This window comes from Nocardia fusca NBRC 14340 (assembly GCF_001618425.1).
GTDB classification, from domain to species: Bacteria; Actinomycetota; Actinomycetes; order Mycobacteriales; family Mycobacteriaceae; genus Nocardia; species Nocardia fusca.
This window is the reverse complement of sequence record NZ_BDCU01000004.1, coordinates 1-55,433: the sequence shown is the minus strand read 5'-3', so window position 1 is coordinate 55,433 and position 55,433 is coordinate 1. Positions and strand designations below refer to the sequence as shown.

56 protein-coding genes, 1 tRNA gene and 1 pseudogene (1 of these 58 running past the window's edge) are annotated in these 55,433 nt (G+C 67.3%); 32 read left to right on the top strand and 26 right to left on the bottom strand.

The genetic code is table 11. The annotated features are described in order from the left end of the window. The 4 genes in view from NF4_RS00775 to NF4_RS00760 are tightly spaced (at most 16 nt apart) and all read right to left on the bottom strand, a layout consistent with a single transcriptional unit that may run on beyond the window. Positions 1-159, bottom strand: partial view of an NAD(P)H-dependent flavin oxidoreductase gene (locus NF4_RS00775; RefSeq protein ID WP_063125365.1) — the 5' end (the start) only. Its footprint begins 924 nt before the window's first position; only the first 159 of its 1,083 coding nucleotides appear in the window; its start codon is at positions 157-159; the stop codon falls past the left edge of the window. Continuing rightward, on the bottom strand, positions 156-914 hold the full coding sequence (locus NF4_RS00770; RefSeq protein WP_063125364.1) for a CoA-transferase subunit beta: 759 nt from the start codon (positions 912-914) through the stop codon (positions 156-158). The genes NF4_RS00775 and NF4_RS00770 overlap by 4 nt, the downstream gene beginning before the upstream one ends. Then, positions 911-1,789 carry a CoA transferase subunit A gene (locus tag NF4_RS00765; RefSeq protein ID WP_063125380.1) on the bottom strand — a complete coding sequence of 293 codons (879 nt, stop codon included), beginning with the start codon at positions 1,787-1,789 and terminating at the stop codon, positions 911-913. Before NF4_RS00765 ends, NF4_RS00770 begins: the two co-directional genes overlap by 4 nt. A 16-nt stretch (positions 1,790-1,805) precedes the next feature. After that, complete coding sequence (locus NF4_RS00760) at positions 1,806-2,570, bottom strand: enoyl-CoA hydratase family protein (protein WP_063125379.1); 765 nt, start codon at positions 2,568-2,570, stop codon at positions 1,806-1,808. Between the two features lie 65 nt (positions 2,571-2,635). On the opposite strand from NF4_RS00760, the gene NF4_RS00755 reads away from it, so the two are divergent. The 5 genes from NF4_RS00755 (at position 2,636) to NF4_RS00735 (ending at position 7,555) form a co-directional block, all read left to right on the top strand. Then, on the top strand, positions 2,636-3,433 hold the full coding sequence (locus NF4_RS00755) for an SDR family oxidoreductase (RefSeq protein WP_063125363.1): 798 nt from the start codon (positions 2,636-2,638) through the stop codon (positions 3,431-3,433). A 43-nt stretch (positions 3,434-3,476) separates the two neighbouring features. Further along, positions 3,477-4,388 (top strand): SDR family oxidoreductase, encoded by a 912-nt coding sequence (locus NF4_RS00750; protein WP_063125362.1) that lies wholly within the window; start codon positions 3,477-3,479, stop codon positions 4,386-4,388. Positions 4,389-4,695: 307 nt separating this feature from the next. Continuing rightward, a complete protein-coding gene (locus tag NF4_RS39730) occupies positions 4,696-6,018 on the top strand; it encodes a TrbL/VirB6 family protein (protein WP_063125361.1) in 1,323 nt (440 codons plus the stop codon). 5 nt (positions 6,019-6,023) lie between these two features. Then, complete coding sequence (locus tag NF4_RS00740) at positions 6,024-6,536, top strand: ImmA/IrrE family metallo-endopeptidase (protein ID WP_063125378.1); 513 nt, start codon at positions 6,024-6,026, stop codon at positions 6,534-6,536. Further along, positions 6,533-7,555: a hypothetical protein gene (locus tag NF4_RS00735; RefSeq protein ID WP_063125360.1), complete on the top strand. Its 1,023-nt coding sequence runs from the start codon at positions 6,533-6,535 to the stop codon at positions 7,553-7,555. The genes NF4_RS00740 and NF4_RS00735 overlap by 4 nt, the downstream gene beginning before the upstream one ends. Positions 7,556-7,789: 234 nt before the next feature. Here NF4_RS00735 and NF4_RS00730 read toward each other — a convergent pair whose 3' ends face one another. Together NF4_RS00730 and NF4_RS00725 are read right to left on the bottom strand one after the other, a co-directional pair. Further along, positions 7,790-8,206 (bottom strand): helix-turn-helix domain-containing protein, encoded by a 417-nt coding sequence (locus NF4_RS00730; RefSeq protein ID WP_011207048.1) that lies wholly within the window; start codon positions 8,204-8,206, stop codon positions 7,790-7,792. Between the two features lie 434 nt (positions 8,207-8,640). Beyond that, the gene (locus NF4_RS00725) at positions 8,641-9,804 is read right to left on the bottom strand and encodes a steroid 3-ketoacyl-CoA thiolase (protein ID WP_063125359.1); all 1,164 of its coding nucleotides are present in this window, start codon (positions 9,802-9,804) and stop codon (positions 8,641-8,643) included. A gap of 158 nt (positions 9,805-9,962) precedes the next feature. Between NF4_RS00725 and NF4_RS00720 the strand changes: the two genes are divergently transcribed. Continuing rightward, positions 9,963-11,219 carry a cytochrome P450 gene (locus NF4_RS00720; RefSeq protein WP_063125358.1) on the top strand — a complete coding sequence of 419 codons (1,257 nt, stop codon included), beginning with the start codon at positions 9,963-9,965 and terminating at the stop codon, positions 11,217-11,219. Positions 11,220-11,617: 398 nt separating this feature from the next. Here NF4_RS00720 and NF4_RS00710 read toward each other — a convergent pair whose 3' ends face one another. The 5 genes from NF4_RS00710 to NF4_RS00690 are packed head-to-tail and all read right to left on the bottom strand — an operon-like array spanning position 11,618 to position 16,225. Beyond that, entirely contained in the window at positions 11,618-12,034 is a 417-nt protein-coding gene (locus NF4_RS00710; RefSeq protein WP_063125356.1) for a nuclear transport factor 2 family protein, read from the bottom strand. A 55-nt stretch (positions 12,035-12,089) separates the two neighbouring features. Next, positions 12,090-12,965: a TIGR03619 family F420-dependent LLM class oxidoreductase gene (locus NF4_RS00705; RefSeq protein ID WP_063125377.1), complete on the bottom strand. Its 876-nt coding sequence runs from the start codon at positions 12,963-12,965 to the stop codon at positions 12,090-12,092. A gap of 2 nt (positions 12,966-12,967) precedes the next feature. Next, the gene (locus tag NF4_RS00700) at positions 12,968-14,134 is read right to left on the bottom strand and encodes a thiolase family protein (protein ID WP_030522914.1); all 1,167 of its coding nucleotides are present in this window, start codon (positions 14,132-14,134) and stop codon (positions 12,968-12,970) included. Next, positions 14,131-15,198, bottom strand: coding sequence for a thiolase family protein (locus tag NF4_RS00695; protein ID WP_232330251.1), 1,068 nt, complete (start codon positions 15,196-15,198; stop codon positions 14,131-14,133). Before NF4_RS00695 ends, NF4_RS00700 begins: the two co-directional genes overlap by 4 nt. A gap of 13 nt (positions 15,199-15,211) precedes the next feature. Beyond that, positions 15,212-16,225, bottom strand: a complete 1,014-nt coding sequence (locus NF4_RS00690; protein WP_439956712.1) for a Zn-ribbon domain-containing OB-fold protein — start codon at positions 16,223-16,225, stop codon at positions 15,212-15,214. A 60-nt stretch (positions 16,226-16,285) separates the two neighbouring features. Here NF4_RS00690 and NF4_RS00685 point away from each other — a divergent pair, with 60 nt between their 5' ends. Continuing rightward, positions 16,286-17,326 (top strand): LLM class F420-dependent oxidoreductase, encoded by a 1,041-nt coding sequence (locus tag NF4_RS00685; protein WP_063125354.1) that lies wholly within the window; start codon positions 16,286-16,288, stop codon positions 17,324-17,326. 64 nt (positions 17,327-17,390) lie between these two features. Here NF4_RS00685 and NF4_RS36180 read toward each other — a convergent pair. Further along, positions 17,391-17,702, bottom strand: a pseudogene (locus NF4_RS36180) (transposase); the annotation flags it as partial. Between the two features lie 206 nt (positions 17,703-17,908). Further along, on the bottom strand, positions 17,909-18,739 hold the full coding sequence (locus NF4_RS00680; RefSeq protein WP_232330250.1) for an RNA ligase family protein: 831 nt from the start codon (positions 18,737-18,739) through the stop codon (positions 17,909-17,911). A 234-nt stretch (positions 18,740-18,973) separates the two neighbouring features. Between NF4_RS00680 and NF4_RS00675 the strand changes: the two genes are divergently transcribed. Then, positions 18,974-19,195, top strand: a complete 222-nt coding sequence (locus NF4_RS00675) for a DUF397 domain-containing protein (protein WP_063125353.1) — start codon at positions 18,974-18,976, stop codon at positions 19,193-19,195. 60 nt (positions 19,196-19,255) lie between these two features. Here the strand turns inward: NF4_RS00675 and NF4_RS00670 are convergent, their stop codons facing one another. Together NF4_RS00670 and NF4_RS00665 are read right to left on the bottom strand one after the other, a co-directional pair. Beyond that, on the bottom strand, positions 19,256-20,509 hold the full coding sequence (locus NF4_RS00670; protein ID WP_063125352.1) for an ATP-binding protein: 1,254 nt from the start codon (positions 20,507-20,509) through the stop codon (positions 19,256-19,258). 139 nt (positions 20,510-20,648) lie between these two features. Beyond that, a complete protein-coding gene (locus NF4_RS00665) occupies positions 20,649-21,653 on the bottom strand; it encodes a sigma-70 family RNA polymerase sigma factor (protein WP_063125351.1) in 1,005 nt (334 codons plus the stop codon). A 191-nt stretch (positions 21,654-21,844) separates the two neighbouring features. Here NF4_RS00665 and NF4_RS00660 point away from each other — a divergent pair, with 191 nt between their 5' ends. Beyond that, the gene (locus NF4_RS00660) at positions 21,845-22,261 is read left to right on the top strand and encodes a VOC family protein (RefSeq protein ID WP_063125350.1); all 417 of its coding nucleotides are present in this window, start codon (positions 21,845-21,847) and stop codon (positions 22,259-22,261) included. A gap of 141 nt (positions 22,262-22,402) precedes the next feature. On the opposite strand, the gene NF4_RS00655 is transcribed toward NF4_RS00660, so the two are convergent. Beyond that, positions 22,403-23,185: a crotonase/enoyl-CoA hydratase family protein gene (locus NF4_RS00655; protein ID WP_051164274.1), complete on the bottom strand. Its 783-nt coding sequence runs from the start codon at positions 23,183-23,185 to the stop codon at positions 22,403-22,405. 62 nt (positions 23,186-23,247) lie between these two features. On the opposite strand from NF4_RS00655, the gene NF4_RS00650 reads away from it, so the two are divergent. From NF4_RS00650 to NF4_RS00640, 3 genes are all read left to right on the top strand, one after another. Continuing rightward, a complete protein-coding gene (locus NF4_RS00650) occupies positions 23,248-24,894 on the top strand; it encodes an acyl-CoA synthetase (protein WP_063125349.1) in 1,647 nt (548 codons plus the stop codon). 199 nt (positions 24,895-25,093) lie between these two features. Continuing rightward, positions 25,094-25,291: a hypothetical protein gene (locus tag NF4_RS00645; protein WP_063125348.1), complete on the top strand. Its 198-nt coding sequence runs from the start codon at positions 25,094-25,096 to the stop codon at positions 25,289-25,291. After that, entirely contained in the window at positions 25,291-25,659 is a 369-nt protein-coding gene (locus tag NF4_RS00640; protein ID WP_063125347.1) for a type II toxin-antitoxin system death-on-curing family toxin, read from the top strand. Before NF4_RS00645 ends, NF4_RS00640 begins: the two co-directional genes overlap by 1 nt. Before the next feature lie 63 nt (positions 25,660-25,722). Here NF4_RS00640 and NF4_RS00635 read toward each other — a convergent pair whose 3' ends face one another. The 3 genes from NF4_RS00635 to NF4_RS00625 all read right to left on the bottom strand — a co-directional run bounded on the left by NF4_RS00635 (position 25,723) and on the right by NF4_RS00625 (position 28,377). Then, on the bottom strand, positions 25,723-25,980 hold the full coding sequence (locus NF4_RS00635; protein WP_063125346.1) for an AbrB/MazE/SpoVT family DNA-binding domain-containing protein: 258 nt from the start codon (positions 25,978-25,980) through the stop codon (positions 25,723-25,725). Between the two features lie 75 nt (positions 25,981-26,055). After that, a complete protein-coding gene (locus NF4_RS00630; RefSeq protein WP_063125345.1) occupies positions 26,056-27,162 on the bottom strand; it encodes an acyl-CoA dehydrogenase family protein in 1,107 nt (368 codons plus the stop codon). 21 nt (positions 27,163-27,183) lie between these two features. Then, entirely contained in the window at positions 27,184-28,377 is a 1,194-nt protein-coding gene (locus tag NF4_RS00625) for an acyl-CoA dehydrogenase family protein (RefSeq protein WP_063125344.1), read from the bottom strand. Between the two features lie 225 nt (positions 28,378-28,602). On the opposite strand from NF4_RS00625, the gene NF4_RS00620 reads away from it, so the two are divergent. The 12 genes from NF4_RS00620 to NF4_RS00565 all read left to right on the top strand — a co-directional run bounded on the left by NF4_RS00620 (position 28,603) and on the right by NF4_RS00565 (position 40,916). Next, positions 28,603-28,791, top strand: coding sequence for a ferredoxin (locus NF4_RS00620; protein ID WP_030522901.1), 189 nt, complete (start codon positions 28,603-28,605; stop codon positions 28,789-28,791). 44 nt (positions 28,792-28,835) lie between these two features. Then, positions 28,836-29,741 (top strand): 3-oxoacyl-ACP reductase, encoded by a 906-nt coding sequence (locus NF4_RS00615; RefSeq protein WP_063125343.1) that lies wholly within the window; start codon positions 28,836-28,838, stop codon positions 29,739-29,741. Between the two features lie 299 nt (positions 29,742-30,040). Beyond that, positions 30,041-30,805, top strand: coding sequence for an MlaE family ABC transporter permease (locus NF4_RS00610; protein WP_030522899.1), 765 nt, complete (start codon positions 30,041-30,043; stop codon positions 30,803-30,805). A 1-nt stretch (position 30,806) separates the two neighbouring features. Further along, positions 30,807-31,664: an MlaE family ABC transporter permease gene (locus NF4_RS00605; protein ID WP_063125342.1), complete on the top strand. Its 858-nt coding sequence runs from the start codon at positions 30,807-30,809 to the stop codon at positions 31,662-31,664. A 164-nt stretch (positions 31,665-31,828) separates the two neighbouring features. Then, positions 31,829-32,962, top strand: a complete 1,134-nt coding sequence (locus tag NF4_RS00600) for an MCE family protein (protein ID WP_063125341.1) — start codon at positions 31,829-31,831, stop codon at positions 32,960-32,962. After that, positions 32,959-33,984, top strand: coding sequence for an MCE family protein (locus NF4_RS00595; protein WP_063125340.1), 1,026 nt, complete (start codon positions 32,959-32,961; stop codon positions 33,982-33,984). Before NF4_RS00600 ends, NF4_RS00595 begins: the two co-directional genes overlap by 4 nt. After that, positions 33,981-35,042 (top strand): MCE family protein, encoded by a 1,062-nt coding sequence (locus NF4_RS00590; protein WP_063125339.1) that lies wholly within the window; start codon positions 33,981-33,983, stop codon positions 35,040-35,042. Before NF4_RS00595 ends, NF4_RS00590 begins: the two co-directional genes overlap by 4 nt. 323 nt (positions 35,043-35,365) lie before the next feature. Further along, a complete protein-coding gene (locus tag NF4_RS00585) occupies positions 35,366-36,685 on the top strand; it encodes an MCE family protein (RefSeq protein ID WP_063125338.1) in 1,320 nt (439 codons plus the stop codon). Further along, positions 36,682-37,956, top strand: coding sequence for an MCE family protein (locus NF4_RS00580; protein WP_063125337.1), 1,275 nt, complete (start codon positions 36,682-36,684; stop codon positions 37,954-37,956). The genes NF4_RS00585 and NF4_RS00580 overlap by 4 nt, the downstream gene beginning before the upstream one ends. Beyond that, on the top strand, positions 37,953-39,419 hold the full coding sequence (locus tag NF4_RS00575; protein WP_063125336.1) for an MCE family protein: 1,467 nt from the start codon (positions 37,953-37,955) through the stop codon (positions 39,417-39,419). Before NF4_RS00580 ends, NF4_RS00575 begins: the two co-directional genes overlap by 4 nt. Then, positions 39,416-40,381 carry an Rv1363c family protein gene (locus NF4_RS36175; RefSeq protein ID WP_063125335.1) on the top strand — a complete coding sequence of 322 codons (966 nt, stop codon included), beginning with the start codon at positions 39,416-39,418 and terminating at the stop codon, positions 40,379-40,381. Before NF4_RS00575 ends, NF4_RS36175 begins: the two co-directional genes overlap by 4 nt. Before the next feature lie 49 nt (positions 40,382-40,430). Then, complete coding sequence (locus NF4_RS00565) at positions 40,431-40,916, top strand: hypothetical protein (RefSeq protein WP_063125334.1); 486 nt, start codon at positions 40,431-40,433, stop codon at positions 40,914-40,916. A 153-nt stretch (positions 40,917-41,069) separates the two neighbouring features. Here NF4_RS00565 and NF4_RS00560 read toward each other — a convergent pair. From NF4_RS00560 to NF4_RS00550, 3 genes are all read right to left on the bottom strand, one after another. Further along, positions 41,070-41,141 (bottom strand) — tRNA-Thr (locus NF4_RS00560). A gap of 97 nt (positions 41,142-41,238) precedes the next feature. Beyond that, positions 41,239-41,469, bottom strand: coding sequence for an MbtH family protein (locus NF4_RS00555; RefSeq protein WP_030522889.1), 231 nt, complete (start codon positions 41,467-41,469; stop codon positions 41,239-41,241). Positions 41,470-41,616: 147 nt separating this feature from the next. After that, positions 41,617-42,450, bottom strand: a complete 834-nt coding sequence (locus NF4_RS00550; RefSeq protein WP_063125333.1) for an alpha/beta fold hydrolase — start codon at positions 42,448-42,450, stop codon at positions 41,617-41,619. A 144-nt stretch (positions 42,451-42,594) separates the two neighbouring features. Between NF4_RS00550 and NF4_RS38405 the strand changes: the two genes are divergently transcribed. From NF4_RS38405 to NF4_RS00535, 4 genes are all read left to right on the top strand, one after another. Next, entirely contained in the window at positions 42,595-42,765 is a 171-nt protein-coding gene (locus tag NF4_RS38405) for a hypothetical protein (protein ID WP_195055567.1), read from the top strand. Between the two features lie 91 nt (positions 42,766-42,856). Beyond that, positions 42,857-44,488: an alpha,alpha-trehalose-phosphate synthase (UDP-forming) gene (locus NF4_RS00545; protein ID WP_232330255.1), complete on the top strand. Its 1,632-nt coding sequence runs from the start codon at positions 42,857-42,859 to the stop codon at positions 44,486-44,488. A 282-nt stretch (positions 44,489-44,770) separates the two neighbouring features. Continuing rightward, entirely contained in the window at positions 44,771-45,493 is a 723-nt protein-coding gene (locus NF4_RS00540) for a response regulator transcription factor (RefSeq protein ID WP_063125332.1), read from the top strand. 50 nt (positions 45,494-45,543) lie between these two features. Continuing rightward, positions 45,544-47,004: a sensor histidine kinase gene (locus NF4_RS00535; RefSeq protein WP_063125331.1), complete on the top strand. Its 1,461-nt coding sequence runs from the start codon at positions 45,544-45,546 to the stop codon at positions 47,002-47,004. A 1-nt stretch (position 47,005) separates the two neighbouring features. Here NF4_RS00535 and NF4_RS00530 read toward each other — a convergent pair whose 3' ends face one another. Together NF4_RS00530 and NF4_RS00525 are read right to left on the bottom strand one after the other, a co-directional pair. Next, entirely contained in the window at positions 47,006-47,431 is a 426-nt protein-coding gene (locus NF4_RS00530) for an HIT family protein (RefSeq protein ID WP_039821919.1), read from the bottom strand. 71 nt (positions 47,432-47,502) lie between these two features. Beyond that, positions 47,503-47,880 carry a PH domain-containing protein gene (locus NF4_RS00525; RefSeq protein WP_051164278.1) on the bottom strand — a complete coding sequence of 126 codons (378 nt, stop codon included), beginning with the start codon at positions 47,878-47,880 and terminating at the stop codon, positions 47,503-47,505. Positions 47,881-48,068: 188 nt separating this feature from the next. Here NF4_RS00525 and purD point away from each other — a divergent pair, with 188 nt between their 5' ends. Further along, the gene (purD, locus tag NF4_RS00520) at positions 48,069-49,340 is read left to right on the top strand and encodes a phosphoribosylamine--glycine ligase (RefSeq protein WP_063125330.1); all 1,272 of its coding nucleotides are present in this window, start codon (positions 48,069-48,071) and stop codon (positions 49,338-49,340) included. Positions 49,341-49,409: 69 nt separating this feature from the next. Here purD and NF4_RS00515 read toward each other — a convergent pair whose 3' ends face one another. Then, a complete protein-coding gene (locus tag NF4_RS00515; RefSeq protein WP_198165181.1) occupies positions 49,410-49,928 on the bottom strand; it encodes a transglycosylase SLT domain-containing protein in 519 nt (172 codons plus the stop codon). 389 nt (positions 49,929-50,317) lie between these two features. Next, positions 50,318-51,628, bottom strand: coding sequence for a M23 family metallopeptidase (locus tag NF4_RS00510; protein ID WP_084532751.1), 1,311 nt, complete (start codon positions 51,626-51,628; stop codon positions 50,318-50,320). A 54-nt stretch (positions 51,629-51,682) separates the two neighbouring features. On the opposite strand from NF4_RS00510, the gene NF4_RS00505 reads away from it, so the two are divergent. The 3 genes from NF4_RS00505 to purB all read left to right on the top strand — a co-directional run bounded on the left by NF4_RS00505 (position 51,683) and on the right by purB (position 55,255). Beyond that, positions 51,683-52,867, top strand: a complete 1,185-nt coding sequence (locus NF4_RS00505) for a pyridoxal phosphate-dependent aminotransferase (RefSeq protein WP_157119852.1) — start codon at positions 51,683-51,685, stop codon at positions 52,865-52,867. Between the two features lie 315 nt (positions 52,868-53,182). Further along, positions 53,183-53,821, top strand: a complete 639-nt coding sequence (locus NF4_RS00500) for a TetR/AcrR family transcriptional regulator (RefSeq protein ID WP_063125328.1) — start codon at positions 53,183-53,185, stop codon at positions 53,819-53,821. 6 nt (positions 53,822-53,827) lie between these two features. Then, positions 53,828-55,255: an adenylosuccinate lyase gene (gene purB / locus NF4_RS00495; RefSeq protein ID WP_198165180.1), complete on the top strand. Its 1,428-nt coding sequence runs from the start codon at positions 53,828-53,830 to the stop codon at positions 55,253-55,255. The last annotated feature ends 178 nt before the right edge of the window (positions 55,256-55,433 follow it).

The window sequence follows — 55,433 nt, the reverse complement described above, 5'->3', positions numbered from 1 at the left end:
GTCGTAGGTCATGGTGGCCGAGGCCAGAATGCCCAGCCCGCCGGCATTGGAGGTGGCCGAGACCAGGCTCGGGCCCGCCACCCAGCCCATACCGGTCTGCACGACGGGATGTTCGATCCCGACCAGTTCGGTCAGCGGTGTCCGCAGCCGGGGGGTCACTGCGGGACCTCCCGGTCGCGGATCTTCTTCGGATCCAGGACCTCGCGGATGATCCGCAGTTCCTCGGTGGTGGGCAGCCGGGACTCGTCGGCCGTGCCCAGGTCGGCGATCTCGAACGAGGTGTTCTCCGCGACCTCACCGGCGGTGACCCCGGGGTGCAGGCTCAGCGCGCGCATCGTGTGGTCCGGGCCGTTGAAATCGAAAACGCCCAGATTGGTGACCACCCGGTGGATGTGATGGAAGCGGAACGCGGGATTGTCCGGGTCGACCTTGTCGTAGCCGACACCGGCGACGATATCGACCTTCTCGCCGAACACCCGCTTGGTGTGCCGTCCGACCCAGTAGCTGGTGGGGTGGTTGATGGTGTTGCCGGGTGCGCCGCGGACGCCGAACATCTGCCGGGTCGGCTGCTGTAGCGGGCCGAAGGCCGAAAGGTTCTGGTTGCCGTAGCGGTCGATCTGGTTGGCGCCCATGACCACATGGCGGCGGCCCGAGGCCAGCACATCGAACACCTTGCGGAACGGGATCCAACCCTCCACCGGCGCCTTACCGCCGATCGGCGGGGTCTCGGCGAGGAAGAACGCTTCGCCGTCGGAGATCAGCAGATCGGGTTCGAAGGTGAGTTTCGCCAGCCGCGCGCCCAGCTGCGCCATCGGCGACATGGGACTGGCGAAGATCTCCCCGGCGTCGCGGAAGATCTCGGCGCAGGCGACCGCGCACACCTCGGCGCGGGTGATGGTTTCGGTGCTGGTCACCGCTCCTCCTTGAATCGCGCGACGGCGGCCTGGTAGTCGGCTTCGGAACCGCTGAGGTAGGTGTCGACGAAGGTCTGCCAGGTCTCCGGCGACCCAGCGGCTTCGACATAGTGCCGCTGGAATTTCTCGTCCCGGCCGTAGCTCTCACCACCCAGGGTGAAATGCGCGCCGTTCGGTGCCTCGGCCACCGCGTCGACCATCATGCGGTTGAGCAGCAGCGCCTGCTGGGGAACGGTTTTCACCAGTTCCTCGGTCTCCACGAGGCGTTCCACCGAGAGGTAGCGCTTCTCGGCGGCCAGGCAGAACAGGTCGTCCATATAGGGGTCCACGCCCTGGTAGGCGGCGTTACCGTGCGCGTCACCGATGTTCAGGTGCACCAGCGCGGCGTCGAGGTTCAGGGCCGGCATGGCGATCAGGGTTTCCGGACGGCCGTCCGGGCCCGGATACGGCGAGGTCACGGTCTGCAGTTCGCCGTCCCAGAAGTTCGGCACATCCGACCCCAGGCCGGCCCGGATCGGCAGGAACGGCAGTCGCGCCGCGGCCGCCTCGAGCCCGCATTTGAGCATGCCCTCGTCCATCTCGCGGGCGACGATCTGCCCGGAGGTGCGGGCCTTTGCGAACCAGGGGTCGTAGAACGGCGCCGAGTCCAGGGAGACGAATCCGTAGTAGGCCTTCCGGACCTTCCCGGCCGAGAGCAGCAACCCCAGATCCGGGCCGCCGTAGGTGACCACCGTCAGGTCGGTGACATCGGACCGCAGCAGGGCACGCACCAGGGCCATCGGCTTACGCCGGGAACCCCAGCCGCCGATGCCGATGGTCATCCCGCTGCGCAGTTCGCCGACGATCTCGTCCAGCGTTTTCCGCTTGTCTCGCATGGTCTTTCGTTCCATATCAGTTCTTGTCCTTCTGCGCCGCCAGGTCTTCGTCGAAGCGTTCGCGGATCTCGTCGGAGGCTCCGGAAAGGTTCAGTTCGAAGGTGAACCCCTGCTCGAAGCGGTAGCTGCGGTGCACGTCCTGCAGGTCGATGCCGTTGAGGGCGCGTTTGGCGGCCCGGATGACCCGGCCGTCCTTGGCCGCGATGTCCTTGGCGACCTCGAGCGCGGCGGCGTCGAGTTCCTCCCGGGGGACGACCTTCAGTACGGAGCCGTAATGGCGCAGCTGCTGGGCGGTGGCGGTGCTCGCGGTGAAGAAGAGCGCGCGCATGAGGTGCTGGGGGACCAGCCGGGCGAGGTGGGTCGCGGCGCCGAGCGCACCGCGATCGACCTCGGGCAGGCCGAAGGTCGCGTCCTCGGAGGCGATGATGATGTCGGAGTTGCCGACCAGGCCGATACCGCCGCCCAGGCAGAAGCCCTGGACCGCGGTGACCACCGGGACCGGGCAGTCGTAGACCGCGCCGAATGCCTCGAAGCATCCGTGGTTGGCGTCGATGAGCGCTTGATGCCCGGGTTTGCGCTGGATCTCCTTGATATCGACGCCCGCGTTGAAGCCGCGGTTCTCGGCGCGCAGCACCACCACGCGGGTCTGCGGGTCGCGCCCGGCGGCGCGGATCTCGTCGGCGAGGGCGAACCAGCCGTCCGAGGGTATGGCGTTGACCGGCGGATAGTCGACCGTGACCACGGCGATACCGGCGGATTCCGAATGGCGCTTGATCCCCATCGCGTATCCCATCTCGCATCTCGAGCATCTTGGCTAAGCAAGCAATTGCTTGGTAGGTTAACACGGTGGCACTCGAAATCGACCTGTCCGATCGCGTCGTTCTGGTAACCGGCGGCGTCCGCGGCGTCGGCGCCGGGATCAGCCGCGTCCTGCTCTCCGCCGGGGCGACCGTGGTGGCGTGTGCCCGCCGGCCCGGCGATACTCCGGTCGAGGTGGACGGGCGGGAACTCGACTTCCTGCCGTGCGATGTCCGCGACCCGGCAGCCGTGGCGGAGATGATCGCCGAGATCGTCCGGCGGCACGGGCGGCTGGATCACGCGGTGAACAATGCCGGTGGCGCCCCCTATGCCCTGGCGCAGGACGCCAGCCCCAAATTCCACACCAAGATCATCGAGCTGAACCTGCTCTCCGCCCTGCACGTCGCCCAGGCGGCACACGCGGTGATCAGCAGGCAGGAAGACGGCGGCTCGATCGTCAATATCTCCAGCCTCAGCGGTCACCGGCCGTCCCCGGGCACGGCCGCCTACGGGGCGGCCAAGGCGGGAGTCGACGCCCTCACTGTCTCCCTCGCCGTGGAATGGGCCCCGAAGGTCCGGATCAACTCACTGGTGGTCGGCGCGGTGGAAACCGAATTGAGCGCTCTGCACTACGGTGACGCCGACGGAGTGGCCGCCGTCGGGCAGACCATCCCGATGGGGCGGCTGGCCCGGCCCGAGGATGTCGGCAACGGCGTGGCCTTCCTGCTCTCCCCGCTGGCCGGATACATCTCCGGGGCGACCCTGCAGATCCACGGCGGCGGCGAGCCCCCGGCCTTCCTGTCGGTGGCGACCGCCACCCACTCCGCTGCCGCGGCGAAGGCCTGACCTCAGCTCGAACAGATATCGACCATCGACGATAGGAACGGACATGGCAACCGAGGGCATCTGCGCCGGACGGATCGTGATCATCACCGGCGCCGGCCGGGGTATCGGCCGGGCACACGCCCTGGCCTTCGCCGCCGAGGGAGCGAAGGTCGTGGTGAACGACCTCGGCTCGACACTCAGCGGTGAGTCGACCGCGGAAACCCCTGCCGAGCAGGTTGTCTCGGAGATCCGCGCGGCCGGGGGTGAAGCCGTGGCCAACGGCGACGACGTGGCGAGCTGGGAGGGCGCGCAGCGGCTGGTCCAACAGGCCGTGGACACCTTCGGCGGCTTGGACGTCCTGGTCAACAATGCCGGTTTCGTTCGCGACCGGATGCTGGTCAATCTCGCCGAGGACGAATGGGATTCGGTGGTCCGCGTACACCTCAAGGGTCATTTCGCCACCATGCGGCACGCGGCCGCGTACTGGCGCGCGGAATCCAAGGCGGGTCGTACCGTGGACGCCCGGATCATCAACACCAGTTCCGGCGCCGGCCTGCAGGGCAGTGTCGGCCAGGGCAACTACGGCGCCGCCAAGGCGGGTATCGCCGGCCTCACCCTGACCGCCGCGGCCGAATTCGCGCGGTACGGCGTCACAGTGAACGCGATCGCCCCCTCGGCACGCACCCGGATGACCGAAACCGTCTTCGCCGACATGATGGCCGCACCCGAGGACGGGTTCGACGCCATGGCGCCGGAGAACATCTCACCGATCGTGGTGTGGCTGGGCAGCACGGAATCGGCCGGTGTCACCGGCCGGATGTTCGAGGTCGAGGGCGGTCGCCTCGCCTTGGCCGAGGGCTGGCGCCACGGGGTGCCGGTCGACCGCGGCGCGCGGTGGAATCCGGCCGAACTCGGCACCGTGGTCACGGAGCTGATCGCGAAGGGTGCGACCCCGGAACCCGTGTACGGAGCATAAGGATTCGCCACTGTTCGAACGGGTCCGTCCCGCCGTCGGCCGACGGCGGGACGGACCCGTCTCCGTAGGAACTCCAGCTACTGGACCCGGCCCCGCCTGGTTGTGATCTATTCCATGCTCTCCGGGGCACTGTCCGCTGTGTACCGGCGGCCGAGCAGCGGATAGCCGGGACCGGGCGCTCGGTGTCGCCACTTCGTCATGCACCGGTCAGGGCGCTGGTTTACCATGGGCAACCATCTGTTCGTTCTACCCGGAAGGCGTCATCGCCGGGCGAATCCGCAATATCGATCGAGGGGTTGACTGGCGCATGGCCGTGGGTCGCATCAAGCGATTGCTTGCAGTAGCCGGAGCGGCCGGATGCCTGGGACTGGTCGGGGGGCCGGCGCTCGCTCAAGCGAATCCGGGCCGCGGGCCGGTGACCGAACAGGGCCCCTCCGGCAGTGGAGGTGACGGCCTCGTCCCGCCTCTCCCGGGCGCGCAACCTCCCGAGGGCGGTCCGCTCGCCATACCGGGCGGCGAACCGGAGTCGGGTGAGGCGACCGGAGAGCGAGTTCCGGCCGAATCGGGCGCACCCACCGGTCTCGAAACGGGTAGTAGTGCGCCGGATTCCGATACCGGTGGTAGCGGGGTGGATTACGGCGATATCGCGCAGTGGCAGCCGCTGGGCATCCCCGGTCGGGTCCAGGAGGCGGAACCGATCGACACCTCCGAGCCCGCGCCGGTCGCTGCCCCGCGACCGGATCCGGCGCCGGTCGCCGAACCTCTCGGCCCGGTGGGGTTGGGCACCGCTCTCGGTACCATCCTGGCCACCGGCTCGGCCGCCGTCGGCTCGGCCGCCGCGGCGCCGCTGGGTGTCACCGGCTCCGCCGCGCTCGGTGCCGGATCGGCAGTCCTCGGAACAGGTTCCGCCGCAGTGGGTTCGGCCGGTCTCGGGGTGGGTGTGACCGGTTCTGCCGCACTGGGTACCGGTTCGGCAGCTCTCGGTACCGGTTCCGCCGCAGTGGGTTCGGCCGGAGTCGGGGTACTGGGTACCGGATCCGCCGCGCTGGGTTCGGCGGGAGTCGGAGTGCTGGGCAGCGGTTCGGCCGCCACGGGTTCGGCCGGGGCCGGGATACTCGGCACCGGTTCGGCCGGTGTGGGTTCGGCCGCCGTGGGTTCCGCGGCCACCGGGTCCGCTGCCGCCGGTTCGGCGGCGACCGGTTCCGCCGCGCTGGGTTCGGCCGGTGTGGGTTCCGCGGCCCCGCTGCTGCTCCTGCTGCTGCCGGTGCCACCCCCGGCACCTCCGGTCGGGCCGCCATTGGCATTACCGGCGCCGGGCGGCGGTGCGGGTGCCGGTGCCCCGGCGATCGGTGTGGCCGTTGCGCTGCCCACGGTCGCGCCCCCCGCCGTCGCCGCGGCGCCCGCTCCCGGTGGGTCCGCGCCGTCCGTCGCCGCGCCACCGAATCACGCGGTGCGCCCGACGAACGCCGAGAGCCTGCTGCCCGAACCCAAGGTCCTGTCGGTGATCGGCGGGCTGATCGCCTTGGCCATCGCCGGCGGCGGTTCGGCCGTGATGAGTTATCACAGCGCCGCCCAGGCACAGGCGCGGGTCGACGCCGCACGCGCCGAATTCTTCGGAACCGGTGCGTGATCGCGATGACACAGAGCCGGACACAGAGCGCCCGGGCATATCGGCGGGTCGCCGCCGCGGTCGACGCGGTGTGCGCGGTCGCCGCCGATGCCGACGCCACCACTCTCGAGGAAGTGGTGGACGCGGTGGCCGCCGAGCGGGGCCGCCCGATCGAAATCGCCGACGCCGACCTCGGTCCCGGCGTATGCGGCCAGCGTCGCTACTACCCGTCCAAGGACATCATCGTGCTCGCCAGTGCGCTGCCGAGCCGGGACCATACGCTGGCCCACGAGCTGGGCCATATCGTCTTCGATCACGAGGGTGCCCCGGCCCCCGAGGTGACACTGGAGGTGAGCGACGAGCTCATCGCCTACATGCTGAGTCAGCGCGCCCATCAGACCGCACTCGAGGACGGCGAGGACGATCAGGCCGAATGGGAGGCCGAAACTTTCGCCGCCATGCTGATGACGCGGCTGCGCGTGTTCAACAGCCGGGGCGCGGGCGTCTCGGTCCTTCGATTCGATGAGGCTCTGGGATGACGTTCTGGTTGACCGCCCTGATCGTCTGGGTCGCCGCGGGCGCGCGGGTGGGACGGGTACTCGTCAAACCCGCCACCACCGCGCGGGTAGCGATAGTGGTGGCCGTTTCAGCGGTCGCGCTGGCCTGTACCGCCGCGGTGCCCGATGTGGCACTGGCCGTCGACAATCTACTGCCCCGCGGATTGCCGCCGGGTCGGCTGTCGGAGGGGCTGGTGGTCTCCGCGTGGCTGCTCTTCGCCGCCGCGACCTCGGTGGTTGCCTCGGCGGCCTGGCCTGTGGTCTCGCGCCGTAATCTGCGCCAGATCGCCGCAGGCATATACGGAACCGGGCTCTTCGCCGTGGCCGGCACCCTCAGTGCATCGTTCACCGCGGGTTGGGTGGTCACCGCGGCGGCCGGTGTCTTCGTCGTGGTGACCGGTCTGCGCAACCTGAGCTGGACCGCGCTCGGCCGGGGTATAGCCGTCTACGTGACGGGGACCGCACTGGTGGTCGCGCTGGCCGTCGGGCAGGTGCAGCGGGGAATCACCGGAGCTGCCCGTTCCGGGCCGGGCGAGCCGGCCTGGGCCTGGCCGTTCTGGCAGCTGGCCGCATTGCTCATCGCCTGCGGCGCGGTGTGGATTGTGGCGGAGATGTGGGTGCGGGCACGGTTGCTGTTGCGCCGGGTGCAGACGTTGCACAAAGTCCTGGTCGAACGCTTCCCGGAGGTCGTCCAAGAGGAGACCGGGACATCGACCCAGCTCAAGGCATCGGATCGGGTCGCGCAGATCATGGATGCGCTGTATCTGCAGTCGGGCGGCGGTGTCGAGATCGCCGCTGCCGGAGAACCTCCCGCCGCGGTGTCCGCCCGCGCGGAACGGGTGGCGCAGTGGGCCCGGAATCCCCTGGGCCGGGCCGTGGTGGACTCCCGCTGGATCGCACCGCCGGAGGGGATCAGCCCGCGCGGATGGGTGCAGGCGATCGCCGCGGCCTTCGAAGCGCAGCCGGAACCGACCGAGCGCCCAGCGGTCACGGTTACGTAGTTGCCCGAGGTATGCGGTATGCCCGTTACGTCACTGTGATTATCCCCGGGTGGGGCTCAGTAATCGTGCCGAGCGGTCGGTCTGCATTCTTGCGTGCCGCAGAACTTCGGGCGCACCGAGAGCTTCGCCGAAGGAATTTTTCCCGGCCATGGGAACATCGCGCGGCGATTTCCACGGCACAGGCGTCGGCGCGGTGCGACCCCGATGGGGATCACACCGCGCCGACGGGGTCTGCTATTCGGTGCCGTCCGGCGGAATTTCGGGCAAGCCTTCGCTAGCGCGCAGTTTTTCCGCCATGGAGGTGAGCAGGTTCTGCGACTCCTCCGACAGGTCGAAGGCCCGGCTGGACAGCCGTCGCAGACCGTAACCCTGTAGCTGCGATAGGAGTTCCAGATCGTGGTCGATCTTCGCGGCGTAGATGTCGTTGAAGAAGTAGTCGGGCTTCACCTTGAAGAACTTCGCCAGCGCCGCAACCGTCTCATCGGAAGGATTCGTACGCTGGCCCGACCGTAACTGCGACAGATACGGTTTGGAGATCGGATGACCGGATGCCGTCAGAGCGGCCGCTACCTCTGCATTGGTATGCGGCTTGCGCCCCGGGGGATGCACGGTTTCGAACAGCTTGTTCAGCCGCGCCGCGAAATCAGCCATTGTGAGCCGCCCAATTCCCTTCACTGTACTAACAGTCGTTATCTCGGATACCTATCATTGATATTAGCGGCTCAGTAACTGAAAACCTACGCCTGAATCAGGATTTCCTTGAAGCTTCCAGGCGCATATCAGGGGAAGTGGACCGGGGTACCGCGTTTGCGGGTTGCCCGCACCGGACTTGTGGACCTCTGATACGGCCAGGTCGCCGCCCGTCGCGGGGGTCTTCCCGGGCGGGCAGCCAGTAGCCTCTGGATAGCTGGTATCCCTTCCGGAACCGTGCCGAAGCCATTGTGTGGCGTACGACACGTCTGCCGAAAGCTGAGATGAACGTTCAACCTACCGGGTCGAATTTGTGAAGGATACTGGGCCCGTGCGGGTGTGACTGTGGTCCGTACGGGCCGATGTCCTGTCGCAATAGGGAATTGGCGGACGAGCTACAGGCGTTCGATGATCGTTCCTGTCGCGAGTGCGCCACCGGCGCACATGAGAACCATTGCGACGTTCCGGTCGGAACGTTCGAGTTCGTGCAGGGCTGTGGTGATCAAACGGGACCCGGTGGAGCCGACGGGATGGCCGAGAGCGATCGCGCCACCGTTCACATTCACCCGGTCGAAATCGGGCTTGTGCACCTGAGCCCAGGACAATGCTACGGAAGCGAACGCCTCGTTGATCTCGAACAGGTCGATATCGCCGATGCTCATACCCGATCGCTCGAGCAGCCGTTCACACGCCTGAACCGGGCCGTCGAGGTGGAACTCGGGTTCGGAACCGACCAGGCACTGGGTCACCACCCGGGCCCGGGGCCGCAGACCTTCGCGCTCCGCGGCCTTCTCGTCCATCAGCAGCACCGCCGCCGCACCGTCGGAAATCTGCGAAGACGTTCCGGCGGTGTGGATTCCGCCCTCCAGTACCGGCTTCAGCTTGGCGAGGCTCTCCGCCGAGGTCTCCCGTAGGCCCTGGTCCCGGTTCACCTCCTGCTTCTCCCCGGTCGGGTTGCCCTCCTTGTCGACTACCGGCGCGGTGACGGTGAGTACCTCGCGGTCGAACCGGCCCTCCGCCCAGGCCTGTGCGGCCAGGCGCTGGGACCGCGCACCGAGCGCGTCCACGTCCTCGCGAGTGATCCCGCGCCGCTTGGCGATTCGTTCGGCGGCTTCGAACTGGTTGGGCATATCGATATCCCAGGAAGCCGGCCGGCGCGGGCCCGCCTGGTCTCCGACATTGGCGCCCAGCGGAACCTGGCTCATCGCCTCCACGCCGCAGGCCACGCCGATATCGATGGCACCGGCGGCGATCAGGCCGGCGACGAGATGGTTGGCCTGCTGGGCCGAACCGCACTGCGCGTCGATGGTCGTGGCGCCCACCTGCCAGGGGAGGCCGGCAGCGAGCCAGGCCGTGCGGGTGATGTTGTTGGACTGTGCGCCGGCCTGGGTGACGCAGCCGCCGATGATCTGTTCGACCTTGGCGGGGTCGAGGTGGGCGCGATCGAGCAGCCCGCGCTGGGCGAGGCCGAGGATCTCGGCGGCGTGCAGCCCGGACAGCCAGCCGTTGCGTTTGCCGATGGGGGTGCGAGCTGCCTCGACGATAACGGGTGTGCCCATTATGAACCTTTCGTTTCGGACATAAAACTGTAACGTGTTCCGCGCACGGCACGAGGCGTGATCAGTCCACTTTCTTTCCTCGTTCTCCCGCCTGTGCTTCAATGATTGTAGAACGTGTTTCAGTTTGTCGAAGGAGACATCTGGTGGTGGATACGCGCATGGCCCGGCCGAACCTGCCGGACGGGTTCGACGTCACGGACCCCGACATGTACGTCCAGCGGATTCCGGTCGAGGAGTTCGCCGAACTCCGGCGTACCGCACCGATCTGGTGGCAGGAGAAGTCGCCGGAAGTGGGCGGATTCCACGACGACGGCTTCTGGGTCGTCACCAAGCACGCCGATATCAAGGAGGTGTCGCGGCGCAGCGATGTGTTCTCGACCTTCGAGAACACGGCGCTGCCGCGCTTCAACGACGATATCGAGCGTGAGCAGATCGAACTGCAGCGTTTCATCCTGCTGAACATGGACCCGCCCGAGCACACCCGGATGCGCAAGATCATCTCGCGCGGCTTCACCCCGCGCGCGATCAACTCGCTACGCGAAGAGCTGTCCAAGCGCACCGAGGCCATCGTCAAGGCCGCTGCCGAGGCCGGGTCCGGTGATTTCGTCACCCAGATCGCCTGCGAACTGCCCCTGCAGGCGATCGCCGAACTGATCGGTGTCCCGCAGGAAGACCGGATGAAGGTGTTCACCTGGTCCAACGAGATGACCGGCTACGACGATCCGGAAATCGATGTGGATCCGGTGCAGGCCTCCACCGAACTGCTCGGATACGCCTACGCGATGGCCGAGGCCCGTAAGGCCTGTCCGGCCGACGATATCGTCACCACCCTGGTCGAGGCCGATATCGACGGTGAATCGCTCAAGTCCGAGGAATTCGGCTTCTTCGTGATGCTGCTGGCCGTCGCGGGTAACGAGACCACCCGCAACGCCATCACCCACGGCATGATCGCCTTCCTGGAGAACCCGGATCAGTGGGAGCTCTACAAGAAGGAGCGCCCGAAGACCGCGGCCGACGAGATCATCCGCTGGGCCAGCCCCATCACCACCTTCCAGCGCACCGCGCTCGAGGACACCGAACTGAGCGGCGTCCAGATCAAGAAGGGCCAGCGGATCCTGATGGTCTACCGGTCGGCGAACTTCGACGAAGATGTCTTCGAGAACCCGATGAAGTTCGACATCATGCGCGAGGACAACCAGCATGTGGCCTTCGGCGGTACCGGCGCGCACTACTGCATCGGCGCCAACCTGGCCAAACTGGAGATCGACCTGATCTTCAACGCGATCGCCGACCATATGCCCGACATCACCAAGCTGGGCGACCCGAAGCGGCTGCGGTCGGGGTGGCTGAACGGCATCAAGGAGTTCCAGGTCGACTACAAGACCTGCCCGGTCACCGGTAAGACCGGAAGCTGACGCTCGCGACCGATCGCTGTTCCGGCCCCGCGTGACGACGCGGGGCCGGACTCTTTCCGAGGGCTCGGTGCCACGACTACCGGATGGGATCCCGTCGGATCGCGGATTGCCCCGGTCGAGCATCCTCGAATTCGAAGGCCGCGCCGCCCAGTACGATCGGCTCGGTATTGCCGCCGGTGCGGGCGTCCTCGGCGAATTCTTGCCAGGTCGTCGGCCGGTCATCGGCGATGACGGGTTCCTCCGGGCCGCCGTCGCAGTCATCGTCGTCCCGCTGCTCGGGCGGGTAAAACCACTGCCGCCGGGCAGTGAAAGATTCTGCCCCGCACACCTGGTGGTGTGCGGGGCAGGACCGTACTGCGGAAGCGGCCGCGCCGGGAGGGAAACCGGCCGGCCGCCGCTCAGGTGGCCGGTGCGGCCGTCGCCATTGCCCGGTCGACCTCCCAGAACGCGCGCAGAGCGAGGATCTTGCCCGCTTCGTCGACCTTGTAGGTGAACACGCCCTCCGCATCGATGCGGTGACCTCCGACAACGCTGCGGATCGTGCCGGTGAACGCGACCTCGGCACCGCAGGCGAACGAATCACCGAAGAGGAAATCGATGGAATCGGTCGCCGCGATCGCCTTGTCCCAGAACGCGCCGATGGCCTCGGGCCCACGGTGTCCCTTGCCTTCGGGATCGAAACCGGACGGGCCGATGGGATCCTCCACGATGCCGTCCGCGGCGAACAGTGCGAGCCAGGCGGCCTTGTCCCGGGCACGGACTGCGGCTTGGGAGGCGAGCCCGGCCGCGCGGGCGGGATGTTCCTCGCTGCTCATTTGTTCCTCTCGACAAGCCGGTGTGCCACCACTTCCGCAGCGGCACAGGCGGAAATCAGTTGATCGGGTTCTGGATGTAGTCTTCGGCGAACTTGCGCAGCGCGTCCTTCTTCGCCTCGAGTTCACCGTCGAAGCCGATACCCGCGGCCAGCCAGGGGATCACGATCGCATCGGTGACACCGGCGTCGTATTGCTCCTGGTAACCGTCGCGGCCGAACTTATCGATGCAGACGGCCTGGATCTCGAACGGCACCTCAGCACGACCGTATTCGGCCCGCAACTCACCCAGGCGGGCGATGGTGGTCTGCAGATCGTCGAACTTCATCATGGCCGAGGTCCAGCCGTCCCCGACCCTCGCGGCGCGGCGCAGGGCCACCTCGGTGTGGCCACCGATGTAGAACGGGACCGGTTCGCTCGGCGCCGGGCTCATCTGCAGTTCGTCGAAATCGAAGAACTCGCCGTGGAATTCGACCATGCCGCCGGCGAGAACCTTTTTGATGACCTCGATCATCTCGTCGACCCGGGCGCCGCGGCGCGCGTAGGGCACACCGCACCACTCGAATTCCTCGGGCGCCCAGCCGATGCCCACGCCGAACCCGAACCGGTTACCGGACAGATTCGCCACCGACCCGACCTGGCGGGCGAGCAGCAGCGGATTGCGGGATCCGAGTTTGAGCACATTGGTGTAGAAGCGCAACCGGCTGGTCACCGCGGCCATGGCGGTCGCGGCGATCAGCGGATCCACCCACGGTGTGTCCGGGCCCCAGAAGCGGCTGCCGTCCGGAGTGTAGGGGTACTTCGCCGCCTGCGATTTCATGTAGAACAGCGAATCCGGCAGGGCGATCGAGGTGAACCCGACCTCTTCCGCGGTGCGGGCGAGTTCAGGCAGCTGCTCGAGCGGGCTCAGCGCGATACCGAGACTGAACTGCAGTGTCATCGGCGTTCCGATCCGACGACCCACATGGAGAAGTACTGAGAGCCGCCACCGTAGGCGTGGCCGAGCGCCTTGCGGGCATTGTCGACCTGGTAGTCACCGGCCCGGCCCATGACCTGTTTGGCGGCCTCGGCGAACCGGATCATGCCGGAAGCGCCGATCGGGTTCGAGGAGAGCACGCCGCCGGACGGGTTCACCGGCAGCGCGCCACCGATCTCGGTTTCGCCTTTGTCGGTGAGCTTCCAGCCGTCGCCGGGGGCGGCGAAACCGAGGTTCTCCAGCCACATCGGTTCGAACCAGGAGAACGGGACGTAGATCTCGGCGGCGTCGATCTCGGCCAGCGGGTCGGTGATCCCGGCCTGCGCCCACAGGGCCTTCGCGGCTTCCTGGCCGGCCTGCGGGTTCACCTGGTCACGGCCGGCGTAGGCCAGCGGTTCGGTCCGCATTGCGGTGGCGTGGATCCAGCCGACCTTCTTCCCGGACGCCTCCACCGCGGCCGCCGATTTCTCGCCGCCGATGACCACGGCACAGGCGCCGTCGGAGGAGGGGCAGGTCTCGTCGAACCGGATGGGGTCCCACAGCATCTGGGAGGCGAGTACCTCTTCGGCGGTCTTGTCGCCCTGCTTGAGATGGGCGTGCGGGTTCTTGGCCCCGTTGCGCCGGTCCTTGGCCGCCACCGTCGCGCCGATGTGCAGGGGCGCGTTCGAGCGGCGGATATAGGACCGCACATGGGGGGCGAAGTAACCGCCGGCGCCCGCGCCGACCGGCATGGTGAAGGGCACCGGAATCGACAACGCCCACATGGCATTCGATTCCGACTGCTTCTCCCAGGCGATGGCGAGCACCTTCTCGTGCACACCGCCCTGCACCATGCTGGCGGCCACACAGGCGGTGGAACCGCCGACCGAGCCCGCCGTGTGCACGCGCAACAGCGGTTTGCCAGGGGCGCCCAGCGCGTCGGCCAGGTACAGCTCGGGCATCATCATGCCTTCGAACATGTCCGGCGCCTTGCCGATGACGATGGCGTCGATATCGGCCATGGTCAGGTCGGCGTCGGCCAGTGCCCGGTCGATCGCCTCGCGGCACATCCCGGCCATCGAGACATCGCTGCGCTTGGCAACGTGATGGGTCTGTCCGGTGCCCAGCACCGCGGCGGGGAAACTCATCGGCCGGCCTCCGAATTCAAAACGGTCACAAGGTTCTGCTGCAGGGCCGGGCCGCTGGTGGCATGTGCCAGGGTGCGGCCCGCGGTGCCCGCCATGATGGGCAGCGCGGCGTAGCCGATGCGCTCCAGCCCGGTGGCGAACATGGGATTGCCGGCCAGCGCGCCGCCGGACGGGTTGACCTTCGTCTCCGGTTTCAGACCGAGCGCCTCGGTCAGGATGAGCTGCTGGTGGCTGAACGGTGCGTGTAGTTCGGCGACGTCGATACCGCTGGTGTCGCCGGTGGTCACCGCCTGTCCCGCGGCGGCGGCCGACGGCGAGGTGGTCAGGTCACGAGCGCCCAGCACACTGGAATCGATCCGGTGCGCCATCCCGGTGATCCACGCGGGACGCTCGGTCAGTTCGCGGGCGCGGTCGCCGACCGCCAGCACGATGGCCGCGGCACCGTCGGTGACGGGCGCGCAGTCGTGTTCGCGCAGCGGGTCGGCGACATAGGGGTTGGTGAGCAGCTCGTCGACCGATTTCCCGTCGATGGTGTGCGCGGCCGAGACCGCGGCCATATCGCGCTCGGTCCAGCGGCCGGCGTCCAGACCCGCCCGGGCCTGCAGCCCGGCGATGGCCAGCGCATCCGGCCACAGGGGCGTGACCAGGTAGGGGTCGAGCTGGGTGGACAGCACCTGGCGCAGCGTGCTCGCCGAAGACTTTCCGAAGCCGTAGACCAGGGCGGTCTGCGCCTGGCCGGTGCGCAGTTTCACCCACGCCTCGTACAGAGCCCAGGCGGCGTCCATCTCCACATGGGATTCGTTGATCGGCGGTACGGCGCCGATCGAATCGATGGCGGAGATGAACGAGAAGGACCGCCCGGCCAGGTAGTCCGACGATCCGGAGCACCAGAAGTCGATATCGGACTTGGTGATGCCGAGCTGGTCGTAGAGCTGCTGGAAGCAGGGCACCAGCATCTCCACCCCGTTGGTGGTGCCGTAGGTCTCCGACACATGCGGTGCGTGCGCGAAGCCGACGACGGCGATCTCGGTGGCGTTGTCGATGGAACGCTCGGTGATGGTCACGCGGGGAGCCCTCTCACAGGTGATGCTTGTAGGTGTCGTAGTCGGCATCCGGCTCGCCGGTCGGCTCGAAGTGGCTGATATTGGCCATGGTGTAGTCCCACTCCTCGCGCGGTTTCCAGACCGCCTTGACCCGCATACCCATCCGCACCTCACTGGCCTCGCAACCGAGTACGAGATGCAGGAAGGGGATATCCGCGCCGTCGATCAGCACATACGCCGCCACATAGGGCGGTTTGATCCGCTGGCCGAGAAACGGCACGTTCACGATGCAGAAGGTGGTGACGGTGGCGGTGTCGGCGAGCTCGACGGTATCGGAGGTGGACCGGCCGTCCACCGGATCGACACCGCGCGGCGGGAAGTACACCTTGCTGTTCGCATCGGCCCGCGCGCCGATGAGTTTGCCTTCTTTCAGACCGCGCAGGAAGGTGCTCTCCTCGGGGGAGGCGGTGTGCTTGTAGTCCATCCCGATCGGTGTGGTGATGATGGTGACCGGGTCGGCATCCGAGGCCGGGGCCGGCTCCGCCGTCGGGGTCTCACCGGGCTCGAAGCAGACGATGTCGTGGATGGTGCCGGTGAGTTCGGCGGCCCAGCGGGCGGTCACCCGCAGGCCGGTGCCGATTTGTTCCGGGCTCTCCACATCGACCGCGTGCAGCAGTGCGGTGTCGGCGCCGTCGAGCTGGATCAGCGCGTAGGCGAACGGCCGGTCGAAAGGCTGGCCGGGCAGCGGATCGCGGACCCAGGTCCAGGACTTCACCGTGCCGGTGGCGGCGACCTCGACGAACTCCGACAGCGGTTCGGCGGTCACCGGGTCGAATTCGGCCGGTGGTACGAGCACCCGGCCGTCCGAACCCCGGATACCGAAGACGCGTCGCTCGCGCAGGCCGGTAAGGAACTTGCCGATGATGGGTCCCACGGAGCGCGTGTAGTCGAACTCCATCCGCAGGGGCGCACTGAGCACATCGCTCGGTTTCAGTCCCGGCGGGCGTTCCTGCGTAACTACCGTGGGTGCAGTATTCCCCTGATTCACGATATCGAGTAGAACAGGTTCTTATTCTGCTGGCAAGCAGTAGGCCGGAAGGGGTCGGATATGAAGTTCGGATTGCAACTCGGGTACTGGAGCGCGGGCCCGCCGGAACATGCCGCCGAGGTCGTCGTGGCGGCCGAGGAAGCCGGCTTCGACGCCGTGTTCGCCGCCGAGTCCTGGGGGTCGGACGCCTTCACGCCGCTGGCCTGGTGGGGTTCGGCGACCGAGCGGGTACGACTGGGGACCTCGGTGGTGCAGCTGTCGGCCCGGACCCCTACCGCCACCGCCATGCACGCGCTGACCCTCGACCATCTCAGCGGCGGGCGGGCGATACTCGGCCTCGGCGTCTCCGGCCCGCAGGTGGTGGAGGGCTGGTACGGGCAGCCGTTCGCCAAACCGTTGCAGCGGACCCGCGAGTACGTCGATATCGTGCGCAAGGTGCTGGCCCGCCAGGGGCCGGTGACCAACGACGGGCCGAACTATCCGCTGCCCTACAACGGCGCGGGCGCGACCGGTCTGGGGAAACCGCTCAAGCCGATAACCCATCCGCTACGTGCGGATCTGCCGATCTGGCTGGGCGCGGAAGGGCCGAAGAATGTGGCGCTGACCGCGGAGATCGCCGACGGCTGGCTGGCCATCTACTACACCCCCCGTATGGCGGATGTGTACAACGAATGGCTGGACGAGGGCTTCGCCCGCCCGGGTGCCCGGCGTTCGCGGGCGGACTTCGAGATCGCCGCGACCGCGCAGGTGATCATCACCGACGACCCCGCGGCCGAGATCGAACGGATGCGCTGGATCACTTCGCTCTACATCGGCGGGATGGGCGCGCCGGAACTGAATTTCCATGCCCAGGTGTATCGCCGGATGGGCTACGAGAAGGAAGTCGACGAGATCGGCACGCTGTTCCAGGCCGGCCGCAAAGCCGAGGCCGCGGCCGCCGTACCGGACGAGCTGGTACTGGAGACCGCGATCATCGGCAACGAGACCCAGGTGCGTGAGCAGATCGCGGTATGGGAGGCCGCAGGCGTCACCATGCTGTTGGTCTCGGTGCCGGATGTGGAACAACTGAAGCGGTTGGCGCCACTGATTTCCGCTGGGTGAACTTGTTGCAGAAATCGGTCGGTCGGCGGGCAATGCAGTTAGGCGGTGTCTCGAAGTCGTTACTGAGCCATAGATTGATGGCGGCGATGTGGAGCGTGGCGAGGTAGCGGACGGCGAGTTTGTCGAATCGCGTCGCCACGGCCCGATGTTGTTTGAGCTGGTTGATACCGCGCTCGACGGTGTTGCGATCCCGGTAGATCACTGTGTCGAACGCCGGAGGCCGGCCACCGGCGGAACCGCGTCGGCGGCGGTGCCCGGCTTGATCGGCCGGGACCGCGATCGTCGCCCGGATGCGACGCCGGCGCAGATATTCACGATTCGCCCGGGAGGAATATGCCTTGTCGGCCAGGACCCGGTCAGGGCGAGTACGCGCCCGCCTGTTCCCGAGTTGCTGCTACCGAGCACTATTCGTTTCCGTCGAATGCCTATGGGACGCGGTCCGGGTCGGCCACGGCCTCGATCCGGCGACCGGTCACCGACAGATCGCGGGAGTGGTCGGGGTCGTCGGGTTCTGTCGTCGCCGAATGAGGCATCGAGGTGGCGGGGACCGGCGGGTCATCGCGGTCGCTGGTGCCCGCTGCGTCAGTTGTTGCGGGCTGCGGGCGCGGTTTGGCCCCGTCGGCGGAGGGTTCGGTCGTAGTCCTCGACGCGTGCTTTCGCGATGACCGAGCGGTTCGGGGTTCGCAGCACGATGCCCTCGGGATTCCCGGTCCCGCCCTGGTCGAGGCGGCAGCGGGTCAACGGCAGCTGTTCGGCGAGAAACTTGTGCGTGGACTCGACGTCGCGTGGCAGCTCCGTCGCGTCGAATTCGAACAGCCGGGGCGTGAGTTCGACTCCGTCGCGTGCGGCGGCCGTGGTGAGATCGGTTTCGGTCAGGAACGGCTGCCCGCCCGACTCGCGCCAGGACGATATCTCCGAGAGCGAGCGGGTCAGGATCGCGTCGTAGTCGCGCAGCTCGACCATGTCGAACAGCCGGTAGCCGACGGCACGTTCGCTCGTGTACTGCTTGCTCGCCGCGGTGATCTTGCCGCCGTACAGCTCCAGATAGTGCACGCGCACAACGTCGTTCACCGGCTCCAGCGATTCGGCGAACTCGCGCAGGCCGGCCACGATGCCTTGAGCCGGGTTGCCGATGAGATCACCTTTGGCGTACAGCAGTTCCTCGCGGCTGCCGAGCAGCCAATTGCCGTCGGGCAGGGAGATGATCCGCGCGTTCGAGCCGTCGACCTTCTCGGTTCCGATGACCGGGCCGGTGAACTGTGTGACGACTTCGGTGAGTGCGCCGCGTTCCCCGAGTTGGTGGTAGGTCGGTATCGATGGGTATTTGGTTGCGGAGTTGATCGCATCCAGGTCGGTGCTGCGCATATCGAAACTCATGCGGGAATCGTGTTCGTCGCGCTCGGCGGTGTCCATTGGTTTTCTGGTGTTGAATGTGTTGCTCGTGGTTGGCTCCTAGCCCATATCGATCTCTCCGTAGCGTGAACAATGTTCGCGAATAAAATTGACATCAGCGTTGCTCGATTGGAACGGATATCACCCGTATGGCCTGGACCTGGGAACCGGATACCTTTGCCGCGCACTGGTTCGACGAGGGCAACGACCGTATGCCCACACTCCTGCGCTACCGGAGCCGTTTCGCCACGATCGATGAGTTCGAGGCGCACCGCGCAGCCGGCGATATCGACCGGTTGGCTCAAGAGCTACAGCGGCGGCAGCCAGGACTGTGTCGAGGTGGCGTTCTTCGAGGGAGGTGTGGTGGGTGTGCCCGGTTCCAAGGATCGCGGCGGCGGCCCGGCCTTGTCTTTCACCTCTGGGGCCTGGGATACCTTCACCTCGAACATCCGCACCGGTCGGCTCGACCGGCCGTAGCTCACAACTCGGAGATTCGCCCCTGCGGCCCCGGCTGTACCGGGGGCCGGAGACACGCAGCTATGGAGCGAGACGCCAGAGGGCGTCCATCGGGACCGCCCGTAGCTTGGGCCCGAAGGGCAAGGTCTGTTTGCCGGTGTAGAGGACGTAGCCCGCGACGAACTTGTCATCAAGCTTCTGCGCGAGGTTGCGCAGACCGGTGAGATCTGCGGTCCGTACTGTTGCCCCCGCCTTGACCTCAACTCCCACGACACGGCCGTCGGGGGTCTCCAGCACCACGTCGACTTCGACCTTGTCCTTGGTGCGATAGTGATACATGCGTGCTCGCTGCTGTGCCCAGGTCAGTTGTCGCGCGAGCTCCATTGCCACGAAGTTCTCCAGCATCGGACCGGCGGCACCGCCGGGATCATCCAGATGCGCGGCGTCCTGTCCGAGGAGGTGGCCGGCGATTCCGGAATCGACGAACGCCAGCTTGGGGGTTCCGATCGCCCGGAAGGTCGGCCCGGGAGACCATGCGGGAATACTCTTGATCAGGAAAACCGATTGCAGCAACTCGATATAGCGCACCACCGTGGTCCGGGAAAGACCTGACTGGCCGGCCAAGGTTGCCGGTACGAGCAGATTGCCCACCCGCCCCGCGAGCAGTGCCAGCAGCTTCAACATTTCGCCGTGCCGCTCGATGGCGGCGAGTTGGAGCACGTCACGCTCGACAAGGGTCTGTAGATACGAATCGAAGAATGCGGACCGGCGGCGGGGGCCGCGCCGGACCGCTTCCGGGAATCCACCCACTACCGCGCGTTCGAGATAGTCCCGGCGTCTGAGCGTGGACGAGTGGTCTATATCGGGGCCGTGGCGGAACGCCGCATCGACGAATCCGTCCGGCTGCCCATCGATCTCGCCCTGCGCGAAGGGCCACAGTTCGATGATCTCCATCCGTCCGGGCAACGCGTCCGGGAGTGTGCGCAGGGCGAGAACACGCGATGATCCGGTCAGCAGGAATCGCCCCGGCATGGGGTCGAGATCGACAGTCATCTTGATCGGGCGAAGCAATTCGGGCGCGAGCTGGATCTCGTCGATGATGGTCAACCCGCTGTCGCGATCGACGAATCCGGCCGGATCCTCCTGGGCGGCCCGTAGGGTAGCCGGATCGTCCAACAGCCGGACGATGGTGTCCGGCTGTTTTTTGCCCGTCAGGCGAGTGAGTGTGCTCTTGCCGGCTTGGCGGGCCCCATTGACCAGCACTACTCGGGTATCCGCGAGTGATTCGGCGACCAGCCCCTCGGCATGCCTGGGAAGGAGTCGAAACTCGTTCATCCTGTCATTATGGCATTGAGATGGTCATCTGGCCGCAGGACTGCTGGTCACTTGAACGGTAGGTCGGTGGTCATATGGACGGCAGGTTGGTGGTCACTTGGACGGTATCGAGGCAGTCGGGTGACTGGGTGGGCGGTCGTCAGGCCGATTCGCCCACCGGTTCCTCTGTCCATTCCGGTGGCAGGTCGAACAGCGGGAACAAGCGCTCGGTATCGAGGAAGAAATTGAGCCCGGTGATCACGCCCTCTCGCACCTCCAGCACGGTGATCGACCACGGTGTCCACCGGCCCGGCTCGCCGCTCGGCTTGTAGTGGCCGAATGCCGGATGGCCGTTGGCTCCGGCCAGCGGAACCAAGCGCGAGCCCCGGCAGGCAGCACCGGTACCGAGCATGAAGGCGGCCACGTTCTCCGGGCCGGAAACCCAGAGATCGAACGGCGGCATGGACAGCGCCACATCGCTTTTCAGCAGGTTGGTGAGCGCGTCCATATCGTAGGACTCGAACGCCGTCACGAAGTTCTCGACGAGTTTTCGCTGATCATCGTCGGTGTCGTCGTAGGTGTCGGTATCGGCCGGCTTGACCTTGCTCATGGTGGCGCGTGCCCGCTGCAGGGCACTGTTCACCGAGGCGGTACTCATGGTGAGCGCCTCGGCGGTCTCGTTGGCGGAGAAGCGCAGGACCTCGCGCATGATCAGGATGGCGCGCTGTGTGGCGGGCAGATGCTGGCAGGCGGCGACGAAAGCAAGGCGCAGGCTGTCCTTGGCAGTGGCGTGCTCGGCGGGGTCGGCACCGAAGGCGAGTGAGTTGGGGATGGGCTCGACCCAGACGTAGTCCGGCTGCGGGGGCGGCAGGGGCCGGTCCGGTGTCGACGGGCTCGACAGATCCATCGGCCGCGCGCGGCGCTGCGGGCCGTCGAGCATATCGAGGCAGATATTGGTGGTGATCTTGTAGAGCCAGGAACGCAGACTGGCCCGGCCCTCGAAGGAATCGTAGGACTTCCAGGCCCGGGTGAATGCGTCCTGGACGGCGTCCTCGGCTTCGAAGGACGACCCCAGCATGCGGTAGGCATAGGCACACAGTTCCCGTCTGTGCACCTCGAAGGATCTCATGACATCGGCGTCGACAGTGCCGGTCTGCTCGCTCATGCGTGCCACTGTGGCACAGGGCACCGACATGTGAACAGAGGATGAAACGCGCCTTTTTCGGTCGATTCCCCAGGGGTATCACCCGGCCCCAGCGGCCACATTGTCCGGCACCGATTACTTTCCGGGGCGGCCCGCGTCTGAACCTTTGCAGCCGGCGAAACGCAGACCACCCTCCCGAAAGGACCGAAACCATGAGCAGCAAGATGATTTTCGTGAACCTACCCGTCACCGACCTGGGGCGGTCCAAGAACTTCTACGAGGCGCTCGGGTGGAAGGTCAACGACGATTTCACCGACGACAATGCCGCCTGCATCGTGGTCGACGACAATATCTGCCTGATGCTGCTGACCCATGGGCATTTCGCCACCTTCAGCCGGCGGCCGATCGCCGATACCCGGGCCGCCACCGGCGCCGCCTACGCGCTGTCGCTGAGCAGCGCCGAGGAGGTCGACCGGCTGACCGCGGCCGCGGTGGCCGCGGGCGGTACCGAGGAGATCAATACGGACAAGCAGGCCCAGGAGGCGCAGGTCGGGATGCACGGCCGGACCTTCCTGGACCCCGATGGTCACCAGTGGGAGCCGTTCTACATGGATTACCCCGGCGCGTAGGCGTAGTGCGCTCACGCGAATGCCCCGCCGACAACCGTCGAACGGGGCGTTCGGTGTTTCGGTGGCGCGACGCCGGCCGCTGAACCGACCGGGCCGGGCGTCGACCGGACGCACCGAGGTGCGCTCGGTCCGCACCGGCTTCTACTTGCCGCTGAAGTTCGGCTTGCGCTTCTCCTTGAACGCCTTGGGGCCCTCTTTGGCGTCGGCGGACTGGAAGACCGCCATACCGAGTTTGGCGTCGATCTGGAAGGCCTCTTCCTCGGGGATGCATTCGCTGTCGCGGATGGTCTGCAGGATCGCCTGCACCGCGAGCGGGCCGTTGGCCGCGATGAGGTCCGCCAGTTCCAGGGCCTTGTCCAGCGCTTGGCCGTCCGGCACCACATGGCCGATGAGGCCGATGTCCTTGGCCTCGGCGGCGCTCAGATGCCGGCCGGTGAGCAGAATATCCGCGGCAACCGTGTAGGGGACCTGACGAACCAACCGGACGGCGGAGCCGCCCAGCGGGAACAGACCCCAGCGGGCTTCGGACACCCCGAACTTCGCGCTTTCGCCCGCGACCCGGATATCAGTGCCCTGCAGGATCTCGGTGCCGCCGGCGATAGCCGCGCCCTCGACCGCCGCGATCAGCGGTTTGGTGAGCCGGCGGCCCTTCAGCAGGGCCTCGATCTTCGACAGGTCCCAGCCCCCGCCCGCGAACGAATCACCAGGATGCTGCTGGGTCATGCCCTTGAGGTCGGCACCCGCGCAGAAGGCCCCGCCCGCGCCGGTCAGGATCGCGACGCGGATGTCCGGATCGCTGTCGACCTGGTCCCAGGCGTCCCGCATGATCGCCATCATCTCGGTCGAGAGCGCGTTGCGCGCCTCGGGGCGATTCATGGTGACGATGAGGACATGGCCGCGCTTCTCGACGAGGCATTGAGGCATCGTTGTTTCTCCTGTTACTCGGACCCTTGCCAGAAACAGTAACACGTTCTATTTTTGACGTTGTGACGTACAACATAGCCGACCTCGTCGAACACACCATCGACCTTGTGCCGGACCGGGTTGCGCTGGCTGACGACCACCGCTCGGTGACCTTCGCCCAATTGGAGGACCGTGCGAACCGGCTGGCGCACTACCTGCTGGAACACGGTGTCCGGCCGGGCGACAAGGTCGGTATCTACTCACGCAACACCATCGAGGCCGTGGAGTCGATGCTGGCGGTGTTCAAGGCGCGGGCGGTGATGGTCAACGTCAACTTCCGCTACGTCGAGAACGAGTTGCAGTACATCTTCGAGAATTCGGACATGGTGGCGCTCATCCACGAGCGGCGCTACACCGACAAGGTGGTGAACGTCCGGTCGAAGGTCCCGCATCTGAAAACGGTGCTGATCGTCGACGACGGCACCGAAACCGCTACGCCCGCGGACGCGGTGGACTACGAAGCGGCACTGGCGGAATCGTCGGGCGAACGCGATTTCGGCGATCGGTCGAACGACGACATCTTCATGATCTACACCGGCGGTACCACCGGTATGCCCAAGGGCGTGATGTGGCGGCACGAGGACTGGTGGCGGGTGCTCGGCGGCGGTATCAACTTCATGACCGGTGAGTACGTCCAAGACGAATGGCAGCAGGCCAAAACCGGCGCGGCCGGCGGCCAGCTGGTGCGCTATCCGATCCCGCCGCTCATCCACGGTGGTTCGCAGACCGCGGTCTTCCACGGTCTGTTCGACGGCGGCAAGACCATCATGATCCCGGAGTTCGACGCGCATGTCGTCTGGCAGGCCGTGGACACGCACGGCATCAACATGATCTTCATAACCGGCGACGCCATGGCCCGCCCGATGCTGGACGCACTGAAGGCCGGCCATCCGGAAACCGGTGAGCCCTACCAGCACACGAACCTGTGGGCGATGGCCAGCAGCGCGGCCCTGTTCTCGCCCGCCCTCAAGGACGAGTACATCGACCTGCTCCCGAATACCGTGATCACCGATTCGATCGGCTCCTCCGAGACCGGTTTCGGCGGTATCTCGATCGCCGCCAAGGGCGCGACCCACACCGGCGGTCCGCGGGTGAAGATCGACGCCTCCACCGCGGTGATCGACGAGAACGGCAAGCCCGTCGTCCCGGGATCCGGGCAGACCGGTGTGCTGGCGCGCAAGGGTCATATCCCGATCGGGTACTACAACGACCCGGTGAAAACCGCGGCGACGTTCAAGGAGTACGACGGCGTCCGCTACTCCATTCCCGGCGACTGGGCACGGGTCGAGGAGGACGGGACCGTCACCATGCTCGGCCGTGGTTCGGTCAGCATCAACAGTGGCGGCGAGAAGATCTACCCGGAAGAGGTCGAGGGTGCGCTGAAATGCCATCCCGAGATCTTCGACGCGCTGGTGGTCGGCGTCCCGGACGAGCGCTGGGGGCAGCGGGTGGCGGCCGTGGTGCAGTGTCGCGGCGACAAGCGCCCCACCCTGGAGGAACTGCGCCCGGTGCTGACCCGGGAGATCTCCTCCTACAAGCTGCCCCGCAGCCTGTGGTTCGTCGACGAGATCAAGCGGTCACCGGCGGGTAAGCCCGACTACAAGTGGGCCAAGGCGCAGACCGAGGAGCGTGACGCCGACGAGCACGGGTCGGCGGGTAACGCCTCGTAGGACCGGACACCACGTAGGGCTGCCGCACATATTGCGGCAGCCCGGTGCTCGTCACCCACGAGTCCGCCGAGCGTGGTAGTCGGGAGCACGCAGCGGGCCTTCTACCTGGCAGGCCCAGTCAACGGCACCCTCCTGTCGTGACTCTGTCCTACGATTTCCGACCCGGGGCTCATGGTGGTACCGCGTGGTACCGTTTGGTATGGCCGGTTTGAATGTCAGATTCAGCGATGAAGAGCTGGAGGCCTTGCGACAGCGTGCCGAACGGGAGGGGCGGAGCATGCAGCAATTCGCGCACGATGCCGTGGTATCCGCGATCAATGAGCATTCACGGCTGTTCAACGAAGCCGCCGATCATGTTCTGGCTGCCAGTGAGGAACTCAATCGGCGGCTCGCCTGATGGAGTACTTGACGCTCGTCGAGCTGATGAACCTCGCGCAGCGGCTGGGTACCTCGGAGGTCCGTGATTACGGGCTGTTGGAGTCGGCACTGGCCCGTCCCCGGGCCAGCGTCTTCGGCCAGGACGCATATCCGGATATATGGCAGAAAGCCGCGGCATTCATGGAGTCGATCGCGCGCAACCATGCGATGGTCGATGGGAACAAGCGGCTTGCCTGGTATGCCACATGGGTGTTACTGCACCTCAACGGACATCCGCTGGCGGCGGATTTCGATGTGGATGCGGCCGAGGAGTTCGTCCTGGCGGTGGCACAGGGCCAGCTCGATCTGGCGAAGATCGCCGAAGGACTGACGAGATTCGAAGGGTAGCCGCCCTCGGTCGGTGCAGGTGGTGGAGCCATTCCAAGTGACGAATAAAGCAGGCTCGCCGGATTATCGGTCGGGCGCAAGTCGGTCGCCACGGAGCATTTCCATGATCTCGTCGGTGCTCATGCCCTCGATCTCTTTGCTGTCGGCAGTGCCGCGCATTCGATCGACCAGCCGCCGGCCGCGGGTGGGGGTCTCACCGCTGCGGACGATCCGGAGCGTGCCATCGACCTCGATCACCTCCACATCGTCTCCTTCGCGAAGGTTGAACTTCGCTCGTAAGGTCGAAGGAATAGTGATCTGGCCTTTGCTGTCGAGTATCACCGCGCGCTCCCGTCGTACGTAAGACGTGTACCACGTGATCCTGCGCGCGGTGATATTGCTCGACAAGGTGATAACTCAGGCGGATTCGGGGACGAACTGTGCCAGGGGGAGCAGGTGGTTCGTGGCCCCGCCCAAGGCGAACTCGTTGCGGGTGGCGGCGGTGAAATAGTTGTGCGCGATGTGGTCGCGGTCGATGCCGACGCCGCCGTGTACGTGGACCAGGGTGTGGGCGACCTGATGGCCGGCCTCGGCCGCCCAGAACTTCGCGGTGTGCACGGCCCCGGTGGCATCCAGGCCCTCCGCGAGCTGCCATGCCGCCTGGGTGACGGTCAGGCGCAGGCCCTGGAGGCCGATGTAGCTGTCGGCCAGGCGCTGGGCCACGGCCTGGAAGCTGCCGATGGCGCGGCCGAACTGCTCGCGTTCGCGGGCGTAGTCGGCGACCAGTTCCAGGGAGCGTTCGAGGGTGCCCAGCTGCTGGGCGGCCAGGCCGAGCCAGGCGCGGTCGAGCAGCCAGTCCAGGATCCGGGCGCCGTCCTCGACGGTGCCGAGCAGTTCGGCCGGCGCATCGGTGAACTCCACCAGCGATTCGGCGCCACGGTCGGTTACCTGCTGGGCGGTCACAGTGACGGAGTCGGCCGAGGGGTCGACCAGGAAGACGGCGGCGACTCCGGACGCCGTCGCGGGGACCAGGATCCGGGCCGCGCGGTCGGCGACCGGAACCGTGGTCTTGGTGCCGGTGACGCGCCATCCGCCGTCGGCTTCGGTGGCGGTCGTGGTGGGGCGGGCCGGTTCCCAGTTGTGTTCCTCGGCCAGTGCCACGGTCAGGATCGCGGTGCCCGCGCCGGCGTCGGTGGCGAGCTGCTGCTGCGCGGTGGACCCGAACTCGGCCAGCGCGCCCGCGCCCAGGACGACCGACCACAGGTAGGGGACCGCGGCGACGGCCTTGCCGAGTTCGCGCAGGATCGCGGTCTGTTCGAGCGAACCGAAGCCGCTGCCGCCCACTTCCTCGGGCAAGGCGGCGGCGAGCACACCGGTCTCCGCGAGTGATTTCCACAGCGGCTCGTCGAATTTCGCGGTCCCGCGGTCCAATTCGCGCAGGCGGTCGGCGGTGACCAGTTTGTCGCAGACCTCGCCGGTGAGCCGGGCCAGATCCGACTGGGCTTCGGTGGGGGTGAAATCCATGGTGAACTCCTGAATCGGGTGTCAGCGGCCGGAGGCGGGCTGCTTCAGAGCGGTCATGGCGATGATGTCGCGCTGCACTTCGTTGGTGCCGCCGCCGAAGGTGAGGATCAGGGCGGCGCGATGCATCCGCTCGAGCCGGCCGCGCAGGACCGAACCGGGGGAGTCCTGCCGCAGCGAGGCCTGCGGGCCGAGCACCTCCATGAGCAGCCGGTAGGCCTCGGTGGACAGTTCGGTGCCGTAGACCTTGCAGGCCGAGGCGTCCCACGGGCGCGGTGCGGCGTCCCCGCCCGCGTCGACCCGGCTGGCGATCTCCCAGTTCATCAACTTCAGGTATTCGACCTTGGCGTGCACCCGGGCGAGATTGAGCTGCACCCATTCGCGGTCGAAGATGCGGGAGCCGTCCGCGGCTTTCGTCTCCTTGGCCCACGCTGTCGTCTGGGCCAGGGCCAGCTGTAGCGCGGCGGCGGAGGTCAGGGCGACCCGTTCGTGGTTGAGCTGATTGGTGACCAGCGGCCAGCCGCCGTTCTCCGGACCGACCAGCGAGGTGACCGGGACGCGCACATCCTGGTAGTAGGTGGCGCTGGTGTCGGGGCCGGCCATGGTGTGGACCGGGGTCCAGGAGAAGCCCTCGGCGTCGGTGGGCACGATCAGCATGCTGATGCCCTTGTGTTTCTTGGCGGTGGGGTCGGTACGCACGGCCAGCCAGATGTAGTCGGCGTAAGCGATGAGGCTGGTCCACATCTTCTGGCCGTTGATCACGTAGTCGTCGCCGTCGCGCACCGCGGTGGTGCGCAGACTCGCGAGGTCGGTGCCCGCGCCGGGCTCGGAGTAGCCGATGGCGAAGTGCAACTCACCGGCGGCGATCTTGGGCAGGAAGAACTTCTTCTGCTCGTCGCTGCCGTAGTGCATGATCGTCGGCGCGACCGAGTTGATGGTCAGGAACGGCACCGGGGCGCCCGCGATGGCGGCTTCGTCGGTGAAGATCAGCTGATCGAGCATGGGCCGGTTCTGGCCGCCGAACTCCTCGGGCCAGCCCAGGGCCAGCCAGCCGTCGCGACCCATCTCCGCGACGACCTCGCGGTACACATTGCCCTGGCCGTACTCCCCGGTCTGGGAGCTGAGCGCGGCCCGCCGTTCGGGGGTGATCAGCCGTGCGAAGTATTCGCGCAACTCGGCGCGTAGCTGGTCATGTTCCGGGGTATACGCGATGCGCATGGCGGTACCTCGAGCCTTCGTTCTACGGGATTGGAGATGGGCCGGGATGTGGGATCGCGCCGCGCTCACCCGCTGGAAGCGCGGAATGGATCTCCGATACCTTGCTCCGATCATTGCATATGCACTGAAACATGTTCCAGTATTGAAGGGTAATCAGCCCATGTAGCCCGTCTCGGCGGCTGTCGCTTGTTAGGCTTCGGCCATCGGGTGGGAAAAGGAGTTTCGATGAAGGTCAGCGTTGACTTCGATCAGTGCGAAGCGAACGGAATCTGTGCGGGAATCGCTCCCGACGTCTTTGAACTCGATGACGAGGACATGCTGCACGTCGCCGAGGGCGAGGTTGCGCCCGATCAGGAGTCGCAAGTGGCCGAAGCGGTCGCGCAATGCCCGAAAGCGGCGTTGCGTTTGCTGTGAATCGGCTCTTGCCGTGAATAAGAACACGTTCTAGAGTCGGCCCGGTGAGCGATACAGATACCAGCCTTGCCGGGCGAGTTGCGATCGTGACCGGAGCGGGTGCGGGCCTCGGTAAGGCCGAAGCGCTCGCCCTGGCCGCAGCCGGGGCCTCGGTCGTGGTCAATGATCTGGCCGAGTCCGACGCCGTGTCCGAGACGCTGGAGCAGGTACGGGCACTCGGCGCCAAGGCCGAGTTCGTGGCCGGCAGTGTCGCCGAGCGGTCCACCGCCGACGCCTTGATCACCGCGGCCACCGAATCCTTCGGTGGCCTGGACATCGTGGTCAACAACGCGGGTATCACCCGCGACAAGATGCTGTTCAACATGTCCGACGAGGACTGGGACGCGGTTCTCGCGGTACATCTGCGCGGGCATTTCCTGCTGACCCGCAATGCCGGTGCCTATTGGCGGACGAAGTCGAAGGAAGCCGGTGCGCCGGTCTACGGCCGGATCGTCAACACCTCTTCCGAAGCCGGTCTGCTCGGTCCGGAGGGGCAGGCCAACTACGCCGCCGCCAAGGCCGGTATCACCGCTCTCACGCTGTCGGCCTCGCGTGCGCTGAACCGGTTCGGTGTCCGGGCCAATGCCATCTGCCCACGGGCGCGCACCGCCATGACCGAACAGGTCTTCAGCGCCGCCCCCGAGGGCGAGGTCGATCCGCTCTCGCCCGAGCATGTGGCGCGATTGGTGGCCTACCTGGCCTCTCCCGCGGCCGACGCAGTCAACGGGCAGGTGTTCGTCGTGTACGGACCCATGGTCGCGTTGATGGCCGCGCCGGAGGTCGAGCAGCGGTTCGACGCCGCGGGCGCGCAGTGGTCAGGTGACGATCTGGCCGCCACGCTGACCGGTTACTTCGCCGGGCGCGAAGAAGGTCGTACGTTCTCTGCAACGGCTCTGCACGAACTGGGCTGAGTGTCGGCATCGGAGCGGGTCGCGGGGTTTCGGTCCCGAACGCGCCCGAGGAGAGTTGAACAACCGTCCAGTCATTGGTAAACAGAGTGGTCGTACTGTGCCGGGCCTCACACAATGATGCTCAAGGCGTATGAATCGTGTTTCAATCCCGCTGTCTGGGATTGAGACAAGTTTCCAGTTCAGAAGCCTCAAAATGGCCCCAATCAGGAAATGAACATGTTCTACTTAGCGGGGCGTGCGCCGGGGTGTCTCCCGAGCTGCCGCCAGCGGGACCAGTAGTCGGGCAAGGAGGATCTACAGTGACCGAGGTCCTTACCGTGCCATTGCGGGCCGTCGGCGGATTCTTCGAACTCGCCGCGGCTGTGGCCCGGGCGAGTCTGCGCCGGCCGTTCCAGATGCGCGAGTTCATCGACCAGTCGTGGTTCGTCGCGCGGGTGTCCATCATCCCGACACTCCTCGTGGCCATACCCTTCACCGTGCTGGTGAGCTTCACCCTGAACATCCTGCTGCGCGAGATCGGCGCCGCCGACCTCAGCGGCGCGGGCGCGGCCTTCGGCGCGGTCACCCAGGTCGGCCCGATCGTCACCGTGCTCATCGTGGCGGGGGCCGGCGCCACCGCCATCTGCGCGGACCTCGGAGCCCGCACCATCCGTGAAGAGATCGACGCCATGAAGGTGCTCGGTATCGACCCCATCCACCGCCTGGTCGTCCCCCGGGTACTGGCGTCGATGTTCGTGGCGCTGCTGCTGAACAGCCTGGTGTGCACCATCGGCATCGTGGGCGGATTCCTCTTCTCGGTCTATCTGCAGGATGTGAACCCCGGCGCGTTCGTCAACGGCATCACCCTGCTGACCCATCTTCCCGAATTGCTCATTTCCGCGGTCAAGGCCGGCCTTTTCGGCTTGATCGCCGGCCTGGTGGCCTGCTATCTGGGTTTGAACGTCAAAGGTGGTCCCAAAAGTGTCGGTGATGCGGTGAACCAGACAGTGGTTTTCGCCTTCATGGCGCTGTTCGTGGTGAATGTCGTGGTCACCGCCGTCGGCCTCAAATTCGCGGTGCGGTGATATGTCGGCTTCGGTGATAATCCAGTCCCGCTTCCCGAAATTCGTCCGCCGCGTCCGTCGCTGGTCCACCTCCCTCGACAATCTCGGCAAGCAGGCGGTGTTCTACGGCAAGGCGATCGGCTCGATGCCGCGCGCGCTGGTGCACTACCGCACCGAGACGATCCGGCTCATCGCCGAGATCAGCATGGGCAGCGGTGCGCTCGCGGTGATCGGCGGCACCGTGGTGATCGTCGGCTTCCTCACCCTCTTCTCCGGGGGCACCATCGCCGTGCAGGGCTACAGCTCGCTCGGAAATATCGGTGTCGAGGCGCTGACCGGCTTCTTCGCGGCGTTCCTCAACGTCCGCATCGCCGCCCCGGTGATTTCCGGTATCGGCCTGGCGGCCACCATCGGGGCGGGTTCCACCGCTCAGCTGGGGGCCATGCGGGTGGCCGAGGAGATCGACGCCCTGGAATCCATGGCGATCCGGCCGGTGCCGTACCTGGTGGGCACCCGGGTGCTCGCCGGAATGATCGCGATCGTGCCGCTCTACGCGCTGGCCGTGATCGCGTCGTTCATCGCCAGCCGATTCGCCACCGTCGTCATCTACGGTCAGTCGGCCGGTGTGTACGACCACTATTTCTCCACATTCCTTATTCCGAGCGACATTCTGTGGTCGTTCGCCCAAGCCATTTTCATGGCGCTGGCGGTGATGATGATCCATACCTATTACGGCTACCACGCGGCCGGCGGCCCGGTGGGCGTGGGCGTCGCGGTGGGTAACGCGGTGCGCAGTTCACTCGTCGCAGTGGTCACGGTGACGCTGCTGATCTCCCTGGCCGTCTACGGCACCTCCGGCAACTTCAACCTTTCCGGATAGCTGCGATGACGGGACTGATGCGAGCGAACAGCAAAGGGACAGGGGCGTCTAACGCCACCGCGGGTGGGTCGTCCCGCGGGGGCGTTGACCCCTGGGCCCCCATCGGGGCGAATCGGTGGACGGCGGTCCGCGAGAAGGCCGGGCTGAAACTGGCCGGGGTGGGGATGGTGCTGGCCGCGGTGGCGGCAGTGACCGTCTCCCTGACCATGTTCTTCGGCGGCTTCACCCCGAGCGTCGAGGTGACGGTATCCGCACCGCGCAGCGGCCTGGTGCTCGATCCGGACGCCAAGGTGAAGGTGCGCGGCGTGCAGATCGGGCGGGTCGCCGGAATCGACCGCACGCCCGACGGCACGAATCTGCGACTGGCCTTGAACCCGGACCTGCTGCACCTGGTCCCGGCCAACTCCACCGTCGATATTCGTTCGACCACGGTCTTCGGGGCCAAGTACATCAACTTCGTGATCCCGCAGGAGCCCGCCGCGAAATCCCTGCAACCGGGTGCGCTCCTGGCGGCCGAGCAGGTGACCGTCGAGTTCAACACGCTCTTCCAGCATCTCAGCGATGTCCTCGCCGATGTGCAGCCGGAGAAACTGAGCGCCACGCTGACCGCCCTGGGCACGGCATTACAGGGTCGGGGCGAAAGCCTCGGGCAGTTGCTCGCCGACAGCGACGCCTACCTGCGCGAGATCAATCCGATGCTGCCCACCCTGCAGCGGGACCTGAACACCACGGCCGCGGTGAGCAACCTGTACGCCGATGTTTCCGGTGATCTGCTGCGCACCGTGGACGGCGCTACGGTCAGCAGCCGCACGCTCGCCGAATCGGAATCCGATGTCGACTCGCTGCTGGCGAACATCACCGGTCTCGCCGACACGACGGGTGCGGTGCTGCGCGACAACGAGGGGCAGATCAATACCGCCCTGGATCTGCTGCGTCCGACCGGTGAGCTGCTGAACGGATACAAGGAAGCGTTGTTCTGCCTGATCGGCGGTAGCGCCAAGGCGCTGCCGCTCGGTGAGGCGGTCTTCGGCGGCGGACAGGAAGGTGTCGCCCTGAACACGGGATTCATGTACGGGTCTCCGCCCTACACCTATCCGAACGATCTGCCGAAGGTGAACGCCACCGGCGGGCCGCGGTGCGCGGGTCTGCTGGACCGGGTGCCGGACAGCCATTCCGACTACGTCGTCACCGACACGGCGGAAGGGCACCCCTACACGCCCGTGACGAAGCTGCAACTCAACGCGCCCAAGGTTTTCCAGGTACTGTTCGCCGGACTCCCGGGGGTGGGACAGCCATGAGGAACACCGGTACCACTGTCAAACTCGCCATCTTCACACTGGTGATGACCCTCATCTTCGCCGGCCTCGCGGTGGTCTTCTCCCAGATGCGTTTCTCCCGGGAAACCGGCTACAACGCGGTCTTCACCAGCGCCTCGGGGATGCTGCCCGGCGATAAGGTCCGGATCGCCGGTGTGCCGGTCGGGTCGGTGTCGTCGGTGAAGGTCGACGACGAATACCACGCGCACGTGGAGTTCGACGTCGACACCAAATACAAGCTGCTGACCAGTACCCGCGCGACCATCCGGTACGAGAACCTCGTCGGCGACCGCTATCTGGAGCTGCTGGAAGGCCCCGGGGAGGCGACCACCCTGCACAAGGGCGGCACCATCGGACTGGACAAGACCGCACCCGCACTCGACCTGGACATGCTGCTGGGCGGGTTCAAACCGCTGCTGCGCGGGCTGAACCCGGCGCAGGTCAACGATCTGACCAACGCGCTGCTGCAGATCTTCCAGGGGCAGGGCGGCACCCTGGTCGAGTTGCTCAACAGCGGGGGGTCGTTCACCAGAACCCTCGCCGACCGGGACGCGCTCATCGGCAGCGTCATCGACAATTTGAACTCGGTGCTGAAAACCATCGACGACCGCGGCGACCAGTTCGCCACCACCATCGACGAACTGCGCCGCCTGGTGAGCGGGCTGGCCGCGGACCGCGACCCGATCGGCGCCGCGCTGCCACGGATCGCCGACGCCACCGCCGCCACCACCGATCTGCTGGCGCAGGCCCGCCCCGATCTGGCGGCGACCATCGCGCAGACCGGCCGGCTGGCCACCAATCTCGACAACGGTTCGGACACCGTGCAGTGGGTGCTGGACAAACTGCCGGCCACCTACCGCAAGCTGATCCGCATCGGTTCCTACGGTTCGTTCCTGCAGCTGTACGTATGCCGGACGAACTTCCTGATCGACGGTCCGGACGGGAAACCGCTGCTGCTCGAACTACCCGGTGAGCAGACGACCGGAAGGTGTGCCAGCGAATGAAAGAGCAATCGCGCGCGGTGACCATCGGCGTCGTCGGACTGGTGCTGGCCGCGGCGGTCGCGCTGTCGGCCCTGCAATTCGAACGACTGCCCTTCATCCGCGGTGGCGCCACCTTCACCGCCTACTTCGCCGACGCCGGCGGCCTGGTGACCGGTGACGACGTGGAGGTCGCGGGGGTGCGTTCGGGCAAGGTCGAGGATGTGAGCCTGGACGGCGCGCAGGTGCTGGTGCGGTTCAGCCTCGACGAATCGATCGTGCTCGGCGACAAGACCTCGGCCGCCATCAAGACCAATACGGTGCTGGGCCGTAAATCCCTGGCCGTCGCCCCGGCCGGTGACGGGGCCCTGAAGGTCACCGACACCATTCCGCTCGGCCGCACCACATCGCCGTACTCGCTGAACGAGGCACTCAGCGATCTGGCCGGCACGGTGGGCGACCTGGACCTGCAGCAGGTGAATCAGACCCTGGACACGCTGTCCGCCGCGTTTGCCGATACGCCGGCGCCGCTGCGGTCCGCGCTGGACGGGGTCACCGCGCTCTCGCGCAGTATCAACGCCCGTGACCAGGCGCTGTCGGATCTGCTGACCCGCGCCCAGGACGTCACCAAGATCCTGGCCGACCGGGCCGACTCCATCAACGCCCTGCTGGTGGACGGTAATCAACTGCTCGGCGAATTGGACCGGCGGCGTACCGCGATCAGTCAGATGATCGTGTACGTCAACGCGCTCGCCCAGCAACTGTCCGGGCTGGTGCACGACAACGAGGCCCAGCTGCAGCCGGCGCTGGACAAACTCAACTCGGTACTGGACCTGCTGGAACGCAACCGGGACAACATCAACGGCGCGCTCGACGGCCTGGGCCCGTTCGCCGCGGCGCTCGGTGAACAGGTCGGCAGCGGACCGTATTTCAACGCCTACGTCGTCAATGCCAGCAGTGAGACGCTGCACCCGCTGGTGGACGCGCTGGTGTGGCCGCAACATCTGCCCGAATCGCTGCGTGCCTATCTGCTCGAACCCGGTCCCAAGATCGGCCCGTCCGTACAGGAGCCGCCCCGATGAGGCGATACCTCCGCCTTCGCTGCGGCCTCCGCCGACCGGATGAATCTGCTCCGAGGAGGATTCTGTGATGCGATCCCTTCGCCTTCGCGCCGGGCTCCGCGGACCGCATGAATCTGCTCCGAGGAGGAGCGACGCTGTGATGCCTTCATCTTCGTTTCGGGTTCCGCGGACCGCATGCAACTTCTCCGAGGAGGACCCGATGAGGCGGTCCCTTCGCCTCCGCCGACCGGATGAATCTGCTCCTAGGAGGATTCTGTGATGCGATCCCTTCGCCTTCGCTGCGGCCTCCGCCGACCGCATGGACCTGCCGCGAGGAGGACCTCATGACGACTCTGACGGACAAGGTTCGGGCCATTCCACGGAAGTGGGTGGCGATCGTTGCCGGGGTTGTGGTGGTGGCGCTGGTCGCCTTCGGCGGGTACACGGCCTACCAGCGGATCACCAAGAACGAGATCACGGCCTACTTCACCTCCACCAGCGGCCTGTACGCGGGCGACGAGGTGCGGGTGCTGGGCGTGCCGATCGGCCGGATCGACAGCATCGAACCGGGCAAGGATCAGGTGAAGGTCACCATGTCGGTGGACGGCGGTGTCGACCTGCCCGCCGACGCGCGGGCGGTGATCATCGCGCCGTCGCTGGTCTCGGCCCGGTTCATCCAGATCGCGCCCGCCTACACCGGCGGCGACACCCTCGGTGACGGCGCGGTGATCCCGATCGACCGCACCGCGGTCCCGGTCGAATGGGACGACATCAAGACCGAACTGAACAAGCTGTCCACCGCCCTCGGGCCGGTCGGGGACGACCCGCAGGGTTCCTTCGGCCGGTTCGTGGACACCGCGGCCGACAACCTGGACGGTAACGGCGACCGGTTCCGCGCCACCCTGCACGAACTCTCGGCCACCCTGACCACCTTGTCCGACGGCCGCACCGATCTGTTCGGCACCATCCGGAACCTGCAGAAGTTCGTGGACGTGCTGTCCAAGAGCAATGATCAGATCGTGGAGTTCGGTGGCCGGCTCGCCTCGGTGTCCTCGGTTCTGGCCGGGGTCTCCCAGGATCTCGGCGCCGGTCTGGACAACCTGGACCTCGCGCTCGGCGATGTGCACCGGTTCCTGGACGGCAGCGGCACCGAACTCACCGAGGGCGTGCAGCGGCTGGCCGATGTCACCCAGATCCTGGTCGACAAACGGCCGCAACTGGAACAGGCACTGCATTCGGGCCCGACCGCGCTGGTGAACTTCTACCAGATCTACAAACCCGCCCAGGGCACGCTGACCGGCGCCATCTCGCTGAACAACTTCGCCGATCCGCTGAGCTTCCTGTGCGGTTCGGTACGTGCGCTCGAACAGCACGAATCCGATACCAGCGCCGACCTGTGCGCCCAGTACCTCGCCCCGGTGCTCAGTTCGCTGGCCATGAACTACCTGCCCATCATGACCAATCCCGCGACCGGTGTCACGGCGTTCCCCAACCAGTTGCAGTACACGACACCGGATCTGGCCGGGAAGGTGGATCCGCAGAAGGTGGGCCCGCCGGCCGCACCCGAACCGGCGCCGATCACCGTGCCGGCGGGGGTCGCGGGGCTGGCCATCCCCGGTGTGCAACTGCCCGGGATTCCCGGTCTGCCCGGAGGAGGACGATGATGCGCCGGCTCGAATTACGGGCGCCGGGCGCCCGGCGCCGGATCGCCGCGGTGGCGACCGGGCTGGCACTGGCGCTGTCGGCCACGGGCTGCCAGTACGACGGACTCAACTCGTTGCCGATGCCCGGTACCGAGGGCACCGGCGAAGGCTCCTACGAAGTCCGGATCCAGATGCCGAACGTGACGACGCTGACCCGGAATTCACCGGTGCGCGTGGACGATGTCGCGGTCGGCACGGTGACCGATATCGAGGTCGAGGACTGGCACGCGCTGGTCACGGTATCGCTGAACCCCGGCGTGGTGCTGCCGGCCAATGCCACCGCCAAGATCGGGCAGACCAGTCTGCTCGGCAGCAACCATGTGGAGCTGGCACCGCCGACCGGGGTGCCGCCGGAGGGGCGCCTGGCCGGCGGCGATGTGATACCGCTGGACCGGGCCGGTGTCTATCCGACCACCGAGCAGGTGCTGTCCTCGCTGTCGGTGGTGCTCAACGGCGGCGGTATCTCGCAACTGGAGAACATCACCACCGAACTCAACAAGGCGCTCGTCGGCAACGAGGACGAGGTGCGCGACCTCATCCCGCAGATGAACGATCTGATCCGCAATCTCGACGCCCAGCGGGGCGACATCATCGCCGCGATGGAGGGTCTGGACCGGGTCAGCGGGCAATTCGTCCAGCAGACCGATGTGGTGGCCGCGGCCATCGAAGAGATCCACCCGGCGCTCACCGTGCTCGCCGACCGGCGGCAGAACATCACCACCACCATCACCGAACTCGGTGAGCTCAGTGATGTGGTGAACCGCCTGATCGCCGCCAGCGGCGACAACCTGAAAGCGAACCTGGCCGATCTGGCCCCGGTACTGCAGACCCTCGCCGACACCGGCGCCGATCTCACCGAATCGCTGAAGATCATCGCCTCCTTCCCGTTCCCGCTGAAGAACCTGGACCGGGCGATCAAGGGCGACTATCTGAACCTGTTCATGACCGTCGACCTCACCGGCGCGCGACTGGATTCCAACTTCCTCACCGGCACCGGCCTCGGCGGTATGTTCGGCGGCGTCGAGGTCGCGCTCGGTCAGGTCGCCGGACCCGCCGGACAGCAGGGCAACCCGCTGACCACCCCGCTGGCACCGCCGCCGCCCGCGCCGGCCGGTGGGCAGCAGCCGCAACCGACAATTCCAGGGCTGCCGCCGATTCCCGGCCTGCCCGCCATCCCCGGGCTCACGGTGCCGATGCCCGGGCCGCAGCCGCAAGGGGGCGAGGGCCCGTGACACTCACCCGTTTCGTTCGCATCCAGCTGACGATCTTCGCGATCCTCACCGTGGTCGGGCTGGCCGTCATGGGCGGCACCTATGTCGGCGTGCCCGCGCTGCTCGGGATCGGCCGCTACGAGGTCACGGTGGAACTGGCGGCCACCGGCGGGCTCTACCAGAACGCCAATGTCGCCTACCGCGGCACGAATGTCGGGGTGGTCCGCGAGGTCCGGCTCACCCGCGAAGGAGTCGAGGCGAAGCTGTCGGTCGACAGCGACTACAAGATCCCCGCCGACTCCTCGGCGCTGGTCCGCAGCGTCTCGGCGATCGGCGAACAGTACGTCGACCTGGTTCCGCCGCCGGATCCCGGCAGCGCCAACCTCTACGACGGCAGCGTGATCCCGGTGGACCGCACCGAACTCCCACAGGATGTGGGGGCGCTGCTGGACCAGGCCGACCGCCTGCTGGCCAGCGTCGCCGACACCCGGCTGCGGCAGGTCATCGACGAGGCGTTCCGGGCGTTCAACGGAGCCGGGCCGGATCTGCAGCGCTTCATCGACTCCGCGTCGCTGCTGGTACAGGAGGCCAACGACAATGTGGGCCCGACCAAACAGCTGATCGAGCAGATCGGGCCGCTGCTGGACACCCAGGTGAACTCCGATGCCGCGATCCGCTCCTGGACCCGGGATCTGGCGACGGTCACCGACACCCTGCGCGCCCATGACCCCGCGCTGCGCAACATCCTCGCCGGCGGCCCGGCCGCGCTCCAACGGGTGACCCGGCAGTTCGACGATCTGCGGCCTACCCTGCCGCTACTGCTCAACAATCTGGTGAGCCTGGGCCAGGTGGGCGTCACCTACCACTCCGGCCTGGAACAGATCCTGGTGGTGTATCCGCCGCTGATCGCGGCGCTGCTCACCGCGGTCCGCGGTCCGATGGAATACGGTGCGCTGGTCGACTTCATGACCGTGCTCAACGACCCGCCGCCGTGTACCACCGGCTTCCTGCCGCCCGACCAGCGCCGCGACCCGAGCGAACTCGACACCATCGACACGCCCGAGGGCCTGTACTGTAAGGTGCCGCAGGACGACAAGACCGCGGTCCGCGGTATTCGCAATACGCCGTGTATGGAATATCCCGGCCGCCGGGCACCGAGTCCCGAATTGTGCCGCACCGGCTACGTTCCGCTCGGTACCAATCCGCCTTTCGGGCCGCCGCAGCCGGTCGCCCCGACCGAACCGCCGACCCCGGTGGCGCCCGCGGCAGCCCCCGACACGGCGCCGGGGGTTGCGGGAGTACCCCCGGCACCTGCTAGTTTCTCGGGCGCAAGCACCCCCGCCGCCGCACTCTCCTACGATCCGGCCACCGGGGTCTACACCAGCAGCGATGGACGCAGCTACCGTCAGGGCGATATCGCCCCCGGTGGTTCGGGCGCCGTACCCGCGGATTGGCAGGCAATGTTCGAGGAGCAGCAACGATGAGCGAAACCAAGGACCCCCGCCGTACCCGCCGGCGCGCCAGCCGCACCGCGGGCCCGCCCCCGGCCGAGGACGCGGCGACCGAGAAGCTCGGAACCGCCGCAGCGGCGGCGGAAGAGTCAGCGGCCGCGGAGACGGTCACCGCCGGGGAAGCAGCGGGTTCTACGGAGCAGACCGGCACCGTTGCGCCGAAGGCAGGGGCAGCCACGAAGATTGCGGAAACGGTGCCCGCGAGCGGGACGCCCGAGGCCGCGACCGAGAAGGAGACGCTCGGGTCCGGCGGGAAATCCACTGCCGAGCCCGTCACCGAAAAGGTCACCCTCGGTGGGTCCGCCGCGGGGGCGTCGGGGTCCGCCGAGGCAGCGGAGAGTTCGGCGGAAACCGTACAGCTGGTGAAAGCCGCCGCCGCAACGGAGAAGGCCGGCGACGACTCCGAGACAGACGAGACCGGAACCACCGAGGTTGCGGCGTCCGGCCGGTCGTGGAAGCGGATCGCTGCCCTCGCCGCGGCGGCTGTGCTGGTGATCGGGCTGGTCGCCGCCGCCGTGGTCTCGGTGTTCGCCGTGCAGTCCACCCAGCAGCGCGACGAACGCCGCGCCGAATACGTGGCCACCGCGCGGCAGACGGTGCTCAACCTGACCACCATTCGCGCCGATACCGCCAAAGAGGATATCGACCGCATCCTCACCATGGCCTCCGGGGAATTCAAGACCGAATTCGACGGCCGGGTGGACCCGTTCACCGAAATCGTGAAACAGGCCAAGGTCGTCTCCACCGGCGAGGTGGTGGAGGCCGCGGTCGAACGCGACGACGAGAACTCGGCGGTGATCCTGGTGGCGGCGAAGCAGACGCTCACCAACGCGGGGTCGCAGGAACAGCAGCAGCGGTTCTATCGATTCCGGGTGACCGTGCAGCGGGCCGACGACGGCACGCTGACCGCCTCGGACGTCAAGTTCGTGGCATGAGCCGGACCAGCATGACCGGGCCGACCCTGCATGCCGAGAGGAACCGAGAATGAGCGTGCGTAACAAGATCCTGGTCGGCGTGACCGCGGTGGTGGTGGTCGCGGCCGCGGTGGTGGCCGGTATCGGCGGCTACCGGTACTGGGACTACCGGCAGTCGGAGCAGTCCCGCACGGATGCCGTGGCCGCGGCGACCCGCACCGTATCGGCCATGTTCAGCTACGAATTCCGGACAGTGGACACGGAACTGCCCAAAACCGCCGAGGACCTGGCCCCGGATTTCAAGGCCGACTACCTCGAGCTGATCGACAAGGCCATCGTGCCCGGGGCCAAGGAGAAGGAACTGACCGTCAAGGCCACCACACAGGCCGGGGGAGTGGTCTCCGCCGACCGTGCGCACGCCGTGGTGCTGCTGTTCCTCAACCAGGTCACCACCAGCAAGGAAAGCCCGCAGGGCACCACCACCGGCAGTCGGGTACGCGTCGCGCTCGACAAATCCGACGATCGGTGGCTGGTCGCCTCGGTCACCCCGATCTGACCGCGTCCGCGCCGACCGGACACCGATCGGCGACAGAGTTACGAGGGCCCTCACCGTCGCGGTGGGGGCCTTTCGTCGGTTCACCCGGGTCCGCCCGGAAACAGAAAACCGCCGGTCGACCGCGAGAGCGGTTCGACCGGCGGTTTCCTCCGGAGCCCCCTGTCAGGATTGAACTGACGACCTTTCGCTTACAAGGCGAGTGCTCTACCACTGAGCTAAGGAGGCGAGAAGCGGAGCCATCATAACCGTACGTGGCCGCCGCGCGACACCTGATTGCGATGTCGCACAGCGGTTGTACGGTTCGACCGGCCCCGCGTGCGGCCTACTTGCGGGCCGCCTCGTCCGCCGCCATGGCGTCACGCAGGCTCTTGGGCCGCATATCGGTCCAGTTCTGCTCCACGTACTCCACACAGGCGGCACGGCTGTCCTCACCGAAGACCACCCGCCAGCCGGCCGGGACTTCGGCGAAGGCCGGCCACAGGGAGTGCTGTTCTTCGTCGTTGACCAGAACGAAGAAGCGGCCGTCCTCGTCGTCGAACGGGTTGGTGCTCATTTCACCTCACTGGGGTGCTCGTGGGTTGTGGATTCGGATCTGTGTGGGCCCGCCCCGGCGGCCCGGGTCTGATCTCCGGATGCCGCGTCGCGAACCCAAACGATGTGTCGACACTAGCAAGCTCGGCGTTAGCTTTGGGCCCTCCCCTCACGCCGCGAAGAATTCCAGCAAGATCTTGTTCACCGCGTCCGGACGCTCCAGATAGCCGTAATGACCGGCATCGGGAACCTCCTGGTAGCGGCCGCCCGGGATGGCGTCGGCGACCTCTCTGGCCAGGTACGGCGGGATCATCCGGTCGTCCGCGAAGCCGACGGCCAGGCACGGCACCCGGATATCGCGGTAGGCGTGCAGCCGGTCGAACTCGTGGTCCATCCGGCGCTGCGCCCGGATCCCGGGCGGCACCGGACCGCCGGTGAACTCGAACAGATCCAGCCAGTCGCGGGCCTTGTTCGTATCGGCCATGGTGGCCGGCGAGAGATTCATCACCGCGGTCAGCGCGGCCTCGTACTTGGCCGGCAACCGCACCTCGTTCGCGTCCATCTCGTGCTCGCCCAGCGACAGGGTCTTCTGGAACTGGTCCAGCCGGCCGTGGCCGGCGAGGAACACCGCCTTGCGCACCAGTTCGGGCCGCGCGAGCGCGAGTTCCTGCGCCACCCTGGCCCCCATCGAGGTACCGGCCACGAGCGCGGGACCCTCGTCGAGGAATTCGATCAGGGCCGCCGTATCGGCCACCATCTCGTGGATGGTCATCCCGTCGGCGGCCTCGTAGCTGGGAGCGATACCCCGGTTGTCGAACGTGCACACCCGGTATCCGGCGGCGAGCAGGGCCGGCACCTGGTGCAACTCCCACACCCGGCCGGGGCTGCCGGTGCCCATGACGAGTACCACCAGCGGACCGCCGCCTTTGACGTCGGTGCCCTTGGCGCGGTCTCCCTTGACCTGATAGTTGAGCGATATTCCGTTCACCGTGGCCAACGGCATGCTGCGGGCCCCTTCCTCATCGTTGCTGCTGCCAAAGGTATAGCCCCGGGGGCCCCGCCACGTTACCCGCGCCGGGAGCGACCCCGACCCCGGACAGATACCATTGACATTTCACATACAAGCGCACCTGCCGGGAGGACTGAGATGGCCGCGAAGAGCAGCGCCAACGGTATCGCCGACGACGATCTGGAACCCCTCGCCGACGAGACCGCTCGTCAGGCGCAGCGGGTCGTGGCCGCCTATGCCGCCGATGCCGACGAATGCCGGATGCTCCTGTCGATGCTCGGTATCGGCCCCGGAGCCCGCACCGAGTAAACAGCCGCCGGCGCCAACGGCGACGTCGGCGGATCCCCACACACAACTACATGGCGTTCAGCGCCGCGCAAAGGATGCGTGAGTGGACCAGATGACCGATCAGCCGTCCAGCGATTCCACCCCCGAGGATGAAAACGCCGTGTCCGCGGACCGGCCCGGAGACCGTAACGGCTCCGGGGCGGCGGGTAGTCCGATCGACCCGGCGGAGGCGCTCCCCGAGGCGGTGGATGCCGAACCCCTGCGCGAACGCGGGGCCGGTTCCGGTTTCGTGGTGGTGGCCAACCGGCTACCGGTCGACCTGGAGAAGTTGCCGGACGGCAGCAGTCGCTGGAAACGCAGCCCCGGCGGTCTGGTGACCGCGCTGGAGCCGGTGCTGCGTAGCAATCGGGGTGCCTGGGTCGGCTGGGCCGGCGTCCCCGATGTGGAGGTCGACCCCATCGTCGAGGACGGGCTGGAACTGCATCCGGTACCGCTGTCCGCACAGGAGGTCGCCGACTACTACGAAGGCTTCTCCAACGCCACCCTCTGGCCGCTCTACCACGACGTCATCGTCCGTCCCGTCTACAACCGCACCTGGTGGTCGGCCTACGTCCAGGTGAACCGGCGTTTCGCCGAGGAGACCGCGAAGGTCGCCGCCGAGGGCGCCACGGTGTGGGTGCAGGACTACCAGCTGCAACTCGTGCCCAAGATGCTGCGGATGCTGCGCCCGGATCTGACCATCGGATTCTTCCTGCACATCCCGTTCCCGCCGGTGGAACTCTTCATGCAGATGCCATGGCGTACCGAGATCGTGGAGGGGCTGCTCGGCGCCGACCTGATCGGCTTCCATCTGCCCGGCGGCGCCCAGAACTTCCTCTACCTGGCCAGGCGCCTGGCCGGTCAGCCCACCTCACGCGGCACCGTCGGAGTCCGGTCGAAGATGGGCGTGGTCCAGGTCGGGTTCCGGACCGTACGGGTCGGGGCCTTCCCCATTTCCATCGACTCCGCCGGACTGGACGAACACTCGCGCCGGCGCTCGGTGCGCGAACGTGCCGCCCGCATCCGCGCCGAACTCGGCAGTCCCAAGAACATCCTGCTCGGTGTCGACCGCCTCGACTACACCAAAGGTATCGACATCAGGCTCAACGCCCTCGAGGAACTGCTGGCCGAAGGCCGGGTCGACCCGTCGGAAACCGTGATGGTGCAGCTGGCCACGCCCAGCCGGGAACGGGTCGAGAGCTATATCCAGATGCGCGGCGATATCGAACGACAGGTCGGCCGCATCAACGGCGAGTTCGCCCGCGTCGGCTACCCGGTCGTCCACTATCTGCACCGGCCGATCGCCCGTGAAGAACTCATCTCCTTCTTCGTGGCCGCAGACGTCATGCTGGTGACACCCCTGCGCGACGGTATGAACCTGGTCGCCAAGGAGTACGTCGCCTGCCACTCCGGCCTCAACGGCACCCTGGTGCTCAGCGAGTTCACCGGCGCCGCGGCCGAGCTCCGCCAGTCCTATCTGTGCAATCCGCACGATCTGGACAGCGTCAAGGACGCCATCGTCGCCGCCCTCACCGACGACCGCGAAACCCGCCGCCGCCGGATGCGCTCCCTGCGCCGTCAGGTCCTGGCCCACGACGTGGACCGCTGGGCCCGGGCGTTCCTGGACGCCCTGGCCCAGGGCCAGGTCGCCGGAAAGGCCCTGATGGCCGACGGAAATCATGACGACGAGGACTTTCGGGAGTAGGTTTCCCCAGGCCGGCTCGTAATGGCCGCACATCCCCGGTGCCGAGTTCAGCGAGGCCCTGAAAGGGTCGAGGCCCGTCCCGCCCTGGGCCGGAGGTGCTCAGTGGTCGCACTCTATGGGCGGCCCACCGCACGTCGCATGCGCCGCAGGCGCGAGTCTCGACGGCTGAACGGCGGGACCGAGGGGGCCTCGACCCCGCGTGCCGAAGGCGCCGCAATTCAACACAGCTTGTTCACAGCGAGTGCGCAGGGGGATGCCAGCGGGGTGGGCCAGTATGGGGGCATGAGTGGGGCGCAGGGCGGAGTACCCGAGGCGCGGGTCCTGGTCGTCGACGACGAGGCGATGATCGTGGAACTGCTGACCGTGAGTTTGCGGTTCCAGGGGTTCGAGGTGGCGTCCGCCGCCGACGGGGCACAGGCGCTGGATGTGGCGCGCGGCTTCCGGCCCGACGCGTTGATCGTCGATGTGATGATGCCGGGGATGGACGGGTTCGGGCTGCTGCGGCGGTTGCGGGCCGACGGTATCGATGCGCCGGTGTTGTTCCTGACCGCCCGCGACGATATCCAGGACAAGGTGACCGGGTTGACGCTGGGCGCCGACGACTATGTCACCAAGCCGTTCAGTTTGGAGGAGGTCGTCGCCCGGTTACGGGTGATCCTGCGCCGGGCCGGGGCCACCGCGCCGGCGCGGGAGCAGTCGCGGATCCGGTTCGCCGATATCGAGCTGGACGACGATACGCACGAGGTGTTCAAGGCCGGGGAGCCGGTGGCGTTGTCACCGACCGAGTTCACGCTGCTGCGGTATTTCATGGTGAACGCGGGGACAGTGCTCAGCAAGCCACGGATTCTGGACCATGTGTGGCGGTACGACTTCGGCGGGGAGGTCGGCGTGGTGGAGACCTATGTGTCGTATCTGCGCAAGAAGGTCGATACCGGTCCGCAGCGGCTGATCCACACCTTGCGCGGAGTCGGGTATGTGATGCGCGAATCCGCCGGCCGGTCGTGACAGCCGAGACCGCGCCGGTCGCCTCGGCATCCCCTCCGGCCCGGCGGGGGATGACCGGTCGCCTCGCGGCCGTCCCGCTGCGGGTGACGTTGGTGCTGGCGCTGGTCGCGCTGGCCGCCGCGGGGCTGCTGGCCTCCGGAGTGGCGGTGACCTCGGCGTTGCGCGCCGCGTTGATCGATCGGGTGGATCAGCAGCTGCAGGAGCAGGCGCAGACCTGGGCGCGGCCCGGTAGCCGGCCACCGTTACCGCTGCCGGGGGAGCCGGGGCGGGAGCGGCCGCCCGTGCTGTACTACGCGCGGGTCGAGGACGACTCGGGCAAGTTGTATCTACAGGCCGATGTGGGCAACGGCGCGCCGGAACTGCCGCGGAACATGCGCCCGGGGACCTTCACCACCGGATCGGCCGACGGCGATTCCGGGCAGTGGCGGGTCCGGTACACGGTGAACGCCCGAGGCACCAGTGTGGTGGCGCAGCGGCTGGACGAAACCGAGGAGATCGTCGAACGGCTGGTGGTGCTGCAGCTGGTGATCGGCGCCCTGGTGCTCGCGCTGCTGGCGGTGGCCGCGTACTTCGTCATCAGGCGCAGTCTGCGCCGGCTGGTGCAGGTGGAGGAGACCGCCGCCGATATCGCGGCGGGGGATCTGCACCGGCGGGTACCGACGCGCGGGACCAACACCGAGGTCGATCGGCTGGCGCAATCGTTGAACTCGATGCTCGCCCAGATCCAGCGCGGGTTCGCCGCGACCGAGGCGTCGGAGGAGGCCGCGCGGCGGTCCGAGGAGAAGATGCGCCGTTTCGTCGCCGACGCCAGCCACGAGTTGCGGACGCCGCTGACCACGATCAAAGGTTTCGCCGAGCTGTACCGGCAGGGCGCCACCGGAGATACCGATATGCTGCTCGACCGGATCGAACGCGAATCGAAACGGATGGGCCTGCTGGTCGAGGATCTGCTGATGCTGGCCCGGCTCGACGCCGAGCGTCCGGTGGAACAGGCGCCGGTCGACCTGCTGACCTTGACCAGCGACGCCGTGCACAGTGCGCGCGCGGTAGCGACCGCGCAGGGCCGCCACGACCCGGAGCGCACGATCCGTGTCGATGTTCGGCCCGGTTCCGGTACCGCGGAGATACCGGGTGACGCGGCTCGGCTGCGGCAGGTACTGGCGAACCTGCTGAACAACGCGCTCGTGCACACGCCACCCGAGGCCGTGGTGACCGTCCGGCTGACGCCCGACCGGGACGAGGTGCGGCTCGAGGTGGCCGATACCGGACCGGGAATGTCACCGGACCAGGCCGCGCGGGTTTTCGAGAGGTTCTATCGGGCCGACGATTCGCGCAGCCGGGGCAGCGGTGGAACCGGGCTCGGCCTGTCGATCGTGCAGGCACTGGTCGCCGCGCACGGCGGCACCGTGGCGGTGCACAGCGAATACGGGGTGGGCACCACCTTCACGGTCCGGCTACCGCGCAACCGGCCGGAACCCGCCGCCGCGGACGACAGCGGGAACCGGATCTGACTCAGGCGGGAACGTTGGCGCCGTGGCCGAGATCGCGCAGCGCCTGCTTGATCCGTGCCTGCGCGTCGTCGAGGGACTCCGGCTCCGGATTCGGATCGGCACCGGAGATATCGAAATTTCCCATGGTGAACGCCGGGAACACGTGTACATGCAGATGCGGGACCTCGAGTCCCGCGATCAGCAGACCCGCCCGCGGCGCGTCCCAGGCCGCGCGCACGGCCTGTCCGATCTTCTGCGCGACTCCGTTCAGGCGCGCGAAGACCTCGGGTTCGATGTCCTGCCACTGATCGATCTCTTTGCGGGGTACCACCAGGGTGTGTCCCGGCGTCACCGGCGCGATGGTGAGGAACCCGACGAATTCGTCGTCCTCCCACACGAACCGGCCCGGCAGGTCACCGGCGATGATCGCACTGAAAACAGATGCCATGGGGCGAGACTAGTGTTGCCGCGCCGCCCGGGGCGTTACGGGGCAGGTGGGTCGCCGGCAGGTCCCCACTCTCACGCTCCGACGAAGTGCGACAGGATGCCCTGCACCTCGTAGATGTCGACCTGGCGGTTGAACTTCTTCTGCAACGGCGTGTCGGTGCCCGCGATCCACAGCACCAGCTCCGCGTCGAGGTCGAAGGTGCCCGCTGTTTCCACCGCGAAATGGGTGATCGAGCGGTAGGGGATGCTGTGGTAGCTCACCTTGCGTCCGGACAGTCCCTGTTTGTCGATGAGGATGAGCCGCCGGTTGGTGAACAGCATGGCGTCGCGGACCAGGATGTAGGCGGAGTAGACCTGTTCGCCGTTGCCGAGTAGCCGTTGGTATTCCTGCTGGGCCCGGGCCGGCTCCACCTGTCCGGCGTTCCCCATGATTCCGTCCATCAGACCCATTGCGCACGTCCTCCCGTATGCGCGCACCGGGATCGCTGGGTCCCGGCACGCGGGTTGTCCACCCGTTCAAGGTGTTTCCTCCATCATCCACAGATGGCCGTCGGCGGGGTGAAGTCGCTGGTACCGGGCGGGGGCCGGTGGTGAGCCTGCCCCGCCGGGCATTGATCCGCCACCTATAAGCTGTCCGGGTGCGAGTACTCGTCATCGGTTCCGGAGCCCGTGAACACGCCCTCGTCCTTGCGCTGCGCCGTGATCCGGCGGTGAGCGCGATCGTCGCCGCGCCCGGTAACGCCGGTATCGCCCAGCACGCGCAGGTGCGTCCGGTGGACCCGAGTTCCGCGGAATCGGTGGCCGCGCTGGCCCGGGAGGTGGCCGCGGATCTGGTGGTGATCGGTCCGGAGGTGCCGCTGGTCCTGGGCGTGGCCGACGCGGTGCGCGCGGCCGGGATCGCCTGTTTCGGCCCGTCGGCCGCGGCGGCCCGGATCGAGGGATCGAAGGCGTTCGCCAAGGATGTGATGACCGCGGCCGGGGTGCGTACCGCGCACAGCGAGGTGGTGGACTCGCCCGCCGAATTGGATGCGGCGCTGGATCGTTTCGGCCCGACGTGGGTGGTCAAGGACGACGGGCTCGCGGCGGGTAAGGGTGTGGTGGTCACACCCGACCGCCTGGTGGCCCGCGGCCATGCCGCCGAACTGCTCGAGCAGGGGCATCCGGTGTTGCTGGAATCGTTCCTGGACGGCCCGGAGGTTTCGCTGTTCTGCCTGGTCGACGGGGAGACGGTGGTGCCGCTGCTGCCCGCGCAGGATCACAAGCGGGTGGGGGACGGCGATACCGGGCCCAATACCGGCGGAATGGGCGCCTACACTCCGCTGCCGTGGCTGCCCGACGGGACGGTCGAGCAGATCGTCGACGAGGTGGTGGCTCCGGTGGCCGCCGAATTGGTCCGGCGCGGAGCGGCTTTCAGCGGCCTGCTGTACGCGGGGCTGGCGATGGGCGCGGCCGGGCCCGCGGTGGTGGAGTTCAACTGCCGGTTCGGTGATCCGGAGACCCAGGCGGTGCTTGCCCTGCTGGACAGCCCGCTCGGCGAACTGCTGTACGCCACCGCGACCGGCACTCTCGCCGAGACGCCCGCGCCGCGCTGGCGCGACGGCGCCGCGATCACGGTCGTGCTGGCCGCGGAGAACTATCCGGCCCGTCCGCGGTCCGGCGATGTGATCAGCGGTGCCGGGGACGCGGCGACCGACGACGCGGCGACGGTGCTGCACGCCGGGACGGCGCAGCGCGCGGACGGTGCGCTGGTCTCCGCGGGTGGCCGCGTGCTCAGTATCGTCGGCACCGGAGTCGATCTGGCGGCGGCGCGGGAGGCCGCCTACGACCGTTTGGCCGGTATCAAGCTGGCCGGGAGCCACTACCGCTCCGATATCGGATTGGCCGCTGTCGAGGACCGTATCTCTCTCTGAGACCCGGCGGTGCGGGCGGCGCTGCGGCGTGCGCTCGCCCGCACCGGGGCCGGCCTCCCGGCCGGCCGATCAGTAGGCCCCGAAGACGTTGTCGATGGAGCCGTAGCGGTGGGCGGCGTAGTTGCAGGCCGCGGCGATGTTGGCGACCGGATCGTAGATATCCCATGAGGTGCCGTCCACGTGGTAGGCGGCGAAGGTGGGATCGATGACCTGCATGAGCCCCTTCGACGGGGTGCCCGCCGCGGCATTGGAGTCCGACAGGTTGATCGCCTGGGGGTTACCGCTGGACTCGCGCATGGCATTTCGGTGGATGCCGTCGTAGCTGGCCGGGATACCGTGCTGACCGAGGACTGACAGTGCGTTGCGGATCCAACCGTCCAGGTCGTTGGAGTAGGTCGGTGTGCCGAACGCTTCCGGTAGCGGTTGCGGCAGCTGCTGCTGCCAGTGGAGGATCTGCTGCTGGGCCTGCTGGGCCGGGGCCTGCAGTACTGCGGGTACACCGGTGATGGGTGCGTCGGCGTGTGCCTGGGCGGGGACCACGGCGGCAGCAGCAACGGCGACGAGCGGTAACAGGTTTCGTAAACGCATGGAACGGCTCCTACAGCGCGCAGGTATCCGCCGCCGTGGGTCATGGCCGTCGGCGCTGTCGTTGCGCTGTTTCTCGAGGATTTGTGTTGTGGAAGGGGGATTCAATTTTCCGCGGCCGGACGACGCACTGCGCCGCCGGGGCGAGCCTCGCAACGGATTGTTCGGACGAACTGATAACCGTGCGGCAAACGAACTTGCGGTTCGTTATCTGGCAAATCACAGATTGATTGCGAAACATTAACGAAAGATGAACAAAAAAATAATCCAAGGTTTTATTTTGCTGAGAAAAACCGATCTACCTGGAGTTACACGGATGTAAGCCAAGCAGTCGGTCTGTGATACGTCTGTTGATCTTTCGAATCCCAAGTATTTGCCATGATCAATGAGGGTCAGCTGTACGAGAGGCCGTGCAGGGCGAGCCAGCGCTGTGGATCGACGTGCTGACCGTCCAAGATGATCTCGAAATGCAGATGCGGTCCGGTGGAATCACCGCGGTTGCCCATTCGCGCGATCTGCATACCGGCCGGGACCCGTTCCCCGACCGAGACGAAGAAGTCGTACATATGGCCGTAGACCGAGATCGCGCCGTCGTCGTGCCGGATCCGCACCCACAGGCCGAAACCGGCGGCGGGACCGGCATCGATCACGGTGCCGGTCGCGACGGCGTAGATCGGGGTGCCGATCGGGCCGGCGATATCGATACCGCGATGGAAGGTGCCCCACCGGCTGCCGAAACCGGAGGTGAAGGTGCCCGGCGCGGGCAGGACGTAACCACCGGCGCCGGGCAGCACGGCGCCGGGCGGGATCAGCCCGCCCTCGAGGCCGCCGGGCGCGGGCGCGGTGTTTATCCAGGGCTGTTCCTGGCCGGCGACCGCGGCCGCGGCCTCGGCCTTGGCGCGTTCCAGGGTGGCCCGGGCGGCCGCGGCCACCACCGCCTGTTCACGCAGGCGTTCCCCGTTGTCGATGGCATCGAGATAGCGGCGCACCGACGGTACCGGTGCCGACAGTTGCAGCGGATGGGCGAGGGCCACGCGATAGGCGATTCCGGGAACCGGGCTTCGGTCGGTGACCGCGATACCCGCGGATCCGTCACCCGCCGCCGACAGCAGGGCGAGCAGCAGTACACCGATGAGTACGCGGTGGCGCCGGGCCGCGGCGGCGATCTCCTCGGCCGACGGCCGGCGCGCGAGGAGGTCGGCGAGTTCGGCCCGGGTAGGGCGGCGGTACCGGAGATCCACGGCGGAACGCCGCAGCCACCGGTGGGCCGCGGCCACTCGGGACCCCGGCGTCCGGGCCTGTGCGGCGGCACGCTCCCGCCAGCCGGGGGCGATGACGAGACCGCCGCCGGTCGCGGCCGCGCGGTCCAGGGAGATGGACCGCTTCTCGGTCGGGATTGCCGTCTCATCGGCGGTGCCGAGTGCGGGCGCGCCGGGGTCGTGCTCGGTGGACTCCTGCTCCGAGTCGTGCCGGGCCTGCGGTTTCCGGCCGGAGTGGGTGGTGGGCTCGTGGTCGGCAGGCTCGGACGGCGCCGTCGTCGCACCCGCCGCGCCCGGGCGCGTGTACCGGCGAACCGCTCCGGAAAGCGGATGCACGGCCCGGTCCCAGCGTCGGCGCAGGGCCCCGGTCCCGCGACCGGACGCGGTGGAATCGGGGTCCTGTGTTGGCGGGCCGTCGGCCCGCCGGCCGGCCTTGTCGAGCATCAGAGCAGACCATAGCTGTCGAACCGCTCGAAGTGGTGTTCTACCGTCGGTCGGGTGTCCACTGAATCTCGGCGCTCGACCATCCCACCTTTCTACGTGATGGATGTCTGGAAAGCCGCCGCCGAACGCGCCCGAACGCACGGCGACGTACTGAGTCTCGCGGCCGGGCAGCCCTCGACGCCGGCACCGGCTCCGGTGCTACGTGCCACGAAGACCGCCATCGATGCCGAATTGCTCGGTTACACGGAAACTTTCGGCATCCTGCCGCTACGCCAGGCGATCGCCGGGCACCATCACCGGACCTACGGTTATCCGGTGGATCCCGACGACGTCGTGGTCACCACCGGTTCCTCCGGCGCGTTCACCCTCATCTTCCTGGCGGCGTTCGACCCCGGTGACACCGTGGTGGTCGCGCGCCCCGGCTACCCGGCCTACCGCAATACGCTGGCCGCGCTCGGCTGCCGGGTGATCGAACTGGACTGTCGCGCCGAGACCAGGTTCCAGCCGACCGTCGCCATGCTCGAAGAACTTCCGGAACCGCCGCGGGGCCTGATTGTGGCCAGTCCCGCCAATCCGACGGGCACCATGATCGATCCGGATGAACTCGCGGCGCTGGCCCGCTGGTGCGATACGCACGGCACGCTGCTGATCTCCGACGAGATCTATCACGGCATCACCTACGGCGGTGAGCGGACCGCCTCGGCCTGGGAGACCTCCCGCGCGGGAGTGGTCATCGGATCGGTGTCGAAGTATTTCTCGATGACCGGCTGGCGGCTGGGCTGGATGCTGGCACCGCACGCACTGCGCCCGGCGCTACAGCGGCTGGCATCCAATATGACCGTCTGCCCGCCCGCGATCTCGCAGTACGCGGCATTGCACGCGTTCGGCGACGAAGCGCGGACCGAACTCGACGCCCATGTGCACCGGTACGCGATCAACCGCGCCATCCTGTTGGAAGGGCTGGCCGGGCTCGGTATCACCGACCTCGCGCCCGCCGACGGCGCGTTCTACGCCTACGCCGATATCGGCCACCTCACCGACGATTCCATGGCGTGGTGCGCGGATGTACTGGCCAACACCGGGGTGGCGCTGGCGCCGGGCCTGGATTTCGACACCGTCAACGGGCATCACACCATCCGCCTCTCCTTCGCCGGAGCGACGGTGGAGATCGAAGCGGCGCTCACCCGGCTCCGGAACTACCTGCGGCAGAGCACAGACGAACACCGTGCAGAGCAATGACTTTTCGCAGTACGACAACTTCGCCGCGCCGATGCGGTAGAAACATCGATGATTGTTTCCCCTTTCCCTGATTTCGCACGGATGTACTGATGACCGAGGAATGTAGCGTGCAGGCCCGGCCCGCCGGCGCCGGGTCGGTGCGCCATGCGTTTACGGGCCGCTGGGCTGGCGGTCTTGGCCTGCGGAGATGGTGTGAGACCGCCCCGCAGTTGATGTGGGAAGGCAACCGTCTATGAAACAGGAAGTCTCGGGTGCGAACTCGGGAATCCCACGCTTTCGGGCAAGGGACGAAGTCAAGACTGGCACGATGGCACGGTGATAACCGCGACGACTCCGAAGGGTGAACGGCGTCGCCAGGCGCTGGTGGCTGCTGCGGCCGAGTTACTGCTCGAAGGCGGTTTCGACGCGGTGCGGCATCGCTCGGTCGCGACCCGCGCCGAACTGCCGCTGGCCTCCACGACCTACTACTTCGAATCGCTCGAGGATCTGATCGCGCGGGCGGTCGAGTTCAGCGGCAACGCCGAACTCGAGGCAATGCGGCGGCGGATCGGCGAGGTGACCCACCGCCGCCGCGGTGCGGAGGCGACCGTCGATCTGGTGCTCGACCTGCTGATCGGTCCCGAAGGTGTGGACGAGGGTGCGCGCGGGCGATTGATCGCCCGCTACGAACGCACCGTCGCCTCGGCTCGGCACCCCGAGCTGCGCGAGGTCCAGCTCCGACTACGCGGGCAGCTGGACGAGCTGCTCTCCGATGTGCTGCGCCGATCCGATCGGGTGGTGCGGCCCGAACAACTGCGCAGACTGGTCGCGGTGGTCGACGGCGCGGTGGTCGCCGCCCTCAGCGAATCCGACCCGCAACCCCGCCGGCCGGCCCGCGGCGCCCTGCTGGAGGTCATCGATATCGTCGCTCCGGCGACGCACCAGCCGATCGATCGCTACCGGTCATTAGACTGACCGGACGTGACCTCAGACCTGATCCCCAACGTCCTCGCCACCCGCTACGCCAGTCCGCAGCTGGTGCATCTGTGGTCTCCCGAGCAGAAGATCGTGCTCGAGCGGCGGCTGTGGCTGGAGGTGCTGCGCGCCCAGGCCGAACTCGGTATCGACGTCCCGCCCGGGGTGGTCGAGGACTACGAGCGAGTCGTCGAACAGGTCGACCTGGCCTCCATCGCCGAACGAGAACGGGTGACCCGCCACGACGTGAAGGCCCGTATCGAGGAGTTCAACGCCCTCGCCGGGCACGAGCATGTGCACAAGGGGATGACCAGCCGCGATCTCACCGAGAACGTGGAGCAGTTGCAGATCCGGCTGTCGCTGGAACATATCCACTCCCACGGTGTCGCGGTGGCCGCCCGGCTGGCCGAACGGGCCGCCGAATATCAGACGCTGGTGATGGCCGGGCGCTCGCACAATGTCGCCGCGCAGGCCACTACGCTGGGCAAACGTTTCGCCTCGGCCGCCGACGAACTGCTCATCGGGCTCGCCCGGCTGCGTGAACTCGTCGACCGCTATCCGTTGCGCGGGATCAAGGGCCCGATGGGCACCGCGCAGGACATGCTCGACCTGCTCGGCGGTGACGCCGCGAAACTGACCGCGCTCGAACAGCAGGTCTCCCGGCACCTGGGCTTCACCAGCGTCCTGACCAGCGTCGGGCAGGTCTACCCGCGTTCCCTGGACCACGATGTGCTGTCCGCGCTGGTGCAGATCGGTGCCGCGCAGTCCTCGCTGGCCCACACCATCCGGCTGATGGCCGGCCACGAACTGGTCACCGAGGGTTTCCAACCGGGGCAGGTCGGCAGCTCGGCCATGCCGCACAAGATGAACACCCGCTCATGTGAACGGGTCAACGGCCTGCAGGTGGTGCTGCGCGGATACGGCTCGATGGCCGCCGAACTGGCCGGCGCGCAGTGGAACGAGGGTGATGTCTTCTGCTCGGTGGTCCGCCGGGTCGCGCTGCCGGACGCCTTCTTCGCGATCGACGGCATGATGGAGACCTTCCTGACCGTGCTGGCCGAATTCGGCGCCTACCCGGCGGTGATCGCCCGCGAACTGGATCGCTATCTCCCGTTCCTCGCCACCACACGCATCCTCATGGCCGCGGTCCGGGCCGGCGTCGGTCGGGAAGCCGCGCACGAAGTGATCAAGGAGCACGCGGTGGCGGTCGCGCTCGCGATGCGGGAGCAGGGCCGCGAACCCGACCTGCTGGACCGGCTGGCCGCCGACGACCGGTTGCCCCTGGACCGGGCGGCCCTGGACGCCGCGCTGGCGGAGAAGTCGGCGTTCATCGGGGCGGCCGACGCGCAAGTCGCGGAGGTGGTGGCACAGGTGGGCAAGCTGACCTCGGCTTACCCGGAAGCTGCCCGGTACACGCCGTCGCCGATCCTCTGAAGGCACGCGTCGTGGCCTCGACGGCGGAGTTCGGGGCTGCTCACGGCCGAGCGGCGTGGACCCGCCTGTGACGGCGGGGAGTGCTGAGTGGCGGGGCCGGGGAACAGCGCGACCTCGCGGGCGAGCTGGGGCTTGCTCGTGAAGGTGGGGATGTGGGCTTGCTCGTGAAGGTGCTGTG

What these genes read in the sequence shown, in the direction of transcription:
- NF4_RS00510 (WP_084532751.1), bottom strand. Translation starts at nt 51,628, where the DNA reads ATGCTCGACAAGGCCGGCCGGCGGGCCGACGGCCCGCCAACACAGGAC.
- NF4_RS00670 (WP_063125352.1), bottom strand. Translation starts at nt 20,509, where the DNA reads ATGAACGAGTTTCGACTCCTTCCCAGGCATGCCGAGGGGCTGGTCGCC.
- NF4_RS00680 (WP_232330250.1), bottom strand. Translation starts at nt 18,739, where the DNA reads ATGGACACCGCCGAGCGCGACGAACACGATTCCCGCATGAGTTTCGAT.
- NF4_RS00605 (WP_063125342.1), top strand. Translation starts at nt 30,807, where the DNA reads ATGTCGGCTTCGGTGATAATCCAGTCCCGCTTCCCGAAATTCGTCCGC.
- NF4_RS00685 (WP_063125354.1), top strand. Translation starts at nt 16,286, where the DNA reads ATGAAGTTCGGATTGCAACTCGGGTACTGGAGCGCGGGCCCGCCGGAA.
- NF4_RS00640 (WP_063125347.1), top strand. Translation starts at nt 25,291, where the DNA reads ATGGAGTACTTGACGCTCGTCGAGCTGATGAACCTCGCGCAGCGGCTG.
- NF4_RS38405 (WP_195055567.1), top strand. Translation starts at nt 42,595, where the DNA reads ATGGCCGCGAAGAGCAGCGCCAACGGTATCGCCGACGACGATCTGGAA.
- NF4_RS00555 (WP_030522889.1), bottom strand. Translation starts at nt 41,469, where the DNA reads ATGAGCACCAACCCGTTCGACGACGAGGACGGCCGCTTCTTCGTTCTG.
- NF4_RS00700 (WP_030522914.1), bottom strand. Translation starts at nt 14,134, where the DNA reads ATGAGTTTCCCCGCCGCGGTGCTGGGCACCGGACAGACCCATCACGTT.
- NF4_RS00540 (WP_063125332.1), top strand. Translation starts at nt 44,771, where the DNA reads ATGAGTGGGGCGCAGGGCGGAGTACCCGAGGCGCGGGTCCTGGTCGTC.
- NF4_RS00675 (WP_063125353.1), top strand. Translation starts at nt 18,974, where the DNA reads ATGAGTTCGAGGCGCACCGCGCAGCCGGCGATATCGACCGGTTGGCTC.
- NF4_RS00710 (WP_063125356.1), bottom strand. Translation starts at nt 12,034, where the DNA reads ATGAGCAGCGAGGAACATCCCGCCCGCGCGGCCGGGCTCGCCTCCCAA.
- NF4_RS00660 (WP_063125350.1), top strand. Translation starts at nt 21,845, where the DNA reads ATGAGCAGCAAGATGATTTTCGTGAACCTACCCGTCACCGACCTGGGG.
- NF4_RS00730 (WP_011207048.1), bottom strand. Translation starts at nt 8,206, where the DNA reads ATGGCTGATTTCGCGGCGCGGCTGAACAAGCTGTTCGAAACCGTGCAT.
- NF4_RS00720 (WP_063125358.1), top strand. Translation starts at nt 9,963, where the DNA reads ATGGCCCGGCCGAACCTGCCGGACGGGTTCGACGTCACGGACCCCGAC.
- NF4_RS00630 (WP_063125345.1), bottom strand. Translation starts at nt 27,162, where the DNA reads ATGGATTTCACCCCCACCGAAGCCCAGTCGGATCTGGCCCGGCTCACC.
- NF4_RS00665 (WP_063125351.1), bottom strand. Translation starts at nt 21,653, where the DNA reads ATGAGCGAGCAGACCGGCACTGTCGACGCCGATGTCATGAGATCCTTC.
- NF4_RS00740 (WP_063125378.1), top strand. Translation starts at nt 6,024, where the DNA reads ATGACACAGAGCCGGACACAGAGCGCCCGGGCATATCGGCGGGTCGCC.
- NF4_RS00600 (WP_063125341.1), top strand. Translation starts at nt 31,829, where the DNA reads ATGGTGCTGGCCGCGGTGGCGGCAGTGACCGTCTCCCTGACCATGTTC.
- NF4_RS00595 (WP_063125340.1), top strand. Translation starts at nt 32,959, where the DNA reads ATGAGGAACACCGGTACCACTGTCAAACTCGCCATCTTCACACTGGTG.
- NF4_RS00525 (WP_051164278.1), bottom strand. Translation starts at nt 47,880, where the DNA reads ATGGGTCTGATGGACGGAATCATGGGGAACGCCGGACAGGTGGAGCCG.
- NF4_RS36175 (WP_063125335.1), top strand. Translation starts at nt 39,416, where the DNA reads ATGAGCGAAACCAAGGACCCCCGCCGTACCCGCCGGCGCGCCAGCCGC.
- NF4_RS00750 (WP_063125362.1), top strand. Translation starts at nt 3,477, where the DNA reads ATGGCAACCGAGGGCATCTGCGCCGGACGGATCGTGATCATCACCGGC.
- NF4_RS00515 (WP_198165181.1), bottom strand. Translation starts at nt 49,928, where the DNA reads ATGCGTTTACGAAACCTGTTACCGCTCGTCGCCGTTGCTGCTGCCGCC.
- NF4_RS00535 (WP_063125331.1), top strand. Translation starts at nt 45,544, where the DNA reads ATGACCGGTCGCCTCGCGGCCGTCCCGCTGCGGGTGACGTTGGTGCTG.
- NF4_RS00725 (WP_063125359.1), bottom strand. Translation starts at nt 9,804, where the DNA reads ATGGGCACACCCGTTATCGTCGAGGCAGCTCGCACCCCCATCGGCAAA.
- NF4_RS00545 (WP_232330255.1), top strand. Translation starts at nt 42,857, where the DNA reads ATGACCGATCAGCCGTCCAGCGATTCCACCCCCGAGGATGAAAACGCC.
- NF4_RS00620 (WP_030522901.1), top strand. Translation starts at nt 28,603, where the DNA reads ATGAAGGTCAGCGTTGACTTCGATCAGTGCGAAGCGAACGGAATCTGT.
- NF4_RS00590 (WP_063125339.1), top strand. Translation starts at nt 33,981, where the DNA reads ATGAAAGAGCAATCGCGCGCGGTGACCATCGGCGTCGTCGGACTGGTG.
- NF4_RS00765 (WP_063125380.1), bottom strand. Translation starts at nt 1,789, where the DNA reads ATGCGAGACAAGCGGAAAACGCTGGACGAGATCGTCGGCGAACTGCGC.
- NF4_RS00565 (WP_063125334.1), top strand. Translation starts at nt 40,431, where the DNA reads ATGAGCGTGCGTAACAAGATCCTGGTCGGCGTGACCGCGGTGGTGGTG.
- NF4_RS00530 (WP_039821919.1), bottom strand. Translation starts at nt 47,431, where the DNA reads ATGGCATCTGTTTTCAGTGCGATCATCGCCGGTGACCTGCCGGGCCGG.
- NF4_RS00625 (WP_063125344.1), bottom strand. Translation starts at nt 28,377, where the DNA reads ATGCGCATCGCGTATACCCCGGAACATGACCAGCTACGCGCCGAGTTG.
- NF4_RS00550 (WP_063125333.1), bottom strand. Translation starts at nt 42,450, where the DNA reads ATGCCGTTGGCCACGGTGAACGGAATATCGCTCAACTATCAGGTCAAG.
- NF4_RS00580 (WP_063125337.1), top strand. Translation starts at nt 36,682, where the DNA reads ATGATGCGCCGGCTCGAATTACGGGCGCCGGGCGCCCGGCGCCGGATC.
- NF4_RS39730 (WP_063125361.1), top strand. Translation starts at nt 4,696, where the DNA reads ATGGCCGTGGGTCGCATCAAGCGATTGCTTGCAGTAGCCGGAGCGGCC.
- NF4_RS00645 (WP_063125348.1), top strand. Translation starts at nt 25,094, where the DNA reads ATGGCCGGTTTGAATGTCAGATTCAGCGATGAAGAGCTGGAGGCCTTG.
- NF4_RS00735 (WP_063125360.1), top strand. Translation starts at nt 6,533, where the DNA reads ATGACGTTCTGGTTGACCGCCCTGATCGTCTGGGTCGCCGCGGGCGCG.
- NF4_RS00760 (WP_063125379.1), bottom strand. Translation starts at nt 2,570, where the DNA reads ATGGGGATCAAGCGCCATTCGGAATCCGCCGGTATCGCCGTGGTCACG.
- NF4_RS00655 (WP_051164274.1), bottom strand. Translation starts at nt 23,185, where the DNA reads ATGCCTCAATGCCTCGTCGAGAAGCGCGGCCATGTCCTCATCGTCACC.
- NF4_RS00585 (WP_063125338.1), top strand. Translation starts at nt 35,366, where the DNA reads ATGACGACTCTGACGGACAAGGTTCGGGCCATTCCACGGAAGTGGGTG.